The following is a 57,671-nucleotide window of genomic DNA, read 5'->3' as shown; positions in this document are numbered from 1 at the left end:
TCTATATTAACCAAAGAAAAACTGACCGAAAAATAATTTCATGAAATCTAGAAAAAAGACATAATTGCAAGGTTTGGCTCATATCGTTTTATAGATTATGTGTATTGGAATTATCGTTCTCTTTTTTACAACGAAGAAAATTAAATTTTAGGCACAATGGTTATTCGCCCTGCATAGGATGGAAGTGAAGAAATTGGCGACGCTAGTTTGACCTAAGACATCGTATTTATGAGATTAGATGGACGCCCGTCTAATTTATCGGACTATTAAAGTCAGGCTTTCTCCTATGTCTTAACTTCGACAATTAGACAACGATGTTGAAGCGGAGTACTTACGGCGATATGCCGAGTTTTTCTAACGATTTGATCGAGGAGGGTTCACTCATGTCACAAACAGATAACTTAAATTATCGTGAAATTATTACGAAGGCGGTTTGTGGTAAGGGAAGAAAGTTTACTCAAGCTAGTCATACAGTAAGCCCTTCCCAAAAGCCTACGAGTATCCTTGGTTGTTGGATCATTAACCATAGGTACGAAGCAGCTAAAAAAGGTGATGCGGTAGAAGTGCAAGGAAGCTACGACATTAACGTTTGGTACTCGCATCAAAATAACACAAAGACAGAGGTAGCCACTGAAACGGTCACGTACACGGACGTTGTTCCACTGCAAGTGAAAGATGACAACATTTTATCTGATGACGTTCAAGTGATAGCGAAAGCTGTTCAACAGCCAAATACGCTTGAAGCAACAATTTCCCCAAATGGTTCAAGCGTAGTCGTTCAAGTAGAAAGGGAATTCTTGACTGAAGTAATTGGTGAAACGAAAATTCACGTCGCTGTTCATCCTGATGGGACGATTGCTGAATTAGATCCTTCAATGTTTGAAGAAGAAGTCACTGATGAAGAGTTTGAAGACTTAGACCCTAACTTTATGATGGGCGATACAGAAGAATAGTTGATAGCTTGGTGTCAGGCCACTTTAATGGAGTAAAGGTGCCTGACACCTCTTTGTGTAGTGTGGTATAATGATAGTCGTAAAATGTAGAACTTTGGGGGATTACAATGGCACAGCATACGCCGATGATACAGCAATACTTAGGAATTAAGGCACAATATAAAGATGCCTTTTTATTTTTTCGTTTAGGAGATTTTTACGAATTATTCTTTGAAGATGCGAAGCTTGCAGCCAAAGAATTAGAAATTACTTTAACAGGTAGAGGTAGTGATAAAGACCGGATTCCGATGTGTGGAGTACCCTATCACTCTGTTGAACAATATATTACTCAATTAATAGAAAAAGGTTATAAAATTGCTATTTGTGAACAAGTCGAAGATCCAAGAGAAGCAAAAGGTGTTGTTAAGCGCGAAGTCGTCAAGTTAATTACTCCAGGAACGGTAATGGACGGCAAAACAATTGCAGATAAAGAAAACAACTATATTACATCTGTTACAGATTTTAAGGAAGATCAATTTGGTTTTGTACGAACCGATTTAACAACGGGGGAAAGTGCTGTTACTGTAATAACAGGTGGTATTGATGAGGTGATTTTTGAACTTGTCTCATCAGGGGCAAAGGAAGTAATCGTTTCTCCAGAATTTGATTCAGCATTTCTTGAGATGTTCAAGCAACGTTTAGCGATAACGATTTCTTTTGAAACAAATGAGGTTATGCCTGAATATTTTCACCCCCTTTGTGATGGACTTCAACAAGAACGACTAATTTCAACCGTAGCTAGACTCTATAATTATTTAGTTAGAACACAGCGTAGATCACTTGATCATTTGCAAAAAGTTCAATACTATACGGCTAGCCAGTATATGAAAGTTGACTATTATTCAAAGAGAAACCTTGAATTGATTGAAACGATACGTGAGAAAAAGAAAAAAGGGTCATTGCTTTGGATTGTTGATGCAACTGTAACGGCGATGGGAGCAAGATTATTAAAAAAATGGTTAGAACGACCATTAATTGATCAAAGTGAAATTGAAGAACGATTAACAGTAGTGGAAACATTTATTGATCAGTTTTTCTCGAGGGAAGAATTGCGAGAAGCATTGACAGAAGTATATGATTTAGAACGGTTAGCTGGTAAAGTAGCTTACGGAAATGTTAATGCAAGAGAATTAGTACAATTACGCAGGTCTCTTCAACAAGTTCCGAAAATTGTTCAAATCGTTAAAGAGCTCCAGGTTCCCTTAGTTGACCGATTAATTCATAGTATTGATCATTGTGAGGAATTATTAGATCTATTAGAAACGAGTATTGTCGACGACCCACCTTTATCAGTTAAAGATGGCGGGATGATTAAAGCAGGCTTTAGCAGTGACCTAGACCATTACCGAGATGCAAGTTTAAACGGGAAAACATGGATCGCTTCCCTTGAGCAAAAAGAACGTCAGGAAACTGGAATTAAATCGCTTAAGATCGGTTATAACAAAGTGTTTGGCTATTATATCGAAGTAACAAAAGCTAATATCGCAAACCTTCCTGAAGGGCGTTACGAAAGAAAACAAACGCTAGCCAATGCTGAACGTTATATCACGCCTGAATTAAAAGAAAAAGAAACACTCATTTTAGAGGCGGAAGAAAAAATTGAACAACTTGAATACGACCTATTTCAAACGATTCGTGAACAAGTAAAAAGTTACATTCGCCAACTACAGCAACTTGCAAAAACGATAAGTACATTAGATGTATTACAAAGCTTTGCAACAATTAGTAATGAACAACATTTTGTACGTCCGCATTTTACGAGCGACCGAGAAATCCATATTGAAAATGGTAGGCATCCTGTTGTTGAAAAAATGATTGACCGTGGCCAATACGTTTCAAACGACGTCGTTATGAATCGAGAACGGGAAATATTATTAATTACTGGACCGAATATGGCTGGTAAGAGTACGTATATGAGACAGTTAGCATTAACTTCAATTATGGCCCAAGTTGGTTGTTTTGTACCAGCAACGAGTGCATCTCTTCCTTTATTTGATCAAATTTTTACAAGAATTGGTGCGGCAGATGATTTAGCAAGTGGACAAAGTACGTTTATGGTAGAAATGTTAGAGACGAAACATGCCTTAACGAATGCGACCGAAAATAGCTTGATTTTATTAGATGAGATTGGCAGAGGGACATCAACCTATGATGGAATGGCGCTTGCTCAAGCGATTGTTGAATATATTCACGAGAATATTGGTGCGAAAACTCTTTTTTCTACTCACTATCATGAACTTACTGCACTTGAACAACAATTAGAGAGACTAAAGAATGTACACGTTTCTGCCATAGAGGAAGATGGAAAAGTTGTATTTTTACACAAAGTTGTCGATGGACAAGCCGATCGAAGCTACGGGATATATGTAGCACAATTAGCTGAGCTTCCTGAACATGTCATCGTCCGCGCTGATGAAATTTTACATCAATTAGAGGGAGATCAGAAAGAAGAAGGAACAGTGGAAAACACAAAAAATGTAGAGCCAGAGGAGCAACCAATACAATTATCTCTATTTGGTGAAGAAGAGAAACAGCCTAAAAAAGTGCATGTTAGTCCGGTTGAAAACGTCATAATTAAAGATCTCAAAAAATTAGACATCTTGAACATAACACCACTAGAAGCGTTGCAAATGCTAAATGAAATACAACTAAAATTAAGAAAGTAAATGGGAGGGTCGTGAAGCCGTGGGGAAGATTGTAAAATTAGATGAACAGCTTTCAAATAAAATTGCTGCAGGAGAAGTGGTGGAACGCCCCGCTTCAATCGTTAAAGAATTAGTAGAAAATGCAATAGATGCGAATAGTACTCAGATTGTCATTGAAGTTGAAGAAGGCGGACTGTCAAAAATAAAAATACTTGATAATGGTGACGGTATTTTAGAAGAAGACGTTGAAACTGCATTTTATCGTCATGCCACAAGTAAAATAAAGACTGATAAAGATCTATTTCATATTATGACGCTAGGCTTTCGTGGAGAAGCACTACCAAGTATCGCTTCTGTATCATACCTTGAGTTAAATACGAGTACAGGAGACGGAGCAGGGACAAGCATTCAATTAGAAGGCGGAAAAATTATTTCGAAACAGGCCACTAGTAGTAGAAAAGGTACCGAAGTAACGATTACCAACCTTTTTTACAATACACCTGCAAGGCTGAAGTATTTAAAAACCGTTCATACAGAATTAGGGAATATTAGTGATATTGTAAACCGAATTGCTTTAGCCCATCCAGACATTTCATTTCAGCTTTTTCATAACGGGAAGAAAATGTTGCAAACAAATGGAAATGGAAATCAGCTACAAGTACTCCATTCGATTTATGGTGCTGCAGTAGCCAAACAAATGCTACCAATTGAATTAGAGACGATCGACTTTCAAGTGACAGGTTTTATCGTAAAGCCTGAAGTAACTAGAGCATCAAGGCAATATATGTCTACGTTTGTGAACGGTAGGTATATTAAAAATTATTCTTTAGCTAGAGCAATACAAGAGGGCTATCACACTTTGCTTCCAATTGGACGTTACCCAATTGTTGTTTTAAACATTGTAATGGACCCACTATTAATTGATGTAAATGTTCATCCTGCCAAACTAGAGGTGCGATTAAGTAAAGAGGAAGAGCTGACAACTCTAGTAAAAGAAGGAATTCAAAATGCGTTTAAAAAAACTCAACTGATTCCTGAAATAGTTCGCGAAAAAAAAGCACTACCGAAATCAGATCAAATTTCATTTCAGCTAACTCATGATGAGCAACAAACAATAAAGGAATATCGACCATCTAGCCCTACGTTTACTGTAAACAATCAATCGATTCAATCTGAAAAATCTAAAAATGAGATATTTCCTCATGACGATGTATATGAATCTATGATTAGTGAACCGAAGGAAACTAAAGATCAAGATGTTGATGTAATAGAAGAAAAAGTACAAGAACAAAATATAAAAGAGGTTACGTCACATGGCCGTGTCCCTACTCTCTATCCAATTGGGCAAATGCACGGAACTTACATTCTTGCTCAAAATGAAAAAGGACTATACATTATTGACCAACATGCTGCTCAAGAAAGAATTAAATATGAGTATTTCAAAGAGAAAGTAGGGCAAGTTTCACCAGAGCTTCAAGACTTACTCGTTCCTATTACACTCGAATGTACGGCGAGTGAGTATATGACTTTAACAGAATACGCTGATGAATTAAAGGAAGTTGGACTTTTTCTAGAACCTTTCGGACCGCAAACGTTTATGATTCGCTCATACCCTACATGGCTACCAAAAGGATTAGAAGGTGAAACATTAAGAGAAATGATCGATGAAGTTCTCTCAAAGAAAAAAATAGATATTAAAAAACTACGCGAAGAAGCAGCGATTTTAATGTCTTGTAAAGCAGCTATCAAAGCAAATCGACATTTAAGAACAGATGAGCAGTTTGCGCTATTAGAAAGCTTACGTAAATGTATTGATCCATTTACTTGCCCGCATGGTCGACCAATTATTATTCATTATTCGACTTACGAAATGGAGAAGATGTTTAAACGGATTATGTAAATGTCATAAAACGGTGATTACTATTTCATCATACTGGTTATAATAAAAGATGGCTTATCTACTAATAAGTTGCCAATGGGTTGAAAAAAGTCTATAATATGGAAGCATTATATGACGTGGAGAGATACTGTGTATATTACAACAGCCTTAAAGCATAATCGCCAATTAGTAGAACAGTCCAAAAAAATAAGTTTCGAATTACGTGCACCATTTATTCACAGAAATGACAGGCCAATTGAGAAGATGATAGAAGAGCTTCAAGAAGACATACTCGTTGTCGGAAAAGAGAAGCTCTTCTATTACTCAACATATTCAAGTGACCCTTTCTTTTTCCATCCAAATTCAGCAATGTTTCGTTTTAAGCGATTGCAAAATGACGGATATGACCCATACATAGAAGCATCTCAGTTACAACAAGGGATGTCTGTATTAGATTGTACTTTAGGCCTTGCTTCGGATGCGATAATTGCTAAAGCAGTAGTGGGCTCGAATGGAAAAGTAGTTGGGATTGAAGAGAGTGGTGCGATAGCCTATATCGTAAAAGAAGGTTTGAAACAATGGGATTCTGGAAATAAATTATTCAATCAAGCAATGCGTTCGATACAGGTAATCAATGGAAGTCACCTAGAGGTTCTACGTAGTTTAGAAGATAATAGTTACGATATTGTTTATTTTGATCCAATGTTCGAAGCGGACCTTCAAACTTCTCAAGGCATAACTCCTTTAAAGGAGTTAGCTATGTACCATACATTATCAGAAGAAGCCATAATAGAAGCTAAGCGAGTTGCAAAGCGACGTATCGTGTTAAAAGACTACTGGAAAAGTGATCGGTTTGCTACCTTTGATTTTGCTGTTATGAAGAGGAAAACGGCAAAATTTCATTTTGGATATATAGAGTTAGACAATCACGATAAAGAAATGTAAAGGATACAAAGGGTGGTGTAATGAAGGAGAAGCTTGTAGTTATTGTTGGTCCGACAGCGGTTGGGAAAACTAAAATGGGAATTGAGTTATCGAAAAGGTTAGATGGCGAAGTGATTAGTGGTGACTCGATGCAAGTATACAAAAGAATGGACATCGGTACTGCCAAAGTAACTAAAGAAGAAATGGAAGGTATTCCACATCACTTAATTGATATTAAAGAACCTGATGAGCCATTCTCAGTTGCGGAATTTCAGAGCCTTGTACAGCCGCTTATTAGCTTGTTAAATAAAAAAGGGAAGTTACCTTTTATTGTTGGAGGCACTGGATTATACATTAATTCAGTCATTCATAATTTTAATTTTGCTGAAATGTCTACAGATTTACCATTTCGTGAAGAGATGGAACAGTTTGTAAAAGAGCATGGTGTCGATCAACTCCACCATAAATTAAAAGATGTTGACCCGGTAAGTTATGCTACAATTCACCCGAACAATTATCGAAGAGTCATTCGGGCATTAGAAGTAATTAAACGAACGGGAAAGACGTTATCTGAATATCAGCAATCTCAAAATGAGGAAGCGCCATATGATTTCGTCTTCGTTGGTTTAACGATGGATCGCGATCAATTATATGAACGAATCAATAAAAGAGTTGATATTATGATTGATCAAGGTTTGTTTGAAGAAGCAAAACGATTATATGATCAAGGGATTAGGGGTTGCCAATCAGTTCAAGCAATCGGTTATAAAGAAATATATGATTACATAGAAGGTAAAGTTACTAGGGAGGAAGCGATTGAACTCCTTAAACGGAACTCGAGACGGTATGCGAAACGACAATTTACATGGTTTCGTAACAAAGCAAATGTTCATTGGTTCGACATGACCAATACAAACTTTAATAAAAAGATTACAGAAATTCAACAATTTATAGAAGGAAAGCTTTATAATTATAGCGAAATTAATTAACAGTACATAGAAGGGGGACTAATAAATGAAGCAATCCGTTAATATTCAAGACCAATTCCTAAATCAACTACGCAAGGATAATATTGCAGTTACTGTTTTCTTATTAAACGGTTTCCAATTACGTGGATTAATTAAAGCTTTTGATAATTTCACAATTATCCTCGAGAGTGAAGGAAAACAGCAACTTGTTTATAAACATGCTATTTCTACATTTGCTCCACAGCGTAATGTTCAAGTGAATATTGATCCAGAGCAAGCATAACTAATGGGATTGGTAAGGGTGACTCCATGTGCAAGTGTATCTTATAATCGTGATATTTTTATTTAAATATCGACGGGGGTATCTTGCGCAATGCGAGTTACCCTTTTTTCTTTTTTAGCTTATGTAGCTAACTCAATTACTATTATTAATAAAATTTTATAGGCATTTGTCACAATAATTAGGCATTTGCGTATAGTATTGTAACCGATTGTATATAGAGGGGTGAAACAATGAAAGATACAACAGTTACCCGCTCAAAAGGACAGATTAATGTTGTCCTGAACCGTGAAAAAACAAGAGAGCAAGTAAATATATCTTTAAAAGAAAAATCGTTCGAAAATACATTGCTAGAAAATCATGAAGTACTTGCACGAATGGAAAAAGAATTATCATCATTAGTCGGATTACATGATGTGAAAAGTTTATTAAAAGAAGTATATGCGTGGCTGTACATTAATAATTGTCGTAAAGAAAATGGTTTGAAAAGTTCAAAACAATCATTGCATATGATATTTAAAGGAAATCCTGGTACTGGTAAGACGACAGTCGCTCGTTTAATTGCCAAATTGTTTCATGAAATGGAAGTTTTATCGAAAGGTCATTTAATTGAAGTAGAAAGAGCAGATTTAGTAGGCGAATATATTGGACATACCGCACAAAAAACGAGAGAAGTGTTAAAGAAAGCGCTTGGTGGTGTTCTCTTTATCGATGAAGCGTATTCGTTAGCACGAGGTGGCGAAAAAGATTTTGGAAAAGAAGCAATTGATACTCTTGTAAAAGCAATGGAAGATCAACAGCATGATTTTATATTAATCCTTGCTGGATACGGAAGAGAAATGGATTACTTCTTATCACTAAATCCAGGTCTTCCTTCACGCTTTCCGATAACTATTCCGTTTGAGGACTATACGACAGAAGAGTTAATGGAAATAAGCCAAATTATGTTAGCTGAAAGAGAGTATCAACTCTCAAGACAAGGGGAACAAAAAATTCGGGAATATTTAAGAAAAATAAAAGGCGAGTACGGGAGAACCTTCAGTAATGGAAGATTTGTACGTAACTTAATTGAGCAAGCAATTCGCACGCAGGCTGTTCGTCTACTTTTTGAAGGTAAGTATGATCGCCAGTCACTCTCTACACTTAAGGCTGAAGATTTTGACTTTGAAAAGTCAAGAGTTCAACCGTTTTCTTGACAATTAATAGATCAATGTGTAATATCTTCAAGACGGAATAGATAATAGAGGTTGTGAATTCATATTGCGAGAAGTAAAAAGTGAAACACAAGAACGTGTCATTTTAGCTGGATGTCAAACAAAAGATCGAACGGATGATCATTTTTTATATTCGATGGAAGAGTTGAAGGCTTTGACAACAACTGCTCAAGGAGTAGTTGTTGCGACAGTTGAGCAAAAGAAAGTATCAATTGACCCTGCGACATATTTAGGTCGGGGAAAAATTGAAGAGCTTTCATTATTAATAGAGGAAAAAGAAGCAGATGTTATCATTTTTAATGATGAACTATCAGCTGGTCAAATTCGAAACATCTCTTCAATTTGTGGAGATTCTGTGCGTGTAATCGACCGCACGCAGCTCATTTTAGATATATTTGCGCAAAGGGCGCAATCTAAAGAGGGTAAGCTCCAAGTAGAGCTTGCCCAATTAAATTATCTCCTGCCTCGTTTGATGGGAAGAGGATTAGCGTTATCGCGGCTAGGTGGAGGAATTGGTACACGTGGACCAGGTGAAACTCAATTAGAAACCGATCGAAGACATATCCGGCGTCGTATGGATGAGATTAAAGAACAATTAGCAACCATTGTTCAACATCGTAAGCAATATCGTGAGCGCAGAAAAGAAAATCAAGTATTACAAATTGCGCTAGTTGGTTATACAAATGCTGGAAAGTCAACGATTCTTAATCGCTTAACAGCTGCTGATACATTAGAGCAAAACTTGTTATTTGCGACTTTAGATCCGACTACAAGAAAATTTAAGCTTCCAAGTGGATTAAATGTGTTATTATCGGATACGGTTGGGTTTATCCAAGATTTACCGACAACTTTAATTGCAGCTTTTCGCTCCACACTAGAGGAAGTTCGCGAAGCAGATCTCATATTACATATTATTGACGCATCGCATAAAAATTTTATTGAGCATCAAAAAACGGTATTGAGTCTATTAGAAGACCTGGAAGTTAATGAAATCCCCATGTTAACAGTATATAATAAGGCTGATTTAATAGAGGACCAAGAAAGAGTCATTGTACATTCATCTGAAATTTTAATATCAGCTAAAGAGCATGAACACCTTAAACGTTTATCGGAAAAAATGGAAGGTCTACTTAAGAAAGATATGGTCTATTATAAAGCACAAATCCTCTCCACAGAGGGGAAGCTATTATCAAAAGTAAAAACGGAAACGATCCTTATTAGACAAAGCTGGAATGAAGATGTAGAAGCATATGAATGTGAGGGGTATGTTCACCCTAACCATTCCTTAGCATATCAACTAAAAAAACGATAAACTTAACAAGGAGTAGGGAGAATATTTATGTACGAACAATTCTCATTTGGGCAGCACTTACAATCTATTGTAGAGCAGACAGAACAGAAATTAAAAAATCGCTTTGATGAAATCGAGCAAATAACAGAGACAAACCAACTTCGAGTTTTACAAGCCTTTCAGAAATTTCAAGTAGCTGACTTTCATTTTACACCATCTACTGGTTATGGTTATGATGATACAGGGCGAGATACGCTTGAAGCGATCTATGCTGATGTATTTGGAGCTGAAGCAGGGTTAGTACGCCCACAAATCATTTCTGGTACACACGCCATTGCTACTGCGTTATTTGGGGTGCTACGACCTGGAGATGAATTGATATATATGACTGGTAAGCCTTATGACACACTAGAAGAAGTAGTAGGGATTCGGGGGGATGGAAACGGTTCTTTAAAGGATTTCCAAGTTTCATATAATGCAATCCCATTGTCAGAGAGTGGAGCAGTTGATTTTTTAGCAGTTGAACAAGCGATAACAGAGAAGACGAAGGTGATCGGAATTCAACGTTCCAAAGGTTATGATAACAGACCGTCATTTACAATTGAACAAATTGAAGAGATGATTCGTTTCGTAAAAGAAATTAAAAAAGATGTAATCGTTTTTGTAGATAATTGCTACGGTGAATTTGTAGAACTAAAAGAACCTTGTCATGTAGGGGCAGACTTAATGGCGGGCTCACTGATTAAAAATCCTGGTGGTGGAATTGTAAAAACAGGTGGATATTTAGTAGGGAAAAAAGAGTTAATTGAATTAGCGTCTTATAGACTAGCTGCACCGGGTATTGGAGCAGAAGGGGGGGCCTCTTTATACAGTTTACTTGAAATGTACCAAGGTTTTTTCTTGGCACCACATACAGTTGCCCAAGCATTAAAAGGAGCCCATTTTACAGCTGCATTTCTTGAAAATCTCGGGATGAATACGGCTCCAGCTTGGGACGAAAAACGGACCGATTTAATTCAATCGGTACAATTTAATAATCGTGATAAAATGGTTGCTTTTTGCCAGGCCATCCAACAAGCATCTCCAATTAATTCACATGTAGTACCTCAACCAAGTCCAATGCCAGGCTATGAAGATGACGTTATCATGGCGGCTGGAACGTTTATTCAAGGAGCGAGTATAGAATTAACCGCGGATGGTCCGCTTCGCGCGCCTTATGTAGCTTTTGTACAAGGGGGGTTAACATACTCTCACGTAAAAATCGCAGTAATCCAAGCGGTAAATCATTTACTAGAAAAAAACCATTTTTCAATATAAATATAGTGATTTACAAAGTAAAAGGATATTGGTAAATTCACAGATATTAAATAATGATGAGCTTAGGTTTGTACCTAAGTTCTTTTTAATATTAAAATAAATTAAAAAAATGGATTATTGTTTACATATTCCTACTTGTATTTAACAAAACTTGTAGGTGTTACCAAGGAAAATTCAATTTTTATAAACTGTTCGAAAAAAGTCATAATTTGAACGTATTCAATGTGAACTTTTCTGACATAGGTTGACACCAATGCTATCATCAATTATTCTTATAGTAGGTTCTAGTGAAGGGGGGTCCGGTTATGAACGATGAAATTCGTCGAAATATGCCATTGTTTCCAATTGGAATTGTGAAGCAGCTAACAGAGTTGTCAGCAAGACAAATTCGTTATTATGAAGAGCATCAACTTGTTCACCCTGTGAGAACTAATGGTAATCAAAGGTTATTTTCATTTAATGATGTTGACAGGCTTTTAGAAATCAAAGCACTGATTGAACAAGGTATAAATATTTCAGGAATCAAGAAAATTCTTGAACTAAATGAAAAGGCTGTTGAGATAACCGGTTTAGCTCACTCACATGAACAAATTGAGATTTCAGACAAAGAACTTCGTAAACATTTAAAAAATGAACTGATAATGGCTGGTCGAAATGGGAAAGCTTCTATTATACAGGGGCAACTTTCACGCTTCTTCCACTAAAATCAATTCTTTTGATAAATTTCGAAAGGGGAATACATATTATGGCTAAATTTAGTAAAGATGATATTCTAAGAGTTGCAAATGAGGAAAATGTTCGATTTATTCGTCTACAATTTTCAGATCTAATGGGTATTATCAAAAATGTTGAAATTCCAGTTGATCAACTTCCAAAAGCATTAAGTAACCAAATGATGTTTGACGGTTCATCTATTGAAGGTTTTGTGCGTATAGAAGAATCAGATATGTATCTGTATCCAGATCTCGATACATGGGTGATTTTCCCATGGACCTCTGAAAAAGGTAAAGTGGCTCGTTTAATTTGTGATGTATACCAACCAGGAAAGCCAGGCGAAGCTCCAACGCCGTTTGCTGGTGACCCTCGTGGAATCTTGAAGCGTGTACTAAAAGAAGCAGAGGAATTAGGTTTTACATCATTTAACATTGGGCCAGAACCAGAATTTTTCCTTTTTAAAAATGATGAAAAAGGTGAACCAACATTAGAATTAAACGATAAAGGCGGATATTTTGATTTAGCACCGACAGATTTAGGTGAAAACTGCCGCCGTGATATCGTTCTTGAGTTAGAAGAAATGGGATTTGAAATTGAGGCATCTCACCATGAGGTTGCTCCAGGACAGCATGAAATTGACTTCAAATATGCTGATGCGGTTAAAGCGTGTGATGATATTCAAACGTTTAAACTTGTTGTTAAAACGATTGCTCGTAAGCATGGGTTACATGCAACATTTATGCCGAAACCATTATTTGGTGTAAATGGTTCAGGGATGCATTGTAATATGTCATTATTCACAGCAGAAGGAAATGCGTTCTTTGATGAGTCTACAGATTCACAGTTAAGTGAAACGGCAATGCAATTCTTAGCAGGTATTTTAGCGCATGCCGAAGGATTCACAGCAATTACTAACCCTCTTGTAAACTCTTATAAGCGTTTAGTACCAGGTTATGAAGCACCGGTATATGTAGCATGGTCTATGCGTAATCGTAGTCCATTAATTCGTATCCCTAATTCGCGCGGTTTAAGTACTCGTGTAGAAGTACGTTCTCCAGACCCTGCGGCTAACCCGTATTTAGCAATGGCTGTAATGTTAGCTGCTGGACTTGACGGAATTAAACGTAAATTAACACCACCAAAAGCTACAGACCGTAATATCTATATCATGAGCAAAGAAGAGCGTGAAGAAGAAGGAATTAAAGATTTACCAGCAACATTAAAGCAAGCGATGGATAAGCTTGTAAAAGATGAAGTGCTAGTCAAAGCATTAGGTGAGCATGCCGTAGAACACTTTGTTGAGGCAAAAGAAATCGAATGGGATATGTTCCGTACACAAGTTCATCCTTGGGAGCGCGAGCAGTACCTTTCACTATATTAATGAAAAAAAAGGGACACTTAAGGTGTCTCCTTTTCGTTATAATTGGATTTGTTATTATATCGAAAAGGTAAAAATACCCCAAGTTTGGGGTATTTTTTAATGGATCGTTCTAAAAACTCCAATTACTTTTCCGAGGATGGTACAACTTTTTAGAATAATTGGTTCCATAGTCGAATTTTCTGGTTGAAGACGGATATAGTCTTTTTCTCTAAAGAATCGCTTGACAGTTGCTTCATCCTCTTCAGTCATTGCGACAATAATATCTCCATTATTTGCAGTTTGTTGCTGACGTACAATGACCATATCTCCATCGAATATCCCTGCCTCTATCATACTATCTCCATCAATAATAAGCACATAGACAGAGTCATTTGAAACTAACCGTTCAGGTAATGGAATATACTCTTCAACGTTTTCAATCGCAGTGATTGGCTGTCCAGCGGTTACTTTACCAATGACCGGAACAAATGCAGTTCTAGTGTCTATCCCTTGTTCAGCTTCTATTTCTTCCTGATCAATAATTTCGATAGCTCTTGGCTTAGTAGGGTCTCGACGAATTAGTCCCTTTTTTTCAAGTCGTGACAAATGTCCATGAACAGTTGAACTTGATGCCAGCCCAACAGCCTCACCAATTTCCCGAACAGATGGTGGATAGCCTTTTTTTCGTACTTCAGTTTTAATATAATCTAAGATTTCTTGTTGTCTTTTTGATAATTTTGTCATCACTGACACCTCATTTATCCAATTAATCTTAATTAAAGTATATCATGTCAAAAAAAGGGATGCAAACATAAGTTCTAATTTGATATTGACACGAATGGGTGTTCTTATTTAAAATGATAGATAAGAACATACATTCCTACGAGGTGATTAGTAATGAAAGTAATAAATTTAACTCGACAAGAAATAACTTTAGTAATTATATTTATATTTTCAATTGTTTTTTTGGCATTTATGACAGTTGTTGGGGCAGAAAAGCAAGGTTTAGCTGAACCTATTGAAGTTGTCGTTAAGGAAGGAGATACGATTTGGGGCTTTGCAACTAACTATGATCATCCATTCTCGGTTGATGAGTTTATACAATGGGTGATCCAAGCGAATGAAATGGAAGAAAGTAATTTAATCGCTGGACAAACTTTAATCATACCGGTAGAAAAAAGTAGTAGGTGAATTAAGTGAATAAAGCAGTTATTTACTGTAGGGTGAGTACAAATAATGATGAACAAACATCTTCATTGAATCGACAGGCTGAGGAGCTGTTAGAATTAGCTAACCAATTACAACTTGATGTAATAAAAGTCATAAAAGAACGACAAAGTGGCTTTGAAAACGATAGAGAGGGTATTATTGAAGTATTAGAATTACTTAGAAATGATGTCGATGTACTTCTCATCCAAGATGATACACGACTTGGCAGAGGTCACACGAAAACAGCATTACTATATCAAATTAGAAAGATGAATAAAAAGGTTTATACCTTAGCGAATTTTGGGAACGAGCTAGAGCCCACTGAAATGGATACGATACTAATGGATATTATTAGTATTGTCGAAGAGTATCAACGGAAATTACATAATTTAAAAATTAAAAGAGGTATGAAGAAAGCTATAAAAAACGGATTTCAGCCAGAAAACAATTTATCCAAGCATCAATTAGGTGGAAGAAAAAGAAAAGACTTGCCTATCGATGAAATTCTTAGACTGAGAGAGAAAGGACTTACGTTTTCTGAGATTAGTAGTTTTTTAAATGGGATCGGTTATGATACATCAAAAGCAACTGTTAATCGACGCTATTTAGAATACGTTGAAAAAAGAAAAAAGCAACAAAGTTGATCAACACTAGTTGACATGTTTATCCTAGAAGAAATGGGTGGTCTTTAGGAATTCAATATGACTAATGCAGAACTGTTACAGCATTTCTATTGAAGTTTGAAAATAGAGAGTATATATGGAGAGAGGCTAACATAAAGCAATTAATTAGTTAGCCTCTCTTTGTTTAACTATAATGGTGTCGGTCCTGGAACTCCACCAAATACAAATAAAACTATAATGATCAACAGAATAAATAGTAAGAACACAAATAGGTTGAAGCTAGAATTAGCACCTTTTTTTGTAACCGAATGATATAAACTTCACCTCCACTATATATGAATTGATGAAATCTCACAGTATAAAGTACGTCTTTAAGGTTAAGTTGAATATGCTACCCTATAGTAGTTACAGATATTAATGAATTCTAGTTTTTCTCAAAATAACTATTACTATTTTGGACGAAAAATGAGGTAAACTTTGTCACCTCATTTTTCCGATAATTAAAAAGTAACTACCATACTCTATTACCAATTTATTGATGTATACAAAGAAAATTCAAAAAACTCAGACTTGACAACTAGTGGAGGAGTTTGGTTACAGCAAATGACTAATAATATAGCAAGTAATCCCAATTTAAAAGAGGCAATTAATGAAAAAGTGCAAAATAAATCAAATGAAGCAACTGAAACTACCATTGAGCACTCCGCTAATTTGGATGAGGTTTTAAAAACGATGACAGATAATCCAGAGTTAGTAAACAATATGTTTAAAGAAATGCTATCTATGTTCGATAAAAAATGATGTTATTAAAATAACAGTTTTATTACTAGTAAAAGGATGTCCTATCCCTAAACTAAGGACATCTTTTCTATTCAATTGAGGATACTACTAAAAATTATGATAAAATTTATTAAGTAGCACTTCGTAAATTTGGAATGTTGCTCATGATACAATAGAACTATGATACCAAAATTAAAAGGAGGTGTAGCCTGGGTACTAAATAATTGAGAAAGTGGAGAAAGCTCCAACTTCTTTTATGTATCATAGATTTTAGTATCTAGGAACTCAATGTTATCTAAAGAAAAAATTGCACGAATAAACGAACTTGCTAATCGTTCAAAGACAACAGGTCTAACTAAAAAAGAGGTTGAAGAACAAAAGAAATTACGAGCAGAGTATGTTAAAACATTTAGAACTTCGTTTAAAGAGCAACTTCATTCGGTTAAAGTTGTCGATGAAAAAGGTCAAGATGTGACCCCAAAAAAATTAAAAGATGCTAAAAAGGGGAACAAAGGGTTCCAACACTAGTAGGATAGGTTTACTTTTTATTGTAAATGCTATCTTTATTAGATAAAATTTACTTTGATTCCTTGTTAAAATGGGCAAGAAAGTATATGATGAAAAACGTATATATACTATTTGACATAATAGGAAGGGTGAAAAAAGGATGACAACTCACGTAGAAAATTTAGCAGTTAACACGATCCGAACGTTATCTATTGATAGCATAGAAAAAGCAAACTCGGGGCATCCTGGTATGCCTATGGGGGCAGCACCGATGGCATTTTCGTTATGGACCAAATATATGGCTCATAATCCTAGTAATCCAGATTGGTTTAATCGTGACCGATTTGTTCTATCTGCTGGGCACGGTTCAATGCTGCTTTATAGCCTTTTACATTTAACTGGCTATGATTTATCTATCGAAGAGCTACAAAACTTTAGACAATGGGGAAGTAAGACGCCGGGACATCCAGAGTATGGTCATACACCTGGTGTTGAGGCAACAACAGGTCCACTAGGACAAGGGGTAGCGATGGCAGTTGGAATGGCAATGGCTGAACGTCATTTAGCAAGTACATATAATAAAGATAACTTCCAGATCGTTGATCACTATACGTATTCAATTTGTGGTGATGGTGACCTGATGGAAGGAGTTTCTCAAGAAGCTGCTTCACTTGCTGGACATTTAAAGCTTGGTCGTCTTGTTGTTATGTATGATTCAAATGACATTTCTTTGGACGGAGATTTAAACATGTCATTTTCAGAGAATGTTCAACAACGGTATGAAGCATATGGGTGGCAAGTCATTCGTGTAGAAGACGGGAATGACCTTGATGAGATAGGTAAGGCTATTGAGGCCGCAAAGGCAGATGAACGCCCTACTCTAATTGAAGTTAAGACTACCATTGGCTATGGTTCACCTAATAAATCAGGAAAATCTGCTTCACATGGAGCGCCATTAGGGGCGGATGAAGTAAAATTAACAAAGGAAACATATCAATGGGCATATGAGAATGAGTTCCATATTCCAAATGAAGTAGCAGAATATTATGCAAATGTAAAAGAAGAAGGTGCTAAAAAGGAAGCCGAATGGAATATGTTATTTTCGGAATATAAAAATGCCTTTCCTGAGCTTGCTAAGCAATTTGAAATGGCAGTGAATGGACAACTTCCGGAAGGATGGACTGATAATGCACCTGTTTATGAAGTTGGTAAAGGTGTGGCAACTCGCTCTGCCTCTGGAGATGCAATTAATGCTTTTGCAGCTACAGTACCACAATTAATTGGTGGGTCTGCTGATTTAGCATCATCGAATAAAACTTTGATGAAAAACACAGGTAATTTTAACCGTGAAGACTATAGCGGTAGAAATATTTGGTTTGGAGTTCGTGAGTTTGCTATGGGAGCTGCAGTTAATGGAATGGCTCTTCACGGCGGAGTTAAAGTTTTCGGTTCGACGTTCTTTGTATTTTCTGATTACTTGCGTCCGGCCATTCGTCTATCTGCAATAATGAAGCTTCCTGTTATTTATGTTTTTACTCATGATAGTATTGCCGTTGGTGAGGATGGTCCTACACATGAACCTGTAGAGCAACTTGCTTCATTACGAGCAATGCCAGATATTTCAATTATTCGTCCTGCAGATGGTCATGAAACAGTTTCTGCTTGGCGACTTGCTTTAGAAAGTAAAGATCAGCCAACATTACTCGTCCTTTCTCGTCAAAATCTTACAACATTAGAAACGACTCAAGCTTCCTCATATGAGGGTGTTAAGAAGGGTGCTTATGTTGTTTCTGAAGCTAAAGGTCAAAGCAATGCTCTTCTATTAGCAAGTGGCTCTGAAGTATCATTAGCAGTAGAGGCACAAAAAGTATTAGAGAAGGAAGGTATTTTTACATCTGTCATAAGTATGCCGAGCTGGGATCGCTTTGAGAAGCAATCTGCGGATTATAAAGAAAAAGTCATCCCGAGTGACGTGAAAACACGACTAGGTATTGAAATGGGATCCTCTCTCGGTTGGAGCAAATATGTTGGTGATCATGGTGATGTGATTGCAATTGATCGATTTGGGGCTTCAGCACCTGGAGAAAAAATTATGGAAGAATATGGATTTACCGTAGAGAACATTGTTGCGCGTGTAAAAGCAATGCTTCAAAAATAATACAATATATTAAAATTAATGAAAGAGACTGACTACTATTTAAAATGTCAGTCTCTTTCTATTGTGTTAGAACATCATTATTGAAGAAGGTATATTCATTTTTTCTATTAATCGACAAAATTAGAAGGTATGTTCTCCATTAAAGTGACAATTATTTTCTTCGCCCTATATTATACTTGTCTAAAATGGTGGAGGGATTATGATGAGAAAATATGATATCTACCTAATTAATGAAGAGGTTGCCCAAAATTACTTTGGACAAGAATCTAAACTGTTCCATTTATTTTTAGACGAGACTAGAGCATTTGATGAAAATAAGACCATTATTAAAAAACAGATTAAATATATTTCAAATTCTATCCCTGTAATGAAGTTACAGCAAAGCTTACTTCAAGCATTTAAACACCGAACTGACTACTTCTTTTTTAATCACGCACACCGTATCCAAATGGGTGATCCTTTGAGTAAAGCACAAGTTTTTATATTCTCAGACTATATACACATGGTAAGCGAAGGATCTTACGAAGCGGAAGTGATGTTTTTTGAAGTAATGCGAAAAATGAGTCCTACCTTTTTTGCATTAGATGTTTCAACTTATCGCTACGGATGGTTAAACCCAATTAAACAAGTGAAACTCGTATAAAGATTTTTCGTTTAGGACTTTTAATCAAAGGTGGGTTACGTTATAATAAGTAAGATTGTACTAGTCATTCTATAATATTTGATGAAAATGTTTTTCAACATGAAGGAGGAAGCAGTTTTATGTGGATTAATATCCTAGTAGGTACATTGTGCCTAATTGGTGGTATTGCGATTGGCTTTTTTATTGCCCGTAAAACAATGATGAACTATTTAAAGAAAAACCCACCGATTAATGAACAAATGTTACGAGTTATGATGATGCAGATGGGACAAAATCCGTCACAGAAGAAAATTAATCAAATGATGAAGGCGATGCAAAAACAAACGTCTAAATAAATCCCGTCAAATCAGGCTTTTCAGCCACATAAGGATAAATTATAAACTTTAAAAGTAAATAGAAAGGTTAATTTTTCTCCATGAATTATGGTTAATCTTTCTACTTTTATAAAAAACCACTTTTTTCTGTTTGAATGATTAAGCAGAAGAAGGTGGTTTTTTGTTGTTATTAGAGGCTTTACTAGCCGAATACATACACGATAATTTAACAAAAGGATTTACCGAAAAGACTATTTCTAATAAACGGCATGAATTCAAACACTTTAAAGCCTTCATCTATGAGAAGAGAGGAATTAAAGAAATTGAAAGTATAACCAGTCATGATTTAAAGGCTTACATTCGTTACAAACAGCAAGCAGGATTACAGTCACAAAGTATTGTTTCAATGCTCAAGATGGTTAAAGCATTCTTTAATTGGTGTGTTAAAGAAGAATATCTCAAAGAAAACCCCATGAACAAAGTGGATATGCCTAAAGTCCCTAAAAAACTGATAACTGGATTTACTGCAAATGAAGTAGCAAGAATGATCAATGCTTTTACTTATAATGATTATTTTCAAGCACGCAATAAGGCCATTATAGCAATGTTAGCCGACTGTGGTCTTCGTTCGGCTGAGCTAAGAGGATTGAAAAATAATGATCTAGGAGAAACAACAATTTTAATCAATGGTAAAGGTAGAAAACAACGGAATGTCTTTATAAGTCCACACTTAAAGAAAATACTTATTCGATACGAACGAATTAAAAAAGATTACTTTTCAGATAGGTTAATTGAAACAGATCATTATTTTCTTACTTATTTACTGTAAAGAGTGTGGAGATTCATTAAAGAAAAAGAATAATAGACAAAAGTATTGTAGTTTCTGTAAAGATGTTAAACGTAAAGAAGCAACAAGACAACGTGTAAGAAAACACAGGGAAAATGTAACGCTTTAAGAAGGGTAAAAACCTTTATTTATGTGGTTTCTGAGAGTCTAAAATACATAATCAATGGTATAAGTCTAATTGTTTAATTTTTAACCTCTAACCTCTAAGGCGTTACTGGTTTGGGAATTAAAAAATGTTGTTTATGATAGTATTTTTTTGTATGAAAAATAAGCAGATATACATGTTATACATAATATTTTGTATATAACTGTTTATTCAGAATAATTACATTAAAACATCTTTTAGTGAAAGAAGCAGCTTCTCTTTTATTGATTACAGACTTCGAAGTAAATAGTAAATAGTAAATAGTAAATCCTTTTTAAAATTAATTTCACTGGATAAATTTCTTCACAAGTTAGATACTAACTCTAGTGTTATTATTTAACACTAAACTCAATGTGGAGGGATGTACTTTGGATATTCTTTTTAGTTTATTCTCAGGCTTAATTACTGCGGGAGTTAGAGTAGCATTCTTCTTTAGCAATATCATATTCAGATTAAATGCGATGTTAAGGATGCAATCTCTAAATTAAATTATTGAATATTCATCAAGTATTACCTGTTTGCATTGTTTACGAAAAAGGTAAGTAAAATGCTTTGCTTACCTTTTTTAGTTAATACACCATTCATACTTATATATGATAGTCTCAAGGATTCAAACTTTACATTTCCTTTATATTTTTAAAGAAATTTATATTTCTATCCAAAATAGTAAAATATATTATATGAGGTGATTTTATGGATAAAGAGGATTTAAAGCTCACATCTGCTGAGATAGGGACATTGTGGGGAGAATATGTTAATGGTACAGCTGTTGATATTGTAAACAAGTATATGTTATCCATTATAGAAGATGAAAAGATTAGAACAATTTTTGAAGATGCGATATATACATTTGAAAAACAGAAAAAACAGATAACTAGGTTTATTGAAAACGAAGGATTTCCTGTCCCAATTGGATTTACTGATTCAGACCTTAATAAAGGGACAAAAAGATTGTTTTCGGACATATTTTGTTTACACTATTTACACATTATGACGTTACATGGTTTATTGGGACACATAACATCATTTAGCGCCTCTGTAAGAAAGGATTTAAGATATTTTTATGATTCATGCGATAATGATGGAAAAAGAATGTACCATCAAACAATTGAATTACTTTTAGAAAAGGGACACTTTCAAAGAGACCCTTACTTTTATTCTGAAGTAACTCCTGAATTTATTTCAGGTCAACAATTTTTAGATGGCTACTTTGGGGACAAACGACCTTTAGCTGCGACTGAAATTATCAGCCTTTCGTTTAATTTGAAAAAGAAGATATTGGAGAAAACTCTTTCTATTGCATTTAGCCAAGTTGCTCAATCTAAAGAAGTGAGAAGATTTTTAGAATCATCACAAAAAACCTCAAATAACCAAATTCAATCACTTAGTAATATATTAAAAAAAGATAATTTACCTGTACCAATGTCGTGGGAATCAGAAGTCACAACTTCTCAGGATTCTCCTTTTTCAGATAAGTTAATGTTGTATCATATTGGATTCCTACTACAAACCGCACAAGCCTATCATGGAACAGGACTTGCTTCCGCAATGCGAACAGACCTTGCAGTAACTTATGAAAAGATTATATTGAAAAACTTGATGGTGACAAAAGAATGGTTCAATATTATGACGCAATATAAGTGGTTAGAGCAGCCTCCGCTTGCTCCGAATAGAAAAAACCTTGCAAAAGACACATAATTAACCAAGGGCACCTCTCGTTAATGGGAGGTGTTTTAAATTTTACCAAAAAATCTTATTCAATAATACCGCTCCGTTAGAAGAAGGATTTTTTAATGAAGCGAATACTTATTTGTCCGAATGCAAATTTTTAATCGTTGAAAATTTATATCGTATTGTACATGTCTTTATTATGTAACGCTTTAGGGGTTTAAAAACCATTAATGACACTAGATAGTTATTTAGCGTGTACAAGTTCTCTTTTGAGTAATTCTGTCTTCAATAGTTCGATGAAATCTTTAGGTAGGTTACACTTAATTGACTTGTTATATGCCTCCAATAAATCCTCATCGCTTAACATTCCTAACATAAAAAAGCCTCCCTCGAATACGTATCCAAGAAATAATATTAAAGGGTAGGAGATTATAAATCAATAGTTTTTTGAATAATTGTTTAAAAATAATCACATAATATTACATATTATTTCAGCTTAACTTCTTACATCAACTAAATCTTCAAAATTGATGTAAAATCTCTCTGGATTGATGTTTTTTCAAAAGTACAAAAACTAGGACTTTCATTTTTTGATAGAACTCCAGCCGGAGCATTAGTTTCAAGAAATACAAACGATACGGAATCGGTTAAAGATTTATATGTTACTGTTCTTGCGACGTTTGTGCAAAACTTTATCTTTTTAATGGGTATTTTTATTGCCATGTTTTATTTAAATATTCAATTAGCATTTTTCTGTTTATTTTTATTACCTGTATTATTTTTACTTATGCAAATGTATCGTAAATTCAGTTCACGCTTTTATGCTGATATGAGTGAAAAGCTTAGTCAACTGAATGCTAAATTAAATGAGTCGATTTAAGGAATGTCCATTATTCAATTATTTCGCCAAGAGCGACGAATGAGAGAAGAGTTTAAAGCAATAAATGATCAGCACCAAGACGCTTGGATGAAAAGTATGAAATTAGATGGACTATTACTCAGACCAGCGGTTGATTTTGTTTCGATTTTAGCACTAATTTTAATTTTAAATTATTTTGGTATAACTTCTTTGAATGGTCCGATTGAAATAGGTGTTTTGTATGCGTTTGATAATTACTTAGATCGATTTTTTTAACCGGTGAATCAAATGATGATGCGACTTTCTTTATTCCAGCAAGCCATTGTTTCTGCTGGGAGGGTATTTAAAGTATTGGACCATGATGAGCTTGCCCCGATTCAAATCACCCGAAAATATTAATTTTGGATGAGGCAACAGCTAGTGTTGATACGGAAACAGAAGCGGCCATACAAAAAGCATTAGAAAAAATGCGGAAAAATAGAACAACGATTGCCATTGCACATAGACTGTCTACTATTAAAGATGCAGATCATATTATCGTTCTTCACCAAGGGGAGATTGTTGAATATGGTAATCATGAGGAACTATTAAAACAAGCTGGAATTTACCATAAAATGTATTTATTACAACAAGGAGCCGAAAAAGAAGTAAATGTTTCATAACTAAAAAAGCCTTAACTCTTAGTTGATTGTAGGAGTTAAGGCTTTTTTAATTCTTTTACACTCTCGTTTTCTTGACTTATTTGATCATAGTAGTTTAATAGTTTATCGAGCTCTTGACTCTTTTTTACTGCAATAGGAGAACTTAACCCGTAAATTAGTCCTATCGTAACTAACTTGTTTCTTTGTTCTTCTATTGTTGCTAATATATCCTCTCTACACATGATGTTCTCCTTTGTTTTACATCTATTAAAAATTATACAAAATACTGGATAAAACCACAACAGGTTGTTAGAATATTACACAATTATTTGTAAATATTATACAAGAATAATAGTTAACAAAAGGCAGTATTATTGACAATAATACGGTACAGGGGTATATTATTTATATTATATGTGTGAGGTGATCTTATGAGAAAAGAAATACCGCTAGAAGTCATTAATGAAAAGCCATCGTTTTCAGTATTAAAACGTAAGGAAGATAAAGAAAAGCTTCAAAATCGCTTAAAGAGAATTGAAGGGCAAGTAAGGGGTATACAAAAAATGATTGATGAAGACAGGTATTGTGTCGATGTACTTGTTCAATTATCGGCGGTCAATGCTGCTTTAAAGAAAGTCGGGTATACATTATTAGAGCAACATACAAAAGGTTGCGTTGCTAATGCGATTAAATCAGGTGAAGAAGAAGCAGCCTTAGATGAGCTAATGAAGGTAATCCATCAATTTACAAAATAAAAGGCAGGTGAACGTGATGGATAAAAAGGAAATGAATATACCATTCAAAAAAGTAGAGCTAAATATTAAGGGCATGACATGTGCGGCTTGTTCTTCAAGAATTGAAAAAGTCGTTGGCAAGATGGAAGGCGTGAAAGAGGTTCAGGTTAATCTTCCGTTAGAAAAAGGATCCGTTTCCTTTTATGAAGGTATTACAGACCTTGAAATGATTACAAGCAAAATACAAAAATTAGGATTTGAAGCAAAGGTGGATGAAGACGAACGTCCTAATGTCGACGAAAAGGAGCAAGAAATACGTAAGCAACGTAATAAATTTGTATTTGCTCTTATTTTTTCGCTGCCGCTTTTTGTAACGATGATAGACCATTTCTTCCCTGAAAAAATGCTATTACCTCATTGGTTAATGAATGGCTACTTGCAGTGGGTCTTAGCGACACCAGTTCAGTTTTACGCTGGTTGGCAATTTTACAAAGGGGCCTATAAAAATTTAAAAAATAAAAGTGCTAATATGGATGTATTAGTGGCGATGGGAACTACTGCTGCATACGTTTATTCCGTTTGGCTTGTAATACAGGGGGAAGTATACTTGTTTTTTGAAACAAGTGCGATCATTATTACTCTAATCCTTCTTGGAAAACTACTAGAAGCAAAAGCAAAAGGAAGAACTTCAGAAGCAATTAAGAAAATGCTTAGTTTACAGGCTAAAAGAGCAGTCGTAATTAAAAACGGAGAGGAAATCGAAGTTCCAATTGAACAAGTAGAATTTAATGATGTCGTTGTTGTGAAGCCAGGTGAGAAAATACCTGTTGACGGTATCATCGTTGAAGGATATTCGAGTGTTGACGAATCAATGCTCACTGGTGAAAGTATACCCGTTGATAAAAAAATTGACGACGAAGTTATTGGTGCGACGATGAATACACACGGGAGTTTTAAATTGAAAGCGACAAAAGTAGGCAAAGATTCAACTCTTGCTCAAATTGTAAAAATAGTTGAGGATGCCCAAACATCTAAAGCACCGATTCAACGTATGGCAGATGTTATCTCAGGATACTTTGTTCCGAGTGCTTTCGGAATTGCTTTCATATCCTTTGTTTTATGGTACTTTTTCTTAGGAGCTAGTTTTGAAGTAGCACTGATCAATTTTACAGCAGTCTTAGTGATTGCATGTCCATGTGCATTAGGATTAGCGACACCTACTTCAATTATGGTCGGTACTGGAAAAGGGGCTGAATATGGAATTCTGTTTAAAGGTGGAGAACAGTTAGAAACAGCTCATAAAATTACCACTGTCGTCTTTGATAAGACGGGTACGATCACAAAAGGTGAACCATCGTTAACCGACCTTTTTGTGTATGATACGTCGAATGAAGATCTCACATTGCAGTGGATCGCAAGTCTTGAACAAAATTCCGAACACCCTCTAGCTCGAGCGATTGTAAAAGGAGCTCAAGCTAGAAATCTACAAATCATACCGCCTGAACGATTTGAGGCGATACCAGGTAGAGGTATAAAAGGGACAGTTGATCAAGCTGAAGTGATCGTTGGAACTAGAAGGTTAATGCATGATTATGGTATTGTAATTGAGGATCAGCATGAGCAAACGTTGACCAAACTCGAATTAGAAGGAAAAACAGCAATGCTTGCAGCAAAAGATGGTCAACTTATAGCGATTGTTGCTGTTGCTGATGAAGTGAAAGAAACGTCGAAAGAGGCTGTTCAACAATTGCAACGCATGGGACTAAAAGTCGTCATGTTAACAGGTGATAATAAAAGAACTGCCAATGCGATCGCCAAACAAGTTGGAATAGATTTAGTATTTGCTGAAGTGTTACCAGATGAAAAGGCATTGAAGGTGGAAGAGCTTAAGAAACAAGGTCAAAAAGTCATCATGATTGGTGACGGCATAAATGATGCACCTGCTTTAGCTGTTGCGGATATTGGAATGGCGATCGGTACCGGAACAGATGTGGCGATTGAGGCATCTGATATCACTTTAATGCGTGGAGATTTAATAGCTGTCCCGCAAGCTATTAAAATGAGTCAATTAACGATGCGAAACATTAAGCAAAACTTATTTTGGGCATTTATATACAATTCGATCGGCTTGCCAATTGCAGCTGCCGGATTACTAGCCCCTTGGGTTGCGGGTGCAGCGATGGCATTCAGTTCAGTTTCTGTTGTTAGTAATGCTTTGCGTTTAAAAAGGGTAAAGCTTTAAATATAAATTTTATTTGATGGAGGAGATATGAAAATGATGGAAGAAACGATTAAGGTAAATGGGATGACTTGTGGACACTGTAAAGCTTCAGTAGAAGGTGTGTTATCAAAAATTGATGGGGTCACAAAAGCTGAGGTTAGCTTGGAAAATAAAGAAGTAACAGTAGAATTTAATGAAAACCAAGTGTCGATTGATAAACTAAAATCTGAAATCCAAGACACTGGCTTTGATGTCGTGTAATAAAATTTATAGTAATAATTACAAAAGTGAGGGAGCCAAATGAAAGTTTGTGCTCCCTTCATATTTTATTCACTTTATGAAAGTATACTTCTATAAGATTATCCTAAAGAACAATGGAATGGAGTGCCTACAATGAAAAAATATAAAAACCAACTTCTTTACTCATTTATTATTTCAGGAGCAGTACTTTTTTCGGCATGTGGCCAATCGAAAGCAGTACCAGAAGAAGGAGAATTAGTAGAAACAGAAAGTGAACTAGTTGAAGAGACAGAGGAAATTAAGGAAGAAAAAAAATCTGTTGATAAAGATGCCGTAAATGAAGAAACAAATGAAGTTAGTCATATTCACGGTCTTGAACTGAACCCAAGCTCGCCGGGGCGTTATTTAATTGCGACACATCATGGTCTAATTGAATTTGTAGGACTACAAGAAGCATACGTTTTAGGGGCGATGCGAGATGATTTTATGGGGTTCAGTCGTGTCGCCAATACTAACTATCTAATGTCAAGTGGTCATCCAGGATTTGATAGTGAACTTCCAGATCCACTTGGATTTATGTGGAGTGAAGATAATGGTCAATCGTGGGAGTTACGGAGCTTGCTTGGAGAGTATGACTTTCATGCGTTAGCTGCCAGTTATCAAGATGAAAACCACATCTTAGGATTTGCATTAGACTACAAAAATAACTATCAATCGCTTATTTTTAGATCAAAAGATCAGGGCTTTACTTGGGAGCGTATAGAAACAAATGGCTTGCCGCTAGACCATCATGGAATATACAATCTTGCATTTTCACCTGAAGATGACAATATTGTATTTGCTGCTACTGCTAAAGGGTTACTTCAATCTAAAGATAGTGGAGTGAATTGGACAAAAATCTTACCTGGTAATATTACCGGATTTGCAGTGATTGGTAATAAAGAAGTGTATTATTATGATGAAACAAATGAACAGCTTTATCATTGGATTGGAGATAAGAGTGTAGAGGTTTCATACCCCCGTGAGCACGGACCCATTAATTATTTAGTTGTGAATGAACATGGACAACTTGTTGTAACCACTCTCAATTCCTCACTGCTATTAAAAGAAACGGATACTAGCTGGAACATCTTAATTGACCATGGAAAAGTTCAGTAAGAAAGGAAATGAATATTGAAAAAACTATCTTTAGTGTTCCTTATATTGACGGTGGGTATTTTTGTATGGTTCGGCAACTACCAACAATCAGTAGCTATAAAGGATAGTCAGTTAACATTACCACAATTAGGATATCATGCACCGACGTTTTCACTTGAAAATTTATTTTCCTTATTATCTACAAACTTTGGCCATTTACTCTCAGCCCAACCTTATTGTTTGATTTGAGAAACCTCATCTATTATGCAGGTGGACCTGGGGCTATAATTACAGCGAGTATTATTATTTTTACGAAAGCCTTGCTTGTCCCATTCCAAATCAAGTAATATAGGTTTGAATATGCTATAATAAAATTTAGCGTTTTAGAAAGGGGGCTGCAAATGACAACATCGGTCCTATTAGCAACAATAGGTGCAGCGATAATGGCCACATTGGCAATCATTATTCGTTTAAAAGCGATTAAAAAACCTGCATCGGTAAAAAAGATCGTTTTACCTCCTTTGTTTATGTCGACAGGTTTTCTCATGTTTTTGTATGAACCGACACGACCTGCACCACTACAAGTTCTCGAGGCTCTATCGGTGGGAATGCTCTTCTCAATATTACTTATAAAAACATCGAGTTTTGAAATAAAAAATCAAGAAATTTATATGAAGCGTTCGAAAGCTTTTGTGTTTATTCTTGTTGGCTTACTTATTGTCCGAATAGGGTTTAAAATCATTATCGGTGATTCCATTGACGTTGAAGAGCTAAGTGGTATGTTCTTTTTGTTAGCATATGGCATGATCATCCCATGGAGAATATCGATGTACGTTTCTTATAAAAAAGTAGAGAAACAACTGAAAGATAGTGGTAAAAAATCAATGGTACCTGCAGAGACATAATAAAAAAGAGGCTACATCAGCCTCTTTTTTATTATGGTGGATTACACATTAAAATGGATCAAGTGTTTTTTTCATTTAAACAATGCTTGATACGGAGAAACATCAATTTGTTTTTCTCGAAGTTTTTTCAATAAAAACTTATGATCTCTTTTTGGTGTAGCTAAAATATATCCTTTAACAACAAGTTCTTCTGTTATCTCGTCTACCTTTTCATCGATGGCTAATTCACCAATTTTTCCAGCAATTTTCTGGCGAGCAACATCGCGAAAGAGTTCAGGTACTGGAGAAACAAGTTCCTCAAGCAGTTGCTTCATATCAGCGGACCATAAATGTGTTGTTTCCCTAATATAATGATCTTGCCAATCTAAAATTGACATGCCGTCTTCTTTTGGTAGTTTTTTTAGAAATTTTCGGAACATAAAATAACCGCCAATAAACATAACAGTTACTAAAAAGATGGTCCAAAAAACAATAAACCACATAAACCATGTTGACATATAAACACCTCGACACTTTCATCTAACCATTAGATTTTAACATAATGGAAGAAGAACATAAAATATATTTTACTCGCTTACTCATTTTCTATAAAATAGAACATTGAGGTGATTAATTGATGTTTATAGACATTATTATCTATGCAATCCATTTATTTATTTCAGTTATCTTTTTTATGTTAATTCCTTTACCTGTATTAATTCATGTAAATGTTACTGAAGGTACTGGTCGTATACCGTTAATCTTGAAGATATACAAAAAGGTAATTTGGGCCGCACACGGTGCATTAATAGTGCTGCTTGTAACAGGTTTGTTCATGAGATTTGATTTATCGTTATGGACGATTGTTGTTGTTGCGGTATGGATTGTTATTGGGGCTTATTTAGGACTTACAGCAAAATTTGTCCGTGAATCTCTTGAAGCGATTGATAACAAGCAACCCTATGAGGATCTTGTGTACAAAGTAAAAATGTTTAGTACATTACTGATGCTTGCAATTATCGCTATGTTCATTATAAAGTTTACTGACTTTCTTTAACGGTAATACAGTAAACCAAAGAAGCGCTATTTGAAGCGCTTTTTTGGTTTGAAACGATTGTGAAGTCGAACATATTAAGTAATTTTAATAAAGTAGTAAATAGAGTATAAGACAAATTAACCGTATATTTTATCAACCAAAGGGATGGATAACTTTCTAATAGATTTTATATATTGCCATTTTGTATAAATTTAAAAGGGTAAATTCCACTCTTATGGATAATTGTTTATTGAATTAAAAGTTTATAAAATAATCTAAATTCACTATATGATTTGAACCGAATGAATATTATGGTAAATAGATATAAATGTAAGCGCTAACATTTATGTCTAAAGGAGGGACGAGATAAGGTTAGCTGTCAATAAAGATTCACTTTTTTAAAGTGTCTATACTTGTTGACATGTACTAAAGAATCGACGAACCATAAAATAGTTTGGGTAGTTTGAACAACATAAATAGAATGGAGGATATAAAAGTATGGAAAACTCAATTTTATCATTATTACCACCAGTTTTGGCATTAACAATGGTTATTTTTACGAGAAGAGTATTGCTTTCTTTGGGCGTTGGAATTGTAATAGGTTCATTAATGATTAATTCATATCAACCACTTGATACTTTTAAACAAATTTTTTCGGTTGTTGGAAATATTTTTGTTGTTGATGGTGATCTTAATACGTGGGAGTTATATATTCTCTTTTTTTTATTGATATTAGGAATGATCTCTTCACTTATTTCAATTACAGGTGGAAGCCGCGCCTTTGGAGAGTGGGCAATGGAGAAAGTGAAATCGAGAGTAGGGGCACAATTAGTAACCTTTTTTCTTGGTGTCATCATATTTATTGATGATTATTTCAATAGTTTAGTAGTTGGAAATGTGAGTCAACCATTAACAGATAGATATAACATTTCTCGTTCTAAATTAGCTTATATCGTAGATTCTACATCAGCACCTATCTGTATCATAGCTCCTATTTCAAGTTGGGGAGCATATATTATTACTATTATTGGTGGAATTCTCGTCAATCATGGTGTAACTCAATATGAGGCGCTTACAGCTTTTCTATTAATGATTCCGATGAATTATTATGCTATCTTGGCAATTTTAATGGTTATAGCTGTTGTCATCTTTAAACTAGACATTGGTTTAATGAAAAAGCATGAAGAGTTAGCAATAAACTCAAATGGAATGGATAAGTATAACAGTAAAGAACTGGTTGATAGTGAGAGAACAATAAAAGCTTTGGAAAGTGGAAAAGTAGGAGATTTACTATGGCCAATTATAACCTTAGTTATCGGAACCATTTTCTTTATGTTCTTAACAGGAATACAAGCTTCTCAAGGGGAAATTAATTTAATTGCGATTTTTGAAAATACGGATGTGGCCACAGCATTAGTATATGGAGGTTTATTAGGTTTACTAGTTTCTGTTGTCTTGCTATTAGCAAAGCGTATACCATTTAGTGACTTTAGAATAGGATTATGGAACGGTATTAAATCCATGTTACCAGCGATTTATATTTTATTGTTTTCTTGGACGTTAATTGAAATTATTCGCGAATTAGGTACAGGACCTTATTTAGCTAGTTTTGTAAATCAATATCTTAACATTGCTTATCTTCCAGTATTGTTATTTATTATTGCAGCAGTCATGGCTTTTTCAACTGGTTCATCTTGGGGAACATTTGCCATCTTGTTACCTATTGCAGGAGAGATTGCGGCGTTAAGTGATATCAGTCTTATTTTACCGATACTAGCTGCTGTATTAGCAGGATCTATATTTGGTGATCATTGTTCACCAATTTCAGATACAACGATCCTTTCTTCAACAGGTGCTGGCTGTAATCATATTGACCATGTTATAACTCAACTTCCGTATGCCCTCATAATTGCAGTAATAACAGCTGTCGGCTACATGGTCTTAGGAGTGTCAGGAAGTGTAATGTTAGGGTTAGTAGTTTCAATTTTTATATTAATTGCTGTCATTTTTATAATAAAAAGGATAAATGTAGTTAAAAGTAATACAACTCAAAATATGCACAAAGTCGAAAAATAAAATTTTTAAGAAGAATAAAAGGGATTAACAAATTATCCTTTAATGAGTGAAATAGATATCTAGGCCATATGTTCCATTTTTTGAAGAAACTCAATCTCAATAGTACCCAATAATAAAGATGTAATATAAAATGTTTTTACAATAGCATTAGATGGAGGGGAAGATAGAAATGGAGTGGTCTTCACATATTGAATTTGTTTTAAATAAGACAAATGAAGGTGTTCATATTGTTGATAAAGATGGATTTACGGTTTTTTATAACCAAACAATGGCAGATATTGATGGGCTTAGTCGCGAGAAAGTCATTGGTAAAAATATTTTCCAATTGTATCCATCACTAACTGTTGAAACAAGTACCTTAAACAAGGCATTGTGTATGGGAATTAAAACTGAAGACCAAATGCAGACTTATGTTAACTTGCGTGGAAAACAAATTACGACAATTAATAGTACCTATCCTTTGTATGAAGAGGAAAGAATCATTGGAGCAGTAGAATTAGCTAAGGATATTACGATGATTGTGAATATGTATGATCAAACGATTGAATTGCAGAAGAAGCTATATGAAACTAAGAAAAAAGGAAAAAATTCAAAAGGGGCAGCAGATTATCAATTTAGCGATTTAATTGGAGAATGTAAAGCTTTTCAGGATGCTATTACAATAGCAAAGAAAGCAACTCGATCAGATTCACCTGTTATGATTTGTGGAGTCACGGGAACCGGAAAAGAGTTAGTAGCGCAAAGTATACATAATGGTAGTAGACGGAGTGAGGAACCATTTATTGCTCAAAATTGCGCAGCTGTCCCTAGAGAGTTAATGGAAGGTCTTTTGTTTGGAACAACGAAAGGGGCTTTTACTGGAGCGATTGATCGCCCAGGAATTTTTGAACAAGCAAATGGAGGAACGCTGTTTTTAGACGAGCTTAACAGTCTTGATTTACCTCTACAAGCAAAACTACTTCGTGTTTTACAAGACGGAAAGATCAGGAGAATTGGTGGCGAAACAGAGAAAGAAGTCGACGTTCGTATCATTACAGCGATGAACATTAGTACTGAAACCGCATTAGAGCAAAACATCCTGCGTTCAGATTTGTATTACCGTTTAAATGTTGTTCATATTCAATTACCTTCGCTTCAAGAACGAAAATCAGATATCTTGCTATTAGTAAATCATTTTATTGAAAAGTTTAATAGCATGTTTGGTACCCAAGTTCAGGAGATTTGTACAGAATGTTTGGTGCATTTGCATAACTATCATTGGCCTGGTAACATTCGGGAACTCAGTCATGCAATTGAATCTGCCTTTAATGTTATTGACAAAGGATATACTCGAATAGAAAAGCACCATTTACCATCACACATCTTTAAAACCTCGATTCAATCTGAACCGGAAGTAACCCGTTTTGTCCCAACGAAAGAGTCAATCGATTTACCGAATATTATGGAAGAGTTTGAGAGAGATATGATTATGAAAATGTATGAAAAAAATGCAGGGAACATCAGTCAAACAGCAAAGGCTCTTGGGCTAAAAAGACAAGCTTTGCAATATAAATTAAATAAGTATCATATTGATATGGATCGCAAAAAAATTGGCAGCAAATGATCTTTCATTGCTGCTATTTTTTTTGCACTATACAGTGGAAATTAAATAATATTCTAGTTTGAGAGATGCAAATGTACTTCATGTGATTTAATTTTTTAGAAATATAAAATCCTGTAACTACCAGTATTTATTGATGAATCCAATAGAGATAAGACTGAATTTTAAAATTTTTATAAATTATTCATCAGTTTGGCATCCTTCTTGCAATATATGTAAGTGAGTAAAAGAAAAAGTAAATTGGAGGAGGGTATACTATGACAAAAAGAAGCGAAACGATTAGTCCATTTAATGTAAGAGAGGGACGCCATTATACTGAGATTGAACTATGGAAGGATGTGCCTCAGGAAAAATGGGATGACTGGATGTGGCAACTTACAAACACCATTCGTACACTCGAAGATTTAAAGAAAGTTGTTAATTTAACTTCAGAGGAAGAAGAAGGAGTACGAATTTCTACTCAAACAATCCCTTTAAATATTACTCCATATTATGCTTCATTAATGAACCCAGATGATCCACGGTGTCCAATTCGGATGCAGTCAGTGCCATTGTCTGCTGAAATTCATAAAACGAAGTACGATTTAGAGGATCCATTATCTGAAGACGATGATTCACCTATTCCTGGGCTTACTCATCGTTATCCAGATCGTGTGTTGTTTCTAGTAACCAATCAATGTTCAATGTATTGCCGTTATTGCACAAGACGAAGATTTTCCGGACAAGTGGGAATGGGGGTACCTAAAAAACAACTAGATGTTGCCATTGAATATATTCGTCAAACCCCTGAAATTCGTGATGTGTTAATCTCTGGTGGAGACGGACTTTTGGTCAATGACACAATCCTTGAATACATCTTAAAAAACCTAAGAGCTATTTCGCATGTAGAGATTATTCGAATTGGAACAAGAGCTCCAGTAGTTTTCCCACAGAGAATTACTGAAAATCTATGTAATATTTTGAAAAAGTATCATCCAGTGTGGCTTAATACACATTTTAATCATTCACTAGAGCTTACAGATGAAGCGAAAAAGGCTTGTGACATGCTTTCGATGGCAGGTGTTCCACTTGGAAACCAGGCTGTTATTCTATCAGGAATTAATGACAGTACACATATTATGAAAAAATTAATGCATGATTTAGTAAAGTCACGAATTAGACCGTATTATATTTATCAATGTGACCTATCTGAAGGTATCGGACATTTTCGCGCTCCGGTCTCTAAAGGGTTAGAAATTATTGAAGGACTTCGCGGACATACATCTGGTTATGCAGTACCGACTTTCGTTGTTGATGCACCTGGTGGTGGCGGGAAGATCGCATTACAACCTAATTATTTGATTTCTCAAAGTCCAGACAAAGTGGTGTTACGTAATTTTGAAGGTGTCATTACAACGTATCCAGAACCTAATAATTATGTTCCTGGTCGGGCAGATGCATATTTTGAAGAAGTCTACGGTGTTAAGGCAGAGTCGAAGTCTGCTGGAGTTGCAGCGTTGTTAAATGATGAGAAATTTAATCTCGTTCCTGAAGGTTTACGACGACTTGATAAACGCAAGAAATATAGCTTATCTAAAGATCATGCTACATTAAAGGATCGACGTCAAAAGAGAGATGAAATGAAAGAAAGAATGATGAAAGCAAAGGAGAAAAAAGAAGAAAATCAACGTTCATCATAAGAAAGAGGTGGAGATCTTGCAATGCACATGGTGTGAAGATAAAGAGGTACAAGAAGCGACTAAAACCTGTTATTGGGTGATGCCAGACGGAAAAGATTACGTAGAAATATTACAAATACCAGCAAAGTTTTGTAAAAGCTGTGGCACATACTTGACGGATGAAATGAATCAAGAAATTGATAATCATTTATATATGAAGGATTTATCTGAATACTCAAACAAAATAACATATAAAGATTTGCTTGATGCTCCAGTAAAAAATATATTTGCATTAGGTAATCAAACGTGATCGGTGAGGTTGCCCTAAATGTAAAAAAATGAGCTGAACTAAAAAAGCAATATGCTTAAACAATTAGTTTTACGAAATGGAATGTATGACACTTACTGCTTAAAGGATGTTTCAAAGGTAAAAAGCCTTTGAGGCATCCTTTATAACAAAGGAAGGTGCTTATTATGAAGAATAGTAATATATTTCACATATCTCAATGTGAATCTGGCGTGAATTATACAATAAACATTTATATCGATATCACTAATCGACGATTACGTGTAGACGACTATCGCGGAAATGTTTCGTCTATTATGAAAAGAGTTGTCGAGATTGCCAAAGAGTATTCTTTTACAAAAGTTATTATTAAATCAAAAGATGGAGATTGGAGAAAATTTTTGTCTTATGGATATCAACTCGAAGGAATCATTGAAGGGTTTTTTAGCGGAAGTGATGCTTATTTTATGAGTTACTATTTTTCTGATGAACGGCGAACAAGTCATTACTGGAAAGAAGAAGATGATATTATTAACAGTGTTTTAGAGCTCCCAAATAATGAACCTATTCAACTGTTACCAAGTATCTACAAGATGAGACTAGCGACACAAGATGATGCAAGTGATCTTGCCAAACTGTATCACCACGTCTTCCCATCCTATCCAACACCGATGAATGAAAAAAGTTACATCGAGAAAGTAATGGATGAAGGAACTATTTTTTATCTTGTTGAATGGAATAGTGAAATTGTTAGTGCTGCTTCAGCAGAAGTGAATGCTCATTACCAAAATGCGGAAATGACCGATTGTGCAACGCTCAAAGAGCATCGAAAATATGGGTTTATGAAGCTACTTATTACAGAACTAGAAAAATATTTAATTGAGCAAAACATTTATTGCGCGTATTCATTAGCTCGCGCACGGTCCTTCGGTATGAATGCTGTTTTTGGGAAGTTAGGTTATCAGTATAACGGGAGGTTAACTAAGAACTGTGATATTTTTGGAGAATTTGAGGATATGAATATATGGGTTAAAAAATTAGTATAAGTCGAGATCGTTACTGAAAAAATGGAATTGAAATTTCAACCCTTGAGCCATCAGAACGTATGCAAGAACGTGGTTGGTGATAACTAATAAGAAGCATACAGGCAGTTAAAAAGAAGGGCCATTTTAATATCGTGCGGAGCTTACTCATCAGTCGAAACTACATATGGGTAAGCTCTCTTTTATGAAATATTAAAGGAGGATCAGGGCCAATGCTATAAACAATCTATGTCGCCGGCTTGTTCTAAGTGGTAAAGGAGTTTATAAGCCATAATAGCTAACTGTATTCTCAATCGATCATCGGCAATTTTTAAATCTATACCGGTTTTTTTCTCAATTTGTTTTAGACGATATTTTAAGGTATGACGATGAATAAACAATTCCGTAGCCGTTGTTTGCATGTTTTGGTTGTTCTTTAAATACGTATCTAATGTCTCGATGAAATCTGTTCCTTGTCTACTATTATATAATAAAACTCCTATGTTCTCCGTATAGAAATTTTTTAAATCGATACCCGATTTTTTCATATTAATAAGTAATTGATACATACCAAGCTCATCAAAGTGTGTTATTGAGCTTGAATTGGAGATTAATCCTGATAATGAAACAGCAATTTGTGCTTCTTTCGCACTTTTAGATAACATATTAATATCATCATAAGATTTTCCAATACCTATTTTTAATAAAATAGATGGAAAGAAGTACCTCCATTGCTTTTCTATTTCATAAGCCATTTTTTTACTATTACTTTCTGTTACATTTGTTAATAGCAACAAAGAATCTAACTTAGAACGAACAATGAAAGGTTTCCTTTTTTGCTTTAGCAGTTGATTGACGATTTGCAAAAGTTTACTAATTAGTGTTGGTAAATCTCTTTGTTTATCGTCACACTCTTCAAAAGTTAGATAGAAGAAAGTTTGTGTCAAGGAAAGGTCGTATCCAAGCTTTTGCCCTTGTTCAATTGATATAGATTTATTCGCAATATGGCCATTAATAATGTCTTCAAGAAAGTCTCCTTGCAGTCGAATTTTTGTTTCTTCAATTGCTACTTTTTTTAATGATTCGATGGCATAAATCGTTGCTGCATGTTCGATAGCGATATCATCCATTTTTCCCCAGACTTCTGAAGGTTTTATAGCTACGATACATCCATAAGAATGATCGTTTGCAATAATTGGATGAATAGAAATATGGTAATGGTTAAGGTGGAAATATGCTGATGTTCTATTTTTTGAGCATTCTTCAAGCTTTTCTAGTAAATCGAATTCTAATTCTGGCAAGGTTATTTTAGTCCCATGAATTACAATATCTATTGATTTGTTTACTATGTGATCAATATCATGCAGTTCATCGTATATGATAATTGGTGATGAAATTAATTTTGATAATGTATTGGCAATTTGGTTTGGATCCTCATTATCAAGTACTAGTTTAGTCAGTTCCTTATGAATACTAAGTGAATATTCCAATAATTGCATTTGGTTATTAACAATTTGTTCAAGAATTGCCTTAGTAATCATTGAAAAATTAATATCAGTAGGGATCTCTAGTAGGGGTAAATTATTTTCATTAGCAATTTCAATATATTGGGATGGAATCTCTTTTAGGTAAAAGCCTGTATAAATAGCAACTCCGGACAATTTTTTCAACGATAAAAGCAGCTTGAAATCATTTTGCTTTTGCTCACTCTCACTTAATCCAAATGCAGTGGTTATTAAAAACTCTCCTTCTTGTAATCTATTAATATCCTCAATTACTTCTACTATCGTTACCCATTTTATTAGGTTAGATGTCCCTTTATGACCTGCAATTAACCTTATATCTCTCATTACAGGTAACTGTAATGCTTCATGAATGCTAATAGCCATTTTTAACCTCCCTTTAATTATCTAAAGCATTCTTTTTTATTAATTAATCGTTATGTATAAAAATATTATTTTAGCAATATTACAATAAAACTATCATATCAATAGTCTACCATAGAATTAAGGTGTCTTCTAAATATGAATTATTGTACATGTTGTATAAAAAATTCCTTTAATTTATATCGTTTAGTCGAATAGAACACGAGATTAAATTCAAATAAACTGAACTCAATAATGTAACGGGCTTCTTAAACGCTCACAATCGTATCCCTATAAGAATGGATACTGGCAGTAAAGGTTTTATCAAAAGGGAGGAAAAAGGATGAAACGTGATCATTTAATAAAACCTATTTTAGAAGGTGTCTACCCTACCGTTGAATACGGAAATGGCATATATCTTTACGATAAAAATAACAAAGAATATATTGACGGATCGTCAGGCGCTGTAACAGCGAGTATCGGGCATGGTGTTCAAGAAATCATTAATGCAATGATTGATCAAGCGAAAAGGGTGTCCTTTGTTTATCGATCCCAATTTACAAGTGAGCCAGCTGAAGCTCTTGCGAAAAAAATTAGTCAAATTACTCCAGGAGATTTGAATTGGTCTTTTTTTGTCAATAGTGGTTCGGAAGCTACAGAAACAGCAATGAAGATAGCCATTCAGTATTGGCAAGAGCAAGGCAATTTCAAAAAAAATAAAATATTATCGCGATGGATGAGTTACCACGGAATAACGTTAGGGGCATTATCTATGTCTGGCCATGTGGGTAGAAGGGAACGATTTACTCCACTATTAGAGGATTTTCCTAATGTTTGTGCACCATATTGTTTCCGCTGTCCATTCAGTCAAACCTACCCTAGCTGTAATTTACTCTGTGCAAAAGAATTAGAACGAGCGATCAAGCGAATAGGTCATGATCAAATTGCGGCCTTTATTGCTGAACCTATTATAGGAGCTGCTGGAGGTGCTATTGTTCCACCTGAAGGGTACTACGCCGAAATTAAAGCGATCTGTGAACAATATAACATCTTATTTATTGCAGACGAGGTGATGACAGGTATCGGAAGAACAGGAAGAATGTTGGCAATCGAACATTGGAATGTCCTTCCCGACATTGTGGCATTAGGAAAAGGAATGAGTGCTGGTTATACTCCAATGGCTGCTACGGTTGTTAGTGATCGAGTAATGGAACCGATTGTAAATGGATCTAAAGTTATTATGAGTGGACATACGTATAGTGCAAATCCACAGTCAGCAGCAGTTTCACTCGCTGTCCTTCATTACATTGAAAAACATCAGTTAGTCCAAAGGGCAGAAGAGATGGGGAATTACCTTAAACAACGTTTATTTCAGCTTGGTAAACACTTTGAATTTATCGGTGATGTTCGAGGGAAAGGCTTACTGCTAGGAATTGAATTTGTAGCTAACAAAGGTGAGAAATGTTCATTACCACAAGATATCAGTAATCTGGTCATTCAAAAATCAATGGAAAGAGGACTAATCGTGTACCCTGCTAATGCTGGAGAGGAAGGTGTTCGAGGTAATGCAATACTCATCTCGCCTCCACTTGTTATTTGTAAAGAAGAAATAGATGTGTTGGTGAATCGGTTTAGCGACGCTCTTAAGGATGTAGAGCAAGATTTACTTCAATGGGGTTATTCTTCAATTGTTTAAATGGGAGGTTGGGGTAATGAAAGTATGCACCATTGAACAAGCATTAGAACATATAAACAATGGAATAAGCTTGATGTATGGGGGATTTGGTGGAATTGGGAATCCACCAACTTTAATAGATGGAATTATAAAAAAAGGAGTAAGAGAATTAAGCTTGATTGGTAATGATGTTGGATTTCCTGATATTGGGATTGGTAGATTGATAAGTCAGGGTCGAGTAAAAAGTTTAATTGCATCTCATATAGGTTCCAACCCAGTAGCGGGCCAGTTAATGAACGAAGGAAAATTAGAGGTGGAATTCTCACCACAAGGTACGTTAGTTGAACGTATTAGGTCTGGGGGAACGGGATTAGGAGGAGTGTTAGTTGATATAGGCATTGATAGCATTGTGGCTGAAAATAAAGAACGAGTTGAGATTAATGGAAAGTCTTATTTAGTCGAACCGGCTTTAACAGCAGATGTTTCGATTGTCTATGCAAAAAAAGCTGACACATATGGAAATTTAATTTTTGACAAAAGTGCAAGAAACACAAATCCTCTCGTTGCTATGGCTGGAAATATAACGATTGTAGAAGTAGAAGAAATAGTTTCAGAGGGGGAGCTGAATCCGGAAGAAATTGTTACACCAGGAGTTTTCGTAGATTTTATATTAATGAGTCAAGGGGTCGATTGGAAATGGGTATGGGAGTAGAAGTAAGACAACGTATTGCCAAACGAGCTGCTCAAGAGATAAAGAATAATATGACTGTAAATTTAGGAATTGGAATTCCTACATTGGTGGCAAACTATTTGCCGACTTCTATGAAAGTGAAGTTCCATGCGGAAAATGGAATTTTAGGTACAGGACCAAGTCCCAAAAAAGGGTTAGAAGATGCTAATTTATGTAATGCGGGTGGATATCCGATTACCATTGTAAATGGTGCTTCTTATTTTGATAGTGCTACTGCTTTTGGCATTATACGTAAAGGGCTTGTTGATGTCACCATTTTAGGAGCGTTAGAAGTTAGTGAAACTGGAGATCTAGCAAACTGGATTATTCCTGGTAAAAAAATTCCTGGGATGGGTGGTGCTATCGAACTTGCTCAGAAATCGAAAAAGGTAATTGTCCTCATGAACCATGTTAATAAACATGGGGAGTCCAAAATTATGAAGACGTGTAGCCTCCCATTAACAGCAAAAGGTTGTGTGGATCTCATTATTACAGAGATGGCAGTTTTTAAAGTAACTACTAACGGTCTTCTCTTATGTGAAATCATGGAGTCATATAGTATTGAAGATGTAATCAAAAGCACGGATGCAAGATTTACAATTGCAGAGACGGTAACAAGTATTAACTAACGTATTCTTGGTGAAGTGGTGTTTGGTCATGGTTATGTTCATGGTGACAGTAACATTAATGCATGAAATACTCCGTGAAAATGTTCGCCACGGAATGGTCACTCTATGTATGGCTGGTGGTATGGGACTTTCAGTAATTTATGAAAATATGACTCTTTAAGGAGGTTGATGTTAGTGGATAGTTTACGAGATAAGATTTATTCTTGGCTGAAAAAAAATCGAGAAAACCATGTTGCTTTTTTACAGGAACTTGTAAAAATTCCAAGCGTACAAGGTAATGAAGCTGAAATTCAGTATTTAGTAGCAAACAAGTTAAAAAAGATTGGGTTGGAAGTGGATACTTGGGAATTAGATGGAGAACAGTTAAAAAAGCACCCTTATTTCTTTTCTTCACGTGAGGAGTTTAAAGGGAGTCCCAATGTTGTAGGTGTACTAAAGGGTACAGGAGATGGACCTTCAATCGTTTTAAATGGGCACGTTGATGTAGTACCTGCGGGGGACATTACCCAATGGGATAGTGATCCTTATCAAGGTCATATTATTGATGGAAAAATGTATGGACGTGGTACAACGGATATGAAAGGTGGCAACCTTGCTCTTTATTTAGCGGTTGAAGCTATTAAGGGAGTAGGATTACAGCTAAAGGGTGATGTAATTTTACAAAGTGTTGTTGAGGAAGAAAGCGGTGGAGCGGGTACCTTAGATGCTATATTAAAAGGCTACAAGGCGGATGCAGCAATAATACCTGAACCAACAAATATGAAAATATTTCCGAAACAACAAGGGTCGAAATGGTTTAGGATACACATTAAAGGGCGTGCTGCACATGGGGGAACACGTTATTATGGTGTAAGTGCTATAGAAAAGAGTACTCTCGTTCTTAGACATATTGAAACCCTTGAAAAAATACGTAATAAACGGATTCGTGATCCATTATATAATAATATACCTATTCCTGTTCCGATTAATATTGGTCGTATAGAGGGTGGGGACTGGCCGTCATCTGTTGCTGATCAAGTGAAACTAGAGGGGCGAATCGGTATAGCACCTGACGAACAGATTGAAGAGGTTCAAATAGAATTGGAAGAATGGTTAAAGGATTTAGGATCTATTGATCTTTGGTTCAGAGATAACCCAGTAAAACTTGAATGGTATGGTGCACGTTGGTTGCCAGGTTCAATTGTTGAGGACCATCCATTAATGAAGATCTTATCAAACAAATACGAAGATGTTTTAGGTAAGTCTCCGATAATAGAAGCATCCCCATGGGGGACTGATGGTGGTTTACTATCCCAAGTTGGACAGACTCCTTCGATTATTTTTGGACCAGGTGTATCCACTATGGCGCATTTTCCAAATGAATATATTGAACTAAATAAAGTCTTCGAAGCAGCAGAGGTTATTGCACTTACCGTTATTGAGTGGTGCGGGATATATGAAGCGGATAACTGAAATATTTAGTCACAGTTTATTGTTCTTTTATCTTGTCTAGATGACTGCCACTTAGATTTACCTTTAGTTCTTTTTTAAAATTTGAGGCTTTCCTTAACATCAAGTTTACCCTTTTGTTGTTTTATTATAAACGGCTCTCAAAATAATAAATGGAAAGGAATTCACATCCATCATTTGGCTACATAAAACAGTTAGGTACTACACAATTTATAAGTACATCATACAAAAGGAGGTCATGAAAATGGCAAATAATCGTAGTTCAAACAAATTGGTAGTACCAGGAGTTGAGCAAGCCCTAGACCAAATGAAGTATGAAATCGCACAAGAATTTGGTGTACAATTGAATGCTGATGGTACCTCTCGATCTAATGGTTCAGTAGGTGGAGAAATTACAAAGCGTCTTGTACAAATGGCTGAACAGCAATTAAATGGCGGTTCGCCACAATAATTATCCTCATCACACCTCCAATCTAAATAAATATGGCACTTAAGAAGTAGGATAGATCCTACTTCTTTTTTTGAAGAATAAGAAAGTTTAAAATTCGAGAAGGTCTAGCTACAGGTGTCATCGGCTCGAGGTCGCTTCGCTCTCCTCCTTACGATAAGTCAACATCGCCTCGTTAGCACTCGCCGTGTTTCCGTTATCTCATACGGAGCGCTCCAGTCCATACGCCGCTAAACGGGCGTTTGCGCTTTTCTTAGGAGGTAGTATTCTAAATATCCAATAAATTGATAAAACGAAATACCGTGGTATCGACAAATGGGAGACTCGAATTCATGAGGGAGGACGATAACACGGTATTATCGCTAGTAAAAACGTCGAAGACGAATTCAAAAACGTTTATACTAACGATTATTTGTTATTTTAAACAATAGTTAGTAAATTTAATCAAATAAGATATCTTATAATTATAATAAATTGATTGAATTGCCTTTTTTATCTATCTGACCTTTAAAAAAATGGGGTCTTTAACTGTTGACCTTAGAGGGATGAATACCTATAATTAAAAGGTTATCATTACATATATAAATTAGGTGAGAAAAATGGATTTTGATATTCAATTTTTATCTTTCTTTGTTATTGATTCTGATGGTCAAGGTGAACAAGGATCAAAAAGCTATAAGCATTACCAGACGTTAGATGAAAAATCGTATATAAATCATCCTTTAAGTGATTTTTTAGAGGGTGAATTAATGAAGATTTCAAAACGGAAAGTCGAAAGACATCCTAAATCTGAACAAGTGCCAACAAAAATAGGACGATTTCATGTTGAGGAAGGCTACGATCTAGCATCAAATCCCAACTTTAATCAATTTAATAAAATTCGAACGGCAGCTACATCTGAGGATTTTCAACATAGTTGTGAGCAACTCGTACGGTCGTATATGGATACAAGCTCCATACGAGGTGGTGCCTTGATTGTAGCGAGAGCAAAATTAAATAAGTATTTTGATGAGCCATTTGTCTTTGTCTTAAAATGTGATTTTGAACCGAAAGTTGCGACAATTACAGATGAAAAGAGTTTAATTCAACAAGTTGAAATGGCGATTACTACAAAAAATATGAAATCCATCCAATACCCATACATGCCAGAAGAAGGCATGATTGAAGAGTGGGAGCTGAAAATTCATCAATCGTCTCACTCTCGATATTTTGAGGACTTCCTTAAGTATGTTGAATATGAGCGGTCAATGCCTGAAATTGTAAAAGATCAAGTGATTACAATGGCGAAGCAGTATTATGAGGATACAGGAGCTATGCCTCAGTATAATATCAAACAGTCTGAGGATGAGGAATCGGAAGAGCAAGAAGTAACCGAAACAACAGAAGCACCGCAAACTGACTTTGACACAACGATGGAAGTATGGGCAACGAGCCCGAAACGGGAACTCCAAGAACAATGGTCATCTGAGCAAGTAATGGAAGCTTCGTATCATCTCGTCGAGCAAATTCCAGAACTCGATTTATCGTTTAAGTTAGATCATATGGCGGTGAAAGCTTTATTATCTGATTTTGGGGTAAATGTTCATATCGGAAAACAAAATGGGCGCTATTATGTTTTGTTAGAAGGCGATCGATTAGAGTTTGGTAAAGGGGCTTCACCCGTTGAATTTTTAAGGCCGAATGAGATGAAAGATATCATAGATAAAATCGGAAAATAAGCGGTGTACTATTTTGTAATTCTAGAAATCGTGATCCATGTTGTGCTCATAAGTAAATGCACAATATGGATTATTTTTATTCGATTAGCATAGAAAGCTATTGATGACGAACAATAAACAAGAGGTGAAGCTCTGATGAATAAAGAGATTACGACGGCATTAACGACAATTGGTATTGCTCAATTATTAAAAGTTCCATTAAATAAGCAAGCAACGGGAACGTGGAACTGGAAATCGGTAATAGAAAGTGGGAATATGCCAAGTTCACACTCCGCTGGTGTGACAGCTTTAGCGACATATATCGGGTTGAAAAAAGGTTTTAAGACAGTTGATTTTGCATTAGCAGCTGTTTTTGGGTTGATTGTAATGTATGATGCACAAGGTATTCGAAGGCAGGCCGGGGAGTTAACGATAAAAGTTAATCATTTAGATGAAGAAGTGGACAAGCTTGCAGGACATGAATCACAGGCTGCTCACGAGGAAAAGGATCGTAAATTAAAAGAAATGCTTGGGCATCAACCACAGGAAGTAATAGGAGGTGCATTATTAGGAGCATTTACAGGAGCAATAAGCTACCTATTATATGAAAAATAGAGGTTTTCTTCATATGAAGAAAACCTCTATTTTTATGATAGTTGATTATTGTCAATGGGTAATCGAACCGAAACCGTTGTCCCTTGACCAACCTCACTATCAATTTGCAAAGACCCATTATGATTTTGAATGATTTTAAAGGAGACAGTCATTCCAAGCCCTGTCCCTTTTTCTTTCATCGTAAAAAATGGTTCACCAATTTTTTGAAGTCGTTCTTTTTCAATGCCACAACCTTCATCAATTACTTCAATACATACCATATCTTGTTCCTGAAAAATGTTAACATGAATCGAGGTTCCTACCTTTGATGCTTCAATCGCATTTTTAATTATATTAATAAAGACCTGCTTTAAATGATAGGCTTCACAATCGATAAGTGGTATTTGCTCTGCAGCTTTTACTTCAATCGTTATTCCGGTCATTTTTGCTTCAGAAGACATCAAATCAATAACACTTCGTATTAAATTAACGATATTATTTTTTGTAAATGATTCTTTTTGTGGTTTCGCAATTAATAAAAGTTCATTAACAATAATGTTAATTCGTTCTAGCTCATTATCCATAATGTTTAAATAAAAATTGTTGTCACCTTTATTTTCTTGAATTAATCTAACAAAACCTTTCAGTGATGTTAATGGATTTCGAATTTCATGTGCGACACCAGCAGCTAATTGACCGACGACGGAGAGCTTCTCATTTTTCGCGATAAGTTCTTCGGCACGTTTAATGTCGGTAATGTCTCGACCGATTACAAATAGCGCTTTTCGTTTTCCGTCTTTCGTAAATAGAGGAACTTTTATGACTTGAAAGGTCTTTTGTCCTTCTTCAAGTAGAAGGACTTCTTCAAATTGAATTGGCTTTTTCTTTGCCCATGCTTCTTCGTCAGTTCTTACGCATTCTAAGAAATGTTCACGGTAAGCAGGATATAATTCACTCAGTTCAGCATCATTTTTTCCTAAGTAATCTTCATCATGAAGCTCATATAACTTATAAGCAAAGTCATTGAGCTCTTTCCACCGATTGTCTCCATCTTTAATTGAAATGAAGTCAGACATCGCATTAATGAGAGACGACAGCATTTCTCTTTCTTCTTCAACTTTTTGAATTTTGTATTGGTTTCTAAAAAGAAAAAAGAATAACACCCCAGATACAATGATGAACAACCAACCTTTAAAAGTTCTCCATATTTCATCTATATTAGTACTTTGTTCCATGTGAGCTAACATTAAGTCTGTTGATAAAATCCAAATAATTCCAAGTGATATATATATCATCGGTATTTTATAGTAAGGTTTTATTTTAAATAAGCGTTTTATAGCCTCCATATTATCCGCCTTTCATAATAAATTCAACGACTATTATAACATTAGTTACACTAATGTTTATAAGATAATTATTGTAAATCTTTTAGCTTTACGAAAAAAAAGTTATAATGAGCTTTAGTATGTTAGTTTAGAGGTGATTAAGATCGGAAAACAGTATACGATAGGATTATCAGGTCATATTGATCACGGGAAAACATCCTTAACGAAAGCACTGACAAATATTGAGACTGATCGTTTAAAAGAAGAGCAAGACCGTAATATTTCAATAGAGTTAGGATATGCGTATCTACAGCTATCAGAAGATATCGCGTTATCGGTCATTGATGTGCCAGGACATGAGCGATTTATTCGGCAAATGATAGCAGGTGTAGCAGGAATTGATTTAGTCCTCCTTGTAGTGGCAGCAGATGAGGGAGTCATGCCACAGACGAGAGAGCATATTGAAATTCTATCGTTGCTCGGAATTGAACGGGGAATAATTGTAGTTACGAAAATTGATAATGCTGAAGATGAATTACTATCATTAGTAGAAGACGATATACGAACAGAGTGTGCAGGGACGTTTCTAGAAAACGCCCCAATTTGCTATGTAGATAGTCTAAGTTTAAAAGGGATACCAGAATTAAAAGGTATTATAAATGAAGAGTTGACGACTGTTCCTTGTCGTAATCCAGTCGGTCCTTTTCGGTTACCCATTGATCAAGTGTTTACTGTTCATGGACAAGGTACCGTAGTGAGAGGTACCGTCTATGAGGGAATTATTAAAGAAGGTGAACTTCTCGAAGTATTACCAAGTAGACAGAAGACTCGAGCAAGGCAAATTCAAGTACATCACCAACCAATCACGGAAGCAGTAGCAGGTCAAAGAGCTGCTATTAATGTTGGTGGTCTTTCCAAAAGTGAGCTGAAGCGAGGGGATGTTCTTGTATCCTCACAATATTATTCTGTAACGACGATGTTAGATGTTTCGCTAAAAGTCGTAAACAAACTAGAACATCCAGTAAAGCAACGAAGTTACATAAAGGTTTATATTGGAACGGCTGAAGTCTACGGTAAAATTGTAATGTTTGATCGTAATAAGCTACAAGAAAATGAAGAAATTCTTTGTCAATTGCAACTTGATGAACCGATCGTAACGAAAAGAGGGGATCGTTTTATTTTAAGGCGGCCTACACCAGTAGAAACGATCGGTGGTGGGATCGTAATAAATCCAATTGGGCAAAGATATCGTTTCGGTGAAAATACGATTGAAATGCTCAAAAGAAAACAAGTAGGAGAACCGAAAGATATAATTATTGAAACGCTTAAAATATATCATACCCTGACCCAAGAGGAATTAGGGATCCGAACGAGTATTAATCCAATTGAATTATTGAACACGATGAATGAATTAATCAAAGAAGACGTACTGTATGAGTGGGAAAAAGGGCAGTTTACACTCTATTCATTGTATGAGGAGATCCTTATGCAAATTGAGGCTGATCTTAGTAAATTTCATGAAGAAAATTCAATGCAAGTTGGTAAAAAGAAGGCAGAAATTATTCAAAGCTTTGGTTCAATCATCGAGTTAAAGCTTCTCGAACATTTTATCGAATTAGCAGTTAAAAAGGGAAAAATCATAAAAGTGGGACCATTTCTTGCTTTAGAAGGGTTTACTCCATATATACCGAAAGTATGGGACAAACGAGTCAACAATATTTGTGAAGGGTTAAAAAAAGAGGAACTAAATGTTTCTCCATTAAGTGAATGGTTTATAAAACAGCAATTACCACCAGCTCTTCAAGAAGAAGTTAAGTATTTTTTAGTTAGAACGGAACAATTATATGACCTTGATGATAAACATTTTATTCACAAGGATGTTCTAAATAAAGTAGTTTTATCTTTACGTAATCATACGAAAAACGAATTTTCATTAAAAGATGCAAAAGAAGTATTAAATGTCTCAAGAAAGTACCTCGTACCTTTATTAGAACTCCTTGATCGATTAGGATACACAAGTCGGGAAGAGCAAAATAGAGTTTGGAAAAGATAATAGACGTAACAAAATCCCGCTTAAAACATTATTAGCTGTAATTTGGCAAACATTTAAGGGGCATCGACATTGGGATACTAGTATAGTCAATGTCTTTGCATACTGGCAAATGATACATTAAAATGAAAAATGAACTACTTTTGTAAGAAAGGAAGGTTTTATGATGTACAAAGTAATTGTAGAATTTTGCATGATGTGAAACTTTGCACCAAAAGCCGCAAGTTTTGCGGAAGAGTTATTTAATCATTTTCGTGGAAATGTAGAAAGTTTGGAGTTAATCTCTAGTTCTGGTGGTGCTTTTGAGGTAACTGTAAACGGAGAAAAACTTTATTCAAAGCTTGAGACAGGTGAATTTCCTGAGTCAAGTCTGATTATTGAAAAGATGGAAAAAATGTAGGATAAGATACAAAAAGAGGCTGACAAAAAGTTATATCAGCCTCTTTTTCATGATGAAATTAAATGAGAGGAGATATGTAATGAAGGAATTACTAAGAGGATTGCCACCAATTCATGAAATTCAAAAGAGTGAAATGTTTTTATCTTTATTGGACAAGTATAACAGTTCACAGGAACTGCTCACTTTATTAGCTCAAGAGGTTGTTGGCCAGATTAGAGCCGATATGATGAAAGAGAACCTTGAAAATATTACAAATGCTGAACAATTACAAAACAGAATTTTTGTTGAGCTTGAAAAAGTAGTAAAGGAATTTTCAGACTATTCTTTGAAACGAGTAATTAACGGTACGGGTACGATATTACATACAAATTTAGGTAGAGCTAAATTAAGTGAAGAAGCAATTCATCAAGTTGTACTAGCTGCAAGAAACTACTCTAATCTTGAATATAATATTGATCTCGGGATAAGGGGGTCGAGGCACGATATTATTGAGAATGTAATTAAAACAGTTACCGGAGCGGAGGCGGCTATGGTGGTCAATAATAATGCTGCAGCCGTCTATCTTATTCTAAAAGCGTTAGCAAAAGAAAAAGAAGTCATCGTTTCGCGAGGAGAATTAGTGGAGATTGGTGGTTCGTTTCGAGTATCTGCAATTATGGAAGAAAGTGGTGCAAAACTTGTAGAAGTTGGGACGACGAACAAGACGCATCCATTCGATTATGAAAGGGCACTAACTGAACAAACAAGTATGATAATGAAAGTCCATACGAGCAATTTTAAAACGATTGGATTTACGGCAGCAGTTCCTTTAAAAAACCTAGTAAATTTAAAAACCAACTACCCTCAAGTGATTTTTTACGAAGATCTAGGAAGTGGGGCCCTGTTAGATTTTCGAAACTTTCAAGTTGGTGAAGAGCCAACAGTAAAAGAAGCATTAATAAATGGTGCAGATATTGTTTCTTTTAGTGGTGATAAACTATTAGGTGGTCCACAAGCGGGAATTATTGCAGGAAAAAAAGAAATTATTCAACGATTAAAAAAGCATCAGTTAGCGCGAGTATTAAGAGTGGATAAAATGACATTAGCAGCACTTGAAGCTACACTAAAAGCATATATTTATTCAGGTGAAAAGATTAATGAAATCCCAACTGTGAATGCAATTTTGGAGCCAATAACTAATATCCAAAAAAGAGCATTGCGTTTAATAGAAATAGGAAGAAGTTTACCGTTTCATATGAAGCTTGAAGAAGGTACATCACAAATTGGTGGAGGAACGATGCCTGGTGTTGAACTAAAAACGTACCTAGTATCAATAACATCTAAAAGTAGGAGTGCACAACAATTATTTAATGAATTACGACGGTGTGAGCCAGCGGTTGTGACTAGAATTATCAATGAAAAAGTACATATCGATTTAAGGACAATTACGGAAGAAGAAATCAACATTATTATTAAACAGCTTGAACAGCTCACTCAATCATGACATGGAAATAGCTGGTGGGAAAAAATGTGTTCCATTTTATGGAATCCATCAGTGGGATAGCAAAATACCACCACCACTGATAGAAGCCTTTCATTAACTTTCACCATCTGTTTGGCCAACATGGTTTCGTTGCTTAACTTTTTTTGAGCCTTTCATTGGGGCAGGTTGCCCAGGGTTTTCCCCTTTTGGAGCATTTTTTCGAATATCTTTGTAAGTATTGCGTTCTGTCATCAACTATCCCTCCTTATTTGAACCCGCATTGATAGTATCTAAAATCTTTATCTCGTTTATTCAAGGGTTTATGAATAAAGGACGAAGAAGTAATGAAAAATAAAATGAAATTAAAGAGGAGGGATATTATGCCTTATCATAAAGATAAACAACAATCGTTCCAAGCTGCGGAACAAGCTTTTGTTCAAGCACAAGAAGCAACATCTGATATTGATGCATCAAGAGCTGATTATGGATGGCATGTAAAAAAAGCGAAACAAGAAATAGAAGAAGCTTTTTCTCAAATTAATAAAGCCTTAACAAATGCATCAGAACACCAAAAAGAGCAGTTATATAAATACGAGCAAGATCTTGAGCAATTAAGAAGTCAATTTGAGGAATAAAAGCTAAAGAGAGCCATCGTATTGTAGGCTCTCTCTTCTTTTCAATGCTGTTATTGATTCTTCTTTTTCTTTTTATTATTTTGTCGTTGTTCTTCGGTCAAAGGCTCATTTGCCATTTCTTGACCAAACTTAGAATTGTATCCTACGTCTTTTCCTTGTCCTTTAGCAGCATTTGCTCCAGGAATAATGTGATTTGATTTTCTTTTAGTCAATGAAATCACCTCCATTACAGTAGTTTTTCTAAAAACTTAATTTTAATTTCAAAAATTCATTTATTCTTTAAGAATCTTTTGCTATTCTAGAGTAGGGGAAGTGACAAGCATTGGTAAAAGCGCTTTCGTTTTGCTTATCAATTTTAGTTGATCTTTACCCACTATTTCGACAATTTTGTCAATCTGTTATATAATAGCTTTTAGGAGGGAATACATATGACAAATAATACTTTTAACGCACGTTCATCTTTTGAAGCGAATGGTAAAAAGTATGATTACTATCGCCTTCAAGCATTAGAAGAAGCAGGTGTTGGAAAAGTCTCTAAGCTTCCTTATTCAATTAAGGTGTTATTAGAGTCAGTACTACGCCAAGAAGATGGTTTTGTAATTAAAAAAGAGCATGTTGAAAATCTAGCAAAGTGGGGTACTAACGAACTTCAAGATATCGATGTACCTTTTAAACCTTCACGTGTTATCCTACAAGACTTTACTGGAGTACCATGTGTCGTTGACTTAGCTTCTTTAAGAAAAGCAATGGCAGATATGGGTGGAGACCCACAAAAAATCAATCCTGAAATTCCAGTAGACCTCGTTATCGACCACTCTGTCCAAGTTGATAAAGCTGGTACAACTGATTCATTAAATTTCAATATGGATCTTGAGTTTGCTCGTAATGGAGAGCGTTATCAGTTCTTAAGCTGGGCACAAAAAGCATTTGATAACTACCGTGCAGTACCACCTGCAACAGGTATCGTTCACCAGGTTAACTTAGAGTATTTAGCAAATGTTGTACATGCGCTAGAACAAGAAAACGGATCTACTTTAACATACCCAGATTCATTATTCGGTACAGACTCACATACAACAATGATTAACGGTATCGGTGTTCTTGGATGGGGTGTTGGTGGAATTGAAGCAGAAGCGGGAATGCTTGGACAACCTTCATACTTCCCAGTACCTGAAGTAATTGGTGTTAAAATTACGGGTTCATTACCAAGTGGAACAACAGCTACTGACGTTGCTCTTAAAGTGACACAAGTGTTACGTGAAAAGAAGGTAGTAGGTAAATTCGTTGAGTTTTACGGTCCTGGTCTAGCTGAAATGCCACTTGCAGACCGTGCAACTATTTCAAACATGGCTCCAGAGTACGGCGCTACATGTGGTTTCTTCCCAATCGATAAAGAAGCACTCAACTACATGCGCTTAACAGGCCGCGACGAAGAGCAAATCAAATTAGTGGAAGAATATTGCAAATCAAATGATTTATTCTACGTACCAGGTGAAACACCAGACCCAACATACACGGATATCGTAGAAATCGACTTATCTCAGATCGAAGCAAATCTTTCAGGTCCTAAGCGTCCTCAAGATTTAATTCCGTTCTCTAAAATGCAACCTGAGTTCAGAAGAGCAGTTACTGCTCCAGCTGGAACACAAGGGCTTGGTTTAACTGAAGAAGAATTTAATAAAGAAGTGACAGTTAAACTTGCAAATGGAAATGAAACAACAATGAAAACAGGTGCAATTGCGATCGCTGCAATTACAAGCTGTACAAATACTTCAAATCCATACGTACTAGTAGGTGCTGGTTTAGTTGCGAAAAAAGCTGCTGAAAAAGGCTTACAAGTTCCTGAGTACGTAAAAACATCTTTAGCACCAGGTTCTAAAGTTGTTACTGGATACTTAAAAGATTCTGGATTACTTCCATATCTTGAGCAATTAGGATTTAACATTGTTGGTTACGGTTGTACAACATGTATCGGTAACTCTGGTCCATTAGCAGATGAAATTGAAAAAGCGATTGCTGAAAATGACTTAACAGTTACTTCTGTACTTTCTGGAAACCGTAACTTCGAAGGTCGTATTCATCCGCTAGTAAAAGCGAACTACTTAGCTTCACCACCACTTGTAGTAGCTTATGCTTTAGCTGGAACTGTAGATATTGATCTTAAAAATGATGTAATCGGACAAGATAAAGACGGTAAAGACGTATACTTTGACGATATCTGGCCAACTGCTGAAGAAATCAAAACTGTTGTAGAACAGACTGTTACACCTGAGTTATTCAAGCGAGAATATGAAAATGTCTTCAAGAGTAACCCACGTTGGAACGAAATTGAAACAACTGATGATGCTCTTTACAAGTGGGATGATGAGTCAACTTATATCGCAAACCCGCCATTCTTTGAGAATTTATCTGCTGAAGCGGATGAAATTGCTCCATTACAAGGCTTACGCGTAATAGGTAAATTAGGTGATACAGTTACAACTGACCATATTTCACCAGCTGGTTCATTCGGAAAAGAAACACCTGCAGGTAAATACTTAATTTCTAAAGGTGTAGAACCACGTGATTTTAACTCTTATGGTTCGCGTCGTGGACATCATGAAGTCATGATGCGTGGTACGTTTGCAAACATCCGTATCCGTAACCAAGTGGCTCCTGGTACAGAAGGTGGGTTCACAACTTACTGGCCAACAGAAGAACTGATGCCAATTTATGATGCAGCAATGAAATATAAAGAAGATGGTACTGGATTAGTCATCCTTGCTGGTAAAGATTACGGTATGGGTAGTTCACGTGACTGGGCGGCTAAAGGTACTAACCTTCTTGGAATTAAAACAGTTATCGCTGAAAGCTATGAGCGTATTCACCGTTCTAACCTTGTGTTAATGGGTGTACTTCCTCTTCAATTCAAAGAAGGCGAAAGCGCTGATACACTTGGTTTAACTGGTATAGAAACAATTGAAGTTGCCATTACAAATGAAGTGAAACCTCGTGATATGGTTAAAGTGACAGCAACGGACGAAGCTGGCAAGAAGACTGAATTTGAAGTTCTTGTTCGTTTCGACAGTGAAGTTGAAATTGACTACTATCGTCACGGTGGTATCCTGCAAATGGTTCTTCGTAACAAGCTGGCAGGCGAAAGAACAAAAGCTTAATAAAGTAAAAAACAAGGCTGATTGTATGATCAGCCTTGTTTTTTTTACTCCTATGGCTAAGCCTTCGTGTAGATTTGGTAATTTTACCTTATTTCTTAATAAAATACGTTGCTCGGTCAGTTTTAATCGTCATAAATTCTTTTGACGTTTCAAACGATAAAAGTTGTTTAATCGGCAACTCATAACTATTTAACGGCAGCTTTGCTTTTCCATTTGTATGAACCACTGTACCTTTCCCGCGTAATTGAATGGTATATGGATCAACGTAATCATCTGTGTCGTCCATTTGATGGACGACTTCTACTTCCTCGAGTGATAGAGTATTTTTGTCTAGATCGTCTCGTTCTTTTTTCTCAATGGATAATTGTTCACCTTTCCAATCATTTAAATGATTGAGTATGGATTGGATTTCTTCATTCGATTGGTCTGTCATTGTCAGTCCCCCTTCCATTTTACATTCATATTTTTTTCTATTTTAGCCAAACCTATGAACGAAATCTTAAACTTCTGTGAAAGTGAGGTAAAAAGTATGGGACGTACGAAAAAAGGGAATGCCAACGCTAACCGCAATAATAATGCAAAGAAGCAGGGTAAACAAAATCACCAGGAGGAATTTGCATCTTATGCTGAAATTGAATCTCAAAAAATGAGTCGTGACATGAAAAAGTAAGGAGAATTCAATAATGACTGTTCAAACTCAGATGCAACAAGCGATAGCACAAGCTCAAAGTGTTCAAGCAAGCCTCGTACAATTTTCTTTAGAAACAGAAAACCAAGAAGCCAAACGGATGTTTGAACAGATAGCACAGCAACAAAAAAATATTTGTAATTTACTTGAAGGACGTTTTCAACAGGTTTTAAATGAAGAGCCACAATTTCATCAAAATTAACAAATAGTAAATGGTATAAAATCCTTCTTTCAAGGAATTGATTCTATTCTGGATCGTGGCTGACTCCCCTAGTGTTATACACTGATAAAATATTTGTGTATTTCACTTTGATGAGTCAGCCCTCCTTATGTAGAAAGGAGTTAGAAATATGTTTGAGTTTTGGACAGGGGCACCAGAACTGCCAGTGTATGGATTTTTAATTCGCGCACTTATAGTATATGTATATGTTTTTATTATGGTAAAGCTATTAGGTCAGCGTTCGATGAGTTCGATTAATCCAATTGATTTTATCTTTGGAGTCATTTTGGGCGATGTTGTTGGTGAACCATTATCAAGTGGTGAACTCCCTTTAGGAGGTCCGTTAGCAGCAGCAGCGTTAATCGCAGGATTACATCTTGCCCTGACTGTGATTTCTTTACATACTCCACGTTTTCGGAGAGTCGTTGAAGATGAACCTATCATATTAGTTCGTCATGGAAAAATTTTAAAAAAAGAAATGAATAAAGCAAAAGTTACGATTGACTCGTTATTGATGGACTTACGTTTATTGGAGGCTACTGATTTAAATGAAGTTGATTATGCAATATTAGAAGCCAATGGACAAATAAGTGTCATAAAAAAAAGTCAGTACCAATCAGTCACTCCGCAAGATATGTCATTATATAGTGCTCCTAAAGGATATCCAACTGTTCTTATTGAAGACGGGAAAATTATTGAAGCAAATGTAAAAAAGGTAGGAACTTTAGATTGGTTAAGAGAGCAAGTACGAGTACATGGCTATAGCAATTATCGAGAAATTTTCTTAATGACGATGGATGAAGGTGGACAAATTTACATTAGTCCCCAAAATATTAGTAACTAGGCAAGAAAAAGTTGCGACTATAGTAAGAGTTTTCTAACAATTATGTATAAACTCACTCCATAGTAGTAACAATAGTGATACTATTTGTAAGGAGTGATATTTCATGAGAAGAGTTAGAAAATTATCGTTTGAGGAACTAGTTCAAGAAAATAAGCGTCAACTAATGAATGATAAAGAAGCGCTTGAGAAACTAGAAGAAAGATGGGAGCAGAAAATTCAAAAAGAAAATGGAGTTTCATTATAATCAAGTGTTCCATTCAAGGGTTAATCGTTTTCTTTTCAAAAACTGCCACTTATGATTTGTCCCCTTTTGGCTTACATTAAAAGTAAAGGAAGGGGGATAACAATGGCTAAATCAAAGCATGCATTTGATAAGTTTCGTCCAAATCACTTAGGTACCCAGCCTAGAAAAAGTGACTCTAATAAAGGAAAGAAGATGAATACTAAAGGGAATGAACATCCTGATTATGCGCCACCGAAAGGATAAAGAGTAACTGATTAGTGTTAGTGTACCTCTTAACATAAACGATAAGGTGCTATAAGTGAAAGCATCTAAGTCGAGGAGAGGTCCCTAGCACTTTTTTAATGTGTTGGAATTTTTTCTCGAAACTTATAAATTGCCGTGCTATCATGAGAGGAAACAGATACTAAGAGGAGTGTAGTATGGCTATTTGGCAATATCATTATTGTGCTACTTGTAAACATTTTAGGGTATTTAAAACAGATGGAAAGACGAATTATTTTTGTTCACGTTTAGGGTATGAAACAAAACCTAATTATCAATTTAATTGTTGGGATCCCAAAGAAACCGTAGTAAAAATAATGCAAAAACGTGGTGTTGAAAAGTGAAGAAATACATCATTTATTCGGGATAAAAAAGTCTTGTCTAATTGTATAAAAAAATAAATAATGAAACAAAGGTTAGTAATA

Annotated in this window: 59 protein-coding genes and 1 pseudogene; 51 read left to right on the top strand and 9 right to left on the bottom strand. The window is 35.4% G+C overall.

The genetic code is table 11. From position 1 onward, the window contains the following. Window positions 1-383: 383 nt before the first annotated feature. The 11 genes from J0N78_RS06940 to glnA all read left to right on the top strand — a co-directional run bounded on the left by J0N78_RS06940 (window position 384) and on the right by glnA (window position 13,605). Window positions 384-953: an outer spore coat protein CotE gene (locus J0N78_RS06940; protein WP_209122305.1), complete on the top strand. Its 570-nt coding sequence runs from the start codon at window positions 384-386 to the stop codon at window positions 951-953. Between the two features lie 107 nt (window positions 954-1,060). After that, complete coding sequence (gene mutS, locus J0N78_RS06935) at window positions 1,061-3,658, top strand: DNA mismatch repair protein MutS (protein ID WP_209122304.1); 2,598 nt, start codon at window positions 1,061-1,063, stop codon at window positions 3,656-3,658. Window positions 3,659-3,677: 19 nt separating this feature from the next. After that, window positions 3,678-5,537 (top strand): DNA mismatch repair endonuclease MutL, encoded by a 1,860-nt coding sequence (mutL, locus tag J0N78_RS06930; protein WP_209122303.1) that lies wholly within the window; start codon window positions 3,678-3,680, stop codon window positions 5,535-5,537. Window positions 5,538-5,666: 129 nt separating this feature from the next. Further along, a complete protein-coding gene (locus J0N78_RS25735) occupies window positions 5,667-6,461 on the top strand; it encodes a class I SAM-dependent methyltransferase (RefSeq protein WP_209122302.1) in 795 nt (264 codons plus the stop codon). Between the two features lie 20 nt (window positions 6,462-6,481). After that, window positions 6,482-7,429: a tRNA (adenosine(37)-N6)-dimethylallyltransferase MiaA gene (gene miaA / locus J0N78_RS06920; protein WP_209122301.1), complete on the top strand. Its 948-nt coding sequence runs from the start codon at window positions 6,482-6,484 to the stop codon at window positions 7,427-7,429. 25 nt (window positions 7,430-7,454) lie between these two features. Continuing rightward, entirely contained in the window at window positions 7,455-7,691 is a 237-nt protein-coding gene (hfq, locus tag J0N78_RS06915) for an RNA chaperone Hfq (protein WP_209122300.1), read from the top strand. Window positions 7,692-7,921: 230 nt separating this feature from the next. Next, a complete protein-coding gene (gene spoVK / locus J0N78_RS06910) occupies window positions 7,922-8,884 on the top strand; it encodes a stage V sporulation protein K (protein WP_209122299.1) in 963 nt (320 codons plus the stop codon). A 64-nt stretch (window positions 8,885-8,948) separates the two neighbouring features. After that, a complete protein-coding gene (gene hflX / locus J0N78_RS06905) occupies window positions 8,949-10,214 on the top strand; it encodes a GTPase HflX (protein ID WP_209122298.1) in 1,266 nt (421 codons plus the stop codon). Between the two features lie 27 nt (window positions 10,215-10,241). Further along, window positions 10,242-11,510 (top strand): methionine gamma-lyase family protein, encoded by a 1,269-nt coding sequence (locus tag J0N78_RS06900; protein ID WP_209122297.1) that lies wholly within the window; start codon window positions 10,242-10,244, stop codon window positions 11,508-11,510. Between the two features lie 305 nt (window positions 11,511-11,815). Continuing rightward, window positions 11,816-12,214 carry a MerR family transcriptional regulator gene (locus J0N78_RS06895; protein ID WP_209122296.1) on the top strand — a complete coding sequence of 133 codons (399 nt, stop codon included), beginning with the start codon at window positions 11,816-11,818 and terminating at the stop codon, window positions 12,212-12,214. Between the two features lie 41 nt (window positions 12,215-12,255). Further along, window positions 12,256-13,605 carry a type I glutamate--ammonia ligase gene (glnA, locus tag J0N78_RS06890; protein WP_209122295.1) on the top strand — a complete coding sequence of 450 codons (1,350 nt, stop codon included), beginning with the start codon at window positions 12,256-12,258 and terminating at the stop codon, window positions 13,603-13,605. Between the two features lie 96 nt (window positions 13,606-13,701). Here glnA and lexA read toward each other — a convergent pair whose 3' ends face one another. Then, window positions 13,702-14,328: a transcriptional repressor LexA gene (gene lexA / locus J0N78_RS06885; RefSeq protein WP_209122294.1), complete on the bottom strand. Its 627-nt coding sequence runs from the start codon at window positions 14,326-14,328 to the stop codon at window positions 13,702-13,704. 153 nt (window positions 14,329-14,481) lie between these two features. On the opposite strand from lexA, the gene yneA reads away from it, so the two are divergent. The 9 genes from yneA to J0N78_RS06840 all read left to right on the top strand — a co-directional run bounded on the left by yneA (window position 14,482) and on the right by J0N78_RS06840 (window position 22,508). After that, window positions 14,482-14,775, top strand: coding sequence for a cell division suppressor protein YneA (gene yneA, locus J0N78_RS06880; RefSeq protein ID WP_209122293.1), 294 nt, complete (start codon window positions 14,482-14,484; stop codon window positions 14,773-14,775). 5 nt (window positions 14,776-14,780) lie between these two features. Beyond that, window positions 14,781-15,437: a YneB family resolvase-like protein gene (locus J0N78_RS06875; RefSeq protein ID WP_209122292.1), complete on the top strand. Its 657-nt coding sequence runs from the start codon at window positions 14,781-14,783 to the stop codon at window positions 15,435-15,437. Between the two features lie 582 nt (window positions 15,438-16,019). After that, on the top strand, window positions 16,020-16,217 hold the full coding sequence (locus tag J0N78_RS06870) for a hypothetical protein (protein WP_209122291.1): 198 nt from the start codon (window positions 16,020-16,022) through the stop codon (window positions 16,215-16,217). Window positions 16,218-16,484: 267 nt separating this feature from the next. Beyond that, the gene (locus J0N78_RS06865) at window positions 16,485-16,724 is read left to right on the top strand and encodes a DUF896 domain-containing protein (RefSeq protein ID WP_209122290.1); all 240 of its coding nucleotides are present in this window, start codon (window positions 16,485-16,487) and stop codon (window positions 16,722-16,724) included. A gap of 139 nt (window positions 16,725-16,863) precedes the next feature. Then, a complete protein-coding gene (gene tkt / locus J0N78_RS06860; protein ID WP_209122289.1) occupies window positions 16,864-18,861 on the top strand; it encodes a transketolase in 1,998 nt (665 codons plus the stop codon). Window positions 18,862-19,063: 202 nt separating this feature from the next. Continuing rightward, window positions 19,064-19,504, top strand: coding sequence for a sporulation inhibitor of replication protein SirA (gene sirA, locus J0N78_RS06855; protein WP_209122288.1), 441 nt, complete (start codon window positions 19,064-19,066; stop codon window positions 19,502-19,504). Between the two features lie 119 nt (window positions 19,505-19,623). Then, the gene (locus tag J0N78_RS06850; protein WP_075386040.1) at window positions 19,624-19,839 is read left to right on the top strand and encodes a YneF family protein; all 216 of its coding nucleotides are present in this window, start codon (window positions 19,624-19,626) and stop codon (window positions 19,837-19,839) included. A gap of 163 nt (window positions 19,840-20,002) precedes the next feature. Then, the gene (locus J0N78_RS06845) at window positions 20,003-20,647 is read left to right on the top strand and encodes a tyrosine-type recombinase/integrase (RefSeq protein WP_209122287.1); all 645 of its coding nucleotides are present in this window, start codon (window positions 20,003-20,005) and stop codon (window positions 20,645-20,647) included. Window positions 20,648-21,503: 856 nt separating this feature from the next. After that, the gene (locus J0N78_RS06840; RefSeq protein WP_209122286.1) at window positions 21,504-22,508 is read left to right on the top strand and encodes a DUF3231 family protein; all 1,005 of its coding nucleotides are present in this window, start codon (window positions 21,504-21,506) and stop codon (window positions 22,506-22,508) included. A 217-nt stretch (window positions 22,509-22,725) separates the two neighbouring features. Here the strand turns inward: J0N78_RS06840 and sda are convergent, their stop codons facing one another. Continuing rightward, window positions 22,726-22,848 (bottom strand): sporulation histidine kinase inhibitor Sda, encoded by a 123-nt coding sequence (gene sda, locus J0N78_RS06835; RefSeq protein WP_247747177.1) that lies wholly within the window; start codon window positions 22,846-22,848, stop codon window positions 22,726-22,728. Between the two features lie 165 nt (window positions 22,849-23,013). Here sda and J0N78_RS06830 point away from each other — a divergent pair. After that, window positions 23,014-24,002 (top strand): annotated as a pseudogene (locus tag J0N78_RS06830) (ABC transporter transmembrane domain-containing protein); the annotation flags it as partial. Window positions 24,003-24,037: 35 nt separating this feature from the next. Here the strand turns inward: J0N78_RS06830 and J0N78_RS06825 are convergent. Beyond that, a complete protein-coding gene (locus tag J0N78_RS06825) occupies window positions 24,038-24,223 on the bottom strand; it encodes an aspartyl-phosphate phosphatase Spo0E family protein (RefSeq protein WP_209122284.1) in 186 nt (61 codons plus the stop codon). Between the two features lie 189 nt (window positions 24,224-24,412). On the opposite strand from J0N78_RS06825, the gene J0N78_RS06820 reads away from it, so the two are divergent. The 5 genes from J0N78_RS06820 to J0N78_RS06800 all read left to right on the top strand — a co-directional run bounded on the left by J0N78_RS06820 (window position 24,413) and on the right by J0N78_RS06800 (window position 29,218). Beyond that, the gene (locus J0N78_RS06820) at window positions 24,413-24,736 is read left to right on the top strand and encodes a metal-sensitive transcriptional regulator (protein WP_209122283.1); all 324 of its coding nucleotides are present in this window, start codon (window positions 24,413-24,415) and stop codon (window positions 24,734-24,736) included. Window positions 24,737-24,752: 16 nt separating this feature from the next. Next, window positions 24,753-26,957 (top strand): heavy metal translocating P-type ATPase, encoded by a 2,205-nt coding sequence (locus tag J0N78_RS06815; protein WP_209122282.1) that lies wholly within the window; start codon window positions 24,753-24,755, stop codon window positions 26,955-26,957. A 27-nt stretch (window positions 26,958-26,984) separates the two neighbouring features. Then, entirely contained in the window at window positions 26,985-27,197 is a 213-nt protein-coding gene (gene copZ / locus J0N78_RS06810; protein WP_374193885.1) for a copper chaperone CopZ, read from the top strand. A gap of 132 nt (window positions 27,198-27,329) precedes the next feature. Next, the gene (locus tag J0N78_RS06805) at window positions 27,330-28,334 is read left to right on the top strand and encodes a F510_1955 family glycosylhydrolase (protein ID WP_209122281.1); all 1,005 of its coding nucleotides are present in this window, start codon (window positions 27,330-27,332) and stop codon (window positions 28,332-28,334) included. 380 nt (window positions 28,335-28,714) lie between these two features. Beyond that, a complete protein-coding gene (locus J0N78_RS06800) occupies window positions 28,715-29,218 on the top strand; it encodes a CcdC family protein (protein ID WP_209122280.1) in 504 nt (167 codons plus the stop codon). Between the two features lie 71 nt (window positions 29,219-29,289). Here the strand turns inward: J0N78_RS06800 and J0N78_RS06795 are convergent, their stop codons facing one another. Continuing rightward, complete coding sequence (locus J0N78_RS06795) at window positions 29,290-29,715, bottom strand: DUF2621 domain-containing protein (RefSeq protein ID WP_209122279.1); 426 nt, start codon at window positions 29,713-29,715, stop codon at window positions 29,290-29,292. Window positions 29,716-29,834: 119 nt separating this feature from the next. Between J0N78_RS06795 and J0N78_RS06790 the strand changes: the two genes are divergently transcribed. The 6 genes from J0N78_RS06790 (at window position 29,835) to ablB (ending at window position 36,899) form a co-directional block, all read left to right on the top strand. Then, a complete protein-coding gene (locus J0N78_RS06790) occupies window positions 29,835-30,254 on the top strand; it encodes a hypothetical protein (protein WP_209122278.1) in 420 nt (139 codons plus the stop codon). Between the two features lie 477 nt (window positions 30,255-30,731). Continuing rightward, entirely contained in the window at window positions 30,732-32,309 is a 1,578-nt protein-coding gene (locus tag J0N78_RS06785; protein ID WP_209122277.1) for a Na+/H+ antiporter NhaC family protein, read from the top strand. Window positions 32,310-32,478: 169 nt separating this feature from the next. Then, on the top strand, window positions 32,479-33,912 hold the full coding sequence (locus J0N78_RS06780) for a sigma-54 interaction domain-containing protein (protein ID WP_209122276.1): 1,434 nt from the start codon (window positions 32,479-32,481) through the stop codon (window positions 33,910-33,912). 254 nt (window positions 33,913-34,166) lie between these two features. Next, window positions 34,167-35,588: a lysine 2,3-aminomutase gene (gene kamA, locus J0N78_RS06775; protein ID WP_209122275.1), complete on the top strand. Its 1,422-nt coding sequence runs from the start codon at window positions 34,167-34,169 to the stop codon at window positions 35,586-35,588. 16 nt (window positions 35,589-35,604) lie between these two features. After that, window positions 35,605-35,877, top strand: a complete 273-nt coding sequence (locus J0N78_RS06770; protein ID WP_209122274.1) for a YokU family protein — start codon at window positions 35,605-35,607, stop codon at window positions 35,875-35,877. Between the two features lie 164 nt (window positions 35,878-36,041). Then, on the top strand, window positions 36,042-36,899 hold the full coding sequence (gene ablB, locus J0N78_RS06765) for a putative beta-lysine N-acetyltransferase (protein WP_209122273.1): 858 nt from the start codon (window positions 36,042-36,044) through the stop codon (window positions 36,897-36,899). 212 nt (window positions 36,900-37,111) lie between these two features. Here ablB and J0N78_RS06760 read toward each other — a convergent pair whose 3' ends face one another. After that, entirely contained in the window at window positions 37,112-38,764 is a 1,653-nt protein-coding gene (locus J0N78_RS06760) for a PucR family transcriptional regulator (RefSeq protein ID WP_209122272.1), read from the bottom strand. 319 nt (window positions 38,765-39,083) lie between these two features. On the opposite strand from J0N78_RS06760, the gene J0N78_RS06755 reads away from it, so the two are divergent. The 8 genes from J0N78_RS06755 to J0N78_RS06720 all read left to right on the top strand — a co-directional run bounded on the left by J0N78_RS06755 (window position 39,084) and on the right by J0N78_RS06720 (window position 45,983). Next, window positions 39,084-40,436: an aspartate aminotransferase family protein gene (locus J0N78_RS06755; protein WP_209122271.1), complete on the top strand. Its 1,353-nt coding sequence runs from the start codon at window positions 39,084-39,086 to the stop codon at window positions 40,434-40,436. A gap of 16 nt (window positions 40,437-40,452) precedes the next feature. Next, complete coding sequence (locus J0N78_RS06750) at window positions 40,453-41,127, top strand: CoA transferase subunit A (protein WP_209122270.1); 675 nt, start codon at window positions 40,453-40,455, stop codon at window positions 41,125-41,127. Then, window positions 41,112-41,774, top strand: a complete 663-nt coding sequence (locus tag J0N78_RS06745) for a 3-oxoacid CoA-transferase subunit B (RefSeq protein WP_209122269.1) — start codon at window positions 41,112-41,114, stop codon at window positions 41,772-41,774. Before J0N78_RS06750 ends, J0N78_RS06745 begins: the two co-directional genes overlap by 16 nt. A gap of 28 nt (window positions 41,775-41,802) precedes the next feature. Next, window positions 41,803-41,934, top strand: a complete 132-nt coding sequence (locus J0N78_RS06740) for a hypothetical protein (protein WP_209122268.1) — start codon at window positions 41,803-41,805, stop codon at window positions 41,932-41,934. Between the two features lie 14 nt (window positions 41,935-41,948). Next, window positions 41,949-43,226, top strand: a complete 1,278-nt coding sequence (locus tag J0N78_RS06735; protein WP_374193884.1) for a peptidase — start codon at window positions 41,949-41,951, stop codon at window positions 43,224-43,226. Window positions 43,227-43,467: 241 nt separating this feature from the next. Further along, window positions 43,468-43,674 (top strand): alpha/beta-type small acid-soluble spore protein, encoded by a 207-nt coding sequence (locus J0N78_RS06730; RefSeq protein WP_209122265.1) that lies wholly within the window; start codon window positions 43,468-43,470, stop codon window positions 43,672-43,674. Window positions 43,675-44,270: 596 nt separating this feature from the next. Then, window positions 44,271-45,389, top strand: a complete 1,119-nt coding sequence (locus J0N78_RS06725; RefSeq protein WP_209122264.1) for a DUF3900 domain-containing protein — start codon at window positions 44,271-44,273, stop codon at window positions 45,387-45,389. A gap of 135 nt (window positions 45,390-45,524) precedes the next feature. Further along, on the top strand, window positions 45,525-45,983 hold the full coding sequence (locus tag J0N78_RS06720) for a divergent PAP2 family protein (RefSeq protein ID WP_209122263.1): 459 nt from the start codon (window positions 45,525-45,527) through the stop codon (window positions 45,981-45,983). A 32-nt stretch (window positions 45,984-46,015) separates the two neighbouring features. On the opposite strand, the gene J0N78_RS06715 is transcribed toward J0N78_RS06720, so the two are convergent. Continuing rightward, entirely contained in the window at window positions 46,016-47,308 is a 1,293-nt protein-coding gene (locus J0N78_RS06715; RefSeq protein WP_209122261.1) for an ATP-binding protein, read from the bottom strand. Window positions 47,309-47,441: 133 nt separating this feature from the next. Between J0N78_RS06715 and selB the strand changes: the two genes are divergently transcribed. The 3 genes from selB (at window position 47,442) to selA (ending at window position 51,220) form a co-directional block, all read left to right on the top strand. Next, window positions 47,442-49,340: a selenocysteine-specific translation elongation factor gene (selB, locus tag J0N78_RS06710; RefSeq protein WP_307794909.1), complete on the top strand. Its 1,899-nt coding sequence runs from the start codon at window positions 47,442-47,444 to the stop codon at window positions 49,338-49,340. A gap of 160 nt (window positions 49,341-49,500) precedes the next feature. Continuing rightward, the gene (locus J0N78_RS26480; protein ID WP_374193883.1) at window positions 49,501-49,737 is read left to right on the top strand and encodes an Rdx family protein; all 237 of its coding nucleotides are present in this window, start codon (window positions 49,501-49,503) and stop codon (window positions 49,735-49,737) included. 79 nt (window positions 49,738-49,816) lie between these two features. Further along, window positions 49,817-51,220 carry an L-seryl-tRNA(Sec) selenium transferase gene (gene selA, locus J0N78_RS06700; protein WP_209122260.1) on the top strand — a complete coding sequence of 468 codons (1,404 nt, stop codon included), beginning with the start codon at window positions 49,817-49,819 and terminating at the stop codon, window positions 51,218-51,220. 93 nt (window positions 51,221-51,313) lie between these two features. Here selA and J0N78_RS06695 read toward each other — a convergent pair whose 3' ends face one another. After that, entirely contained in the window at window positions 51,314-51,451 is a 138-nt protein-coding gene (locus tag J0N78_RS06695; RefSeq protein ID WP_209122259.1) for a small acid-soluble spore protein P, read from the bottom strand. A gap of 128 nt (window positions 51,452-51,579) precedes the next feature. Here J0N78_RS06695 and J0N78_RS06690 point away from each other — a divergent pair, with 128 nt between their 5' ends. Further along, the gene (locus tag J0N78_RS06690; protein WP_209122258.1) at window positions 51,580-51,834 is read left to right on the top strand and encodes a DUF2524 family protein; all 255 of its coding nucleotides are present in this window, start codon (window positions 51,580-51,582) and stop codon (window positions 51,832-51,834) included. A 50-nt stretch (window positions 51,835-51,884) separates the two neighbouring features. Here J0N78_RS06690 and sspO read toward each other — a convergent pair whose 3' ends face one another. Then, window positions 51,885-52,046 (bottom strand): small acid-soluble spore protein O, encoded by a 162-nt coding sequence (sspO, locus tag J0N78_RS06685; protein ID WP_075386108.1) that lies wholly within the window; start codon window positions 52,044-52,046, stop codon window positions 51,885-51,887. Between the two features lie 216 nt (window positions 52,047-52,262). Between sspO and acnA the strand changes: the two genes are divergently transcribed. Further along, window positions 52,263-54,989 (top strand): aconitate hydratase AcnA, encoded by a 2,727-nt coding sequence (acnA, locus tag J0N78_RS06680; RefSeq protein ID WP_209122257.1) that lies wholly within the window; start codon window positions 52,263-52,265, stop codon window positions 54,987-54,989. Between the two features lie 88 nt (window positions 54,990-55,077). Here the strand turns inward: acnA and ymzB are convergent, their stop codons facing one another. Then, entirely contained in the window at window positions 55,078-55,422 is a 345-nt protein-coding gene (ymzB, locus tag J0N78_RS06675) for a protein YmzB (RefSeq protein ID WP_209122256.1), read from the bottom strand. A 96-nt stretch (window positions 55,423-55,518) separates the two neighbouring features. Between ymzB and J0N78_RS06670 the strand changes: the two genes are divergently transcribed. From J0N78_RS06670 to J0N78_RS06645, 6 genes are all read left to right on the top strand, one after another. Beyond that, window positions 55,519-55,659, top strand: a complete 141-nt coding sequence (locus tag J0N78_RS06670) for a hypothetical protein (RefSeq protein WP_209122255.1) — start codon at window positions 55,519-55,521, stop codon at window positions 55,657-55,659. Between the two features lie 13 nt (window positions 55,660-55,672). Continuing rightward, a complete protein-coding gene (locus J0N78_RS06665) occupies window positions 55,673-55,879 on the top strand; it encodes a DUF1657 domain-containing protein (RefSeq protein WP_209122254.1) in 207 nt (68 codons plus the stop codon). Between the two features lie 148 nt (window positions 55,880-56,027). Continuing rightward, window positions 56,028-56,741, top strand: coding sequence for a DUF421 domain-containing protein (locus J0N78_RS06660; protein WP_209122253.1), 714 nt, complete (start codon window positions 56,028-56,030; stop codon window positions 56,739-56,741). A gap of 103 nt (window positions 56,742-56,844) precedes the next feature. Next, a complete protein-coding gene (locus J0N78_RS06655; RefSeq protein ID WP_209122252.1) occupies window positions 56,845-56,985 on the top strand; it encodes an FbpB family small basic protein in 141 nt (46 codons plus the stop codon). Window positions 56,986-57,087: 102 nt separating this feature from the next. Then, window positions 57,088-57,228, top strand: coding sequence for an acid-soluble spore protein N (locus J0N78_RS06650; RefSeq protein ID WP_209122251.1), 141 nt, complete (start codon window positions 57,088-57,090; stop codon window positions 57,226-57,228). Between the two features lie 176 nt (window positions 57,229-57,404). Beyond that, entirely contained in the window at window positions 57,405-57,590 is a 186-nt protein-coding gene (locus J0N78_RS06645) for a hypothetical protein (RefSeq protein ID WP_209122250.1), read from the top strand. Window positions 57,591-57,671: the final 81 nt, after the last annotated feature.

Origin of the sequence: Alkalihalobacillus sp. BA299 (assembly GCF_017745675.1) — a bacterium.
Lineage (GTDB): Bacteria > Bacillota > Bacilli > Bacillales > Bacillaceae_F > Alkalihalobacterium.
This window is presented reverse-complemented; position numbering and strand designations above follow the sequence as displayed.

Coding starts and splice junctions, on each gene's coding strand:
- J0N78_RS06940 (WP_209122305.1), top strand. CDS start 384: ATGTCACAAACAGATAACTTAAATTATCGTGAAATTATTACGAAGGCG.
- mutS (WP_209122304.1), top strand. CDS start 1,061: ATGGCACAGCATACGCCGATGATACAGCAATACTTAGGAATTAAGGCA.
- miaA (WP_209122301.1), top strand. CDS start 6,482: ATGAAGGAGAAGCTTGTAGTTATTGTTGGTCCGACAGCGGTTGGGAAA.
- hfq (WP_209122300.1), top strand. CDS start 7,455: ATGAAGCAATCCGTTAATATTCAAGACCAATTCCTAAATCAACTACGC.
- spoVK (WP_209122299.1), top strand. CDS start 7,922: ATGAAAGATACAACAGTTACCCGCTCAAAAGGACAGATTAATGTTGTC.
- J0N78_RS06900 (WP_209122297.1), top strand. CDS start 10,242: ATGTACGAACAATTCTCATTTGGGCAGCACTTACAATCTATTGTAGAG.
- J0N78_RS06895 (WP_209122296.1), top strand. CDS start 11,816: ATGAACGATGAAATTCGTCGAAATATGCCATTGTTTCCAATTGGAATT.
- glnA (WP_209122295.1), top strand. CDS start 12,256: ATGGCTAAATTTAGTAAAGATGATATTCTAAGAGTTGCAAATGAGGAA.
- lexA (WP_209122294.1), bottom strand. CDS start 14,328: ATGACAAAATTATCAAAAAGACAACAAGAAATCTTAGATTATATTAAA.
- yneA (WP_209122293.1), top strand. CDS start 14,482: ATGAAAGTAATAAATTTAACTCGACAAGAAATAACTTTAGTAATTATA.
- J0N78_RS06870 (WP_209122291.1), top strand. CDS start 16,020: ATGACTAATAATATAGCAAGTAATCCCAATTTAAAAGAGGCAATTAAT.
- J0N78_RS06865 (WP_209122290.1), top strand. CDS start 16,485: ATGTTATCTAAAGAAAAAATTGCACGAATAAACGAACTTGCTAATCGT.
- tkt (WP_209122289.1), top strand. CDS start 16,864: ATGACAACTCACGTAGAAAATTTAGCAGTTAACACGATCCGAACGTTA.
- sirA (WP_209122288.1), top strand. CDS start 19,064: ATGAGAAAATATGATATCTACCTAATTAATGAAGAGGTTGCCCAAAAT.
- J0N78_RS06850 (WP_075386040.1), top strand. CDS start 19,624: ATGTGGATTAATATCCTAGTAGGTACATTGTGCCTAATTGGTGGTATT.
- J0N78_RS06840 (WP_209122286.1), top strand. CDS start 21,504: ATGGATAAAGAGGATTTAAAGCTCACATCTGCTGAGATAGGGACATTG.
- sda (WP_247747177.1), bottom strand. CDS start 22,848: ATGTTAAGCGATGAGGATTTATTGGAGGCATATAACAAGTCAATTAAG.
- J0N78_RS06825 (WP_209122284.1), bottom strand. CDS start 24,223: ATGTGTAGAGAGGATATATTAGCAACAATAGAAGAACAAAGAAACAAG.
- J0N78_RS06820 (WP_209122283.1), top strand. CDS start 24,413: ATGAGAAAAGAAATACCGCTAGAAGTCATTAATGAAAAGCCATCGTTT.
- J0N78_RS06815 (WP_209122282.1), top strand. CDS start 24,753: ATGGATAAAAAGGAAATGAATATACCATTCAAAAAAGTAGAGCTAAAT.
- copZ (WP_374193885.1), top strand. CDS start 26,985: ATGAAAATGATGGAAGAAACGATTAAGGTAAATGGGATGACTTGTGGA.
- J0N78_RS06805 (WP_209122281.1), top strand. CDS start 27,330: ATGAAAAAATATAAAAACCAACTTCTTTACTCATTTATTATTTCAGGA.
- J0N78_RS06800 (WP_209122280.1), top strand. CDS start 28,715: ATGACAACATCGGTCCTATTAGCAACAATAGGTGCAGCGATAATGGCC.
- J0N78_RS06795 (WP_209122279.1), bottom strand. CDS start 29,715: ATGTCAACATGGTTTATGTGGTTTATTGTTTTTTGGACCATCTTTTTA.
- J0N78_RS06790 (WP_209122278.1), top strand. CDS start 29,835: ATGTTTATAGACATTATTATCTATGCAATCCATTTATTTATTTCAGTT.
- J0N78_RS06785 (WP_209122277.1), top strand. CDS start 30,732: ATGGAAAACTCAATTTTATCATTATTACCACCAGTTTTGGCATTAACA.
- J0N78_RS06780 (WP_209122276.1), top strand. CDS start 32,479: ATGGAGTGGTCTTCACATATTGAATTTGTTTTAAATAAGACAAATGAA.
- kamA (WP_209122275.1), top strand. CDS start 34,167: ATGACAAAAAGAAGCGAAACGATTAGTCCATTTAATGTAAGAGAGGGA.
- ablB (WP_209122273.1), top strand. CDS start 36,042: ATGAAGAATAGTAATATATTTCACATATCTCAATGTGAATCTGGCGTG.
- J0N78_RS06760 (WP_209122272.1), bottom strand. CDS start 38,764: ATGGCTATTAGCATTCATGAAGCATTACAGTTACCTGTAATGAGAGAT.
- J0N78_RS06755 (WP_209122271.1), top strand. CDS start 39,084: ATGAAACGTGATCATTTAATAAAACCTATTTTAGAAGGTGTCTACCCT.
- J0N78_RS06750 (WP_209122270.1), top strand. CDS start 40,453: ATGAAAGTATGCACCATTGAACAAGCATTAGAACATATAAACAATGGA.
- J0N78_RS06745 (WP_209122269.1), top strand. CDS start 41,112: ATGGGTATGGGAGTAGAAGTAAGACAACGTATTGCCAAACGAGCTGCT.
- J0N78_RS06740 (WP_209122268.1), top strand. CDS start 41,803: ATGGTTATGTTCATGGTGACAGTAACATTAATGCATGAAATACTCCGT.
- J0N78_RS06730 (WP_209122265.1), top strand. CDS start 43,468: ATGGCAAATAATCGTAGTTCAAACAAATTGGTAGTACCAGGAGTTGAG.
- J0N78_RS06725 (WP_209122264.1), top strand. CDS start 44,271: ATGGATTTTGATATTCAATTTTTATCTTTCTTTGTTATTGATTCTGAT.
- J0N78_RS06720 (WP_209122263.1), top strand. CDS start 45,525: ATGAATAAAGAGATTACGACGGCATTAACGACAATTGGTATTGCTCAA.
- J0N78_RS06715 (WP_209122261.1), bottom strand. CDS start 47,308: ATGGAGGCTATAAAACGCTTATTTAAAATAAAACCTTACTATAAAATA.
- selA (WP_209122260.1), top strand. CDS start 49,817: ATGAAGGAATTACTAAGAGGATTGCCACCAATTCATGAAATTCAAAAG.
- J0N78_RS06695 (WP_209122259.1), bottom strand. CDS start 51,451: ATGACAGAACGCAATACTTACAAAGATATTCGAAAAAATGCTCCAAAA.
- J0N78_RS06690 (WP_209122258.1), top strand. CDS start 51,580: ATGCCTTATCATAAAGATAAACAACAATCGTTCCAAGCTGCGGAACAA.
- acnA (WP_209122257.1), top strand. CDS start 52,263: ATGACAAATAATACTTTTAACGCACGTTCATCTTTTGAAGCGAATGGT.
- ymzB (WP_209122256.1), bottom strand. CDS start 55,422: ATGACAGACCAATCGAATGAAGAAATCCAATCCATACTCAATCATTTA.
- J0N78_RS06670 (WP_209122255.1), top strand. CDS start 55,519: ATGGGACGTACGAAAAAAGGGAATGCCAACGCTAACCGCAATAATAAT.
- J0N78_RS06665 (WP_209122254.1), top strand. CDS start 55,673: ATGACTGTTCAAACTCAGATGCAACAAGCGATAGCACAAGCTCAAAGT.
- J0N78_RS06660 (WP_209122253.1), top strand. CDS start 56,028: ATGTTTGAGTTTTGGACAGGGGCACCAGAACTGCCAGTGTATGGATTT.
- J0N78_RS06655 (WP_209122252.1), top strand. CDS start 56,845: ATGAGAAGAGTTAGAAAATTATCGTTTGAGGAACTAGTTCAAGAAAAT.
- J0N78_RS06650 (WP_209122251.1), top strand. CDS start 57,088: ATGGCTAAATCAAAGCATGCATTTGATAAGTTTCGTCCAAATCACTTA.
- J0N78_RS06645 (WP_209122250.1), top strand. CDS start 57,405: ATGGCTATTTGGCAATATCATTATTGTGCTACTTGTAAACATTTTAGG.